At 34.4% G+C, this 56,842-nt stretch carries 68 protein-coding genes, 1 tRNA gene and 1 other RNA gene (1 of these 70 cut by a window edge); 57 read left to right on the top strand and 13 right to left on the bottom strand.

All coding sequences use genetic code 11. The features are described 5' to 3' along the window. Positions 1–763, top strand: partial view of a methanogenesis marker 2 protein gene (locus Q0W25_RS01125; RefSeq protein WP_297827159.1) — the 3' portion only. It extends 212 nt beyond the left edge of the window; 763 of the gene's 975 nt are visible here — the last part of the coding sequence; its start codon lies off the left edge, out of view; its stop codon occupies positions 761–763. A gap of 179 nt (positions 764–942) precedes the next feature. Here Q0W25_RS01125 and Q0W25_RS01120 read toward each other — a convergent pair whose 3' ends face one another. After that, positions 943–1,644 carry an Ig-like domain-containing protein gene (locus Q0W25_RS01120; protein WP_298517827.1) on the bottom strand — a complete coding sequence of 234 codons (702 nt, stop codon included), beginning with the start codon at positions 1,642–1,644 and terminating at the stop codon, positions 943–945. A gap of 228 nt (positions 1,645–1,872) precedes the next feature. Beyond that, positions 1,873–2,604, bottom strand: a complete 732-nt coding sequence (locus Q0W25_RS01115; RefSeq protein WP_298517824.1) for a thermonuclease family protein — start codon at positions 2,602–2,604, stop codon at positions 1,873–1,875. Positions 2,605–2,730: 126 nt separating this feature from the next. Here Q0W25_RS01115 and Q0W25_RS01110 point away from each other — a divergent pair, with 126 nt between their 5' ends. From Q0W25_RS01110 to Q0W25_RS01060, 11 genes are all read left to right on the top strand, one after another. Beyond that, positions 2,731–4,278, top strand: coding sequence for a methanogenesis marker 3 protein (locus tag Q0W25_RS01110; protein ID WP_298517821.1), 1,548 nt, complete (start codon positions 2,731–2,733; stop codon positions 4,276–4,278). Further along, positions 4,250–4,720 (top strand): methanogenesis marker 6 protein, encoded by a 471-nt coding sequence (locus Q0W25_RS01105; protein WP_297827099.1) that lies wholly within the window; start codon positions 4,250–4,252, stop codon positions 4,718–4,720. Before Q0W25_RS01110 ends, Q0W25_RS01105 begins: the two co-directional genes overlap by 29 nt. 8 nt (positions 4,721–4,728) lie before the next feature. After that, entirely contained in the window at positions 4,729–5,184 is a 456-nt protein-coding gene (locus tag Q0W25_RS01100) for a methanogenesis marker 5 protein (RefSeq protein WP_298517818.1), read from the top strand. 4 nt (positions 5,185–5,188) lie between these two features. Further along, positions 5,189–6,430, top strand: a complete 1,242-nt coding sequence (locus tag Q0W25_RS01095; protein WP_298517815.1) for a methanogenesis marker 15 protein — start codon at positions 5,189–5,191, stop codon at positions 6,428–6,430. Between the two features lie 16 nt (positions 6,431–6,446). Further along, a complete protein-coding gene (locus Q0W25_RS01090; RefSeq protein ID WP_298517812.1) occupies positions 6,447–7,007 on the top strand; it encodes a methanogenesis marker 17 protein in 561 nt (186 codons plus the stop codon). A 66-nt stretch (positions 7,008–7,073) separates the two neighbouring features. After that, positions 7,074–7,940, top strand: coding sequence for a radical SAM protein (locus Q0W25_RS01085; RefSeq protein ID WP_297827110.1), 867 nt, complete (start codon positions 7,074–7,076; stop codon positions 7,938–7,940). A 115-nt stretch (positions 7,941–8,055) separates the two neighbouring features. After that, complete coding sequence (locus Q0W25_RS01080; RefSeq protein WP_298517808.1) at positions 8,056–8,976, top strand: manganese-dependent inorganic pyrophosphatase; 921 nt, start codon at positions 8,056–8,058, stop codon at positions 8,974–8,976. A gap of 230 nt (positions 8,977–9,206) precedes the next feature. After that, positions 9,207–10,136 carry an S-methyl-5-thioribose-1-phosphate isomerase gene (mtnA, locus tag Q0W25_RS01075; RefSeq protein ID WP_298517805.1) on the top strand — a complete coding sequence of 310 codons (930 nt, stop codon included), beginning with the start codon at positions 9,207–9,209 and terminating at the stop codon, positions 10,134–10,136. Positions 10,137–10,289: 153 nt separating this feature from the next. Beyond that, positions 10,290–11,216 (top strand): glycosyltransferase family 2 protein, encoded by a 927-nt coding sequence (locus Q0W25_RS01070; protein WP_298517802.1) that lies wholly within the window; start codon positions 10,290–10,292, stop codon positions 11,214–11,216. Beyond that, positions 11,212–11,640, top strand: coding sequence for a GtrA family protein (locus Q0W25_RS01065; protein ID WP_367269925.1), 429 nt, complete (start codon positions 11,212–11,214; stop codon positions 11,638–11,640). The genes Q0W25_RS01070 and Q0W25_RS01065 overlap by 5 nt, the downstream gene beginning before the upstream one ends. Before the next feature lie 84 nt (positions 11,641–11,724). Next, positions 11,725–13,239, top strand: a complete 1,515-nt coding sequence (locus tag Q0W25_RS01060; RefSeq protein WP_298517799.1) for a DUF2142 domain-containing protein — start codon at positions 11,725–11,727, stop codon at positions 13,237–13,239. 11 nt (positions 13,240–13,250) lie between these two features. Here Q0W25_RS01060 and Q0W25_RS01055 read toward each other — a convergent pair whose 3' ends face one another. Further along, positions 13,251–14,255 (bottom strand): class I SAM-dependent methyltransferase family protein, encoded by a 1,005-nt coding sequence (locus Q0W25_RS01055; RefSeq protein WP_298517796.1) that lies wholly within the window; start codon positions 14,253–14,255, stop codon positions 13,251–13,253. Positions 14,256–14,290: 35 nt separating this feature from the next. Between Q0W25_RS01055 and dph5 the strand changes: the two genes are divergently transcribed. Next, a complete protein-coding gene (gene dph5 / locus Q0W25_RS01050; protein ID WP_297827130.1) occupies positions 14,291–15,082 on the top strand; it encodes a diphthine synthase in 792 nt (263 codons plus the stop codon). Positions 15,083–15,619: 537 nt separating this feature from the next. Continuing rightward, positions 15,620–15,955, top strand: coding sequence for a hypothetical protein (locus tag Q0W25_RS01045; RefSeq protein WP_298517792.1), 336 nt, complete (start codon positions 15,620–15,622; stop codon positions 15,953–15,955). Positions 15,956–16,040: 85 nt separating this feature from the next. On the opposite strand, the gene Q0W25_RS01040 is transcribed toward Q0W25_RS01045, so the two are convergent. After that, positions 16,041–16,901 (bottom strand): pyridoxamine kinase, encoded by an 861-nt coding sequence (locus Q0W25_RS01040; RefSeq protein WP_298517789.1) that lies wholly within the window; start codon positions 16,899–16,901, stop codon positions 16,041–16,043. Between the two features lie 279 nt (positions 16,902–17,180). Here Q0W25_RS01040 and Q0W25_RS01035 point away from each other — a divergent pair, with 279 nt between their 5' ends. From Q0W25_RS01035 to Q0W25_RS01015, 5 genes are all read left to right on the top strand, one after another. Further along, the gene (locus tag Q0W25_RS01035) at positions 17,181–17,435 is read left to right on the top strand and encodes a hypothetical protein (RefSeq protein ID WP_298517786.1); all 255 of its coding nucleotides are present in this window, start codon (positions 17,181–17,183) and stop codon (positions 17,433–17,435) included. Between the two features lie 190 nt (positions 17,436–17,625). Further along, the gene (locus Q0W25_RS01030) at positions 17,626–18,435 is read left to right on the top strand and encodes a DUF4013 domain-containing protein (protein ID WP_298517783.1); all 810 of its coding nucleotides are present in this window, start codon (positions 17,626–17,628) and stop codon (positions 18,433–18,435) included. A gap of 86 nt (positions 18,436–18,521) precedes the next feature. Beyond that, positions 18,522–18,677, top strand: a complete 156-nt coding sequence (locus Q0W25_RS01025; protein WP_297827147.1) for a hypothetical protein — start codon at positions 18,522–18,524, stop codon at positions 18,675–18,677. Between the two features lie 98 nt (positions 18,678–18,775). Next, positions 18,776–19,690 (top strand): hypothetical protein, encoded by a 915-nt coding sequence (locus Q0W25_RS01020; protein ID WP_298517779.1) that lies wholly within the window; start codon positions 18,776–18,778, stop codon positions 19,688–19,690. 3 nt (positions 19,691–19,693) lie between these two features. Then, on the top strand, positions 19,694–20,116 hold the full coding sequence (locus Q0W25_RS01015) for a PsbP-related protein (RefSeq protein ID WP_297827153.1): 423 nt from the start codon (positions 19,694–19,696) through the stop codon (positions 20,114–20,116). Here the strand turns inward: Q0W25_RS01015 and Q0W25_RS01010 are convergent. Continuing rightward, entirely contained in the window at positions 20,100–20,843 is a 744-nt protein-coding gene (locus tag Q0W25_RS01010; RefSeq protein WP_298517775.1) for an archaeosine tRNA-ribosyltransferase, read from the bottom strand. The genes Q0W25_RS01015 and Q0W25_RS01010 overlap by 17 nt on opposite strands. Before the next feature lie 183 nt (positions 20,844–21,026). On the opposite strand from Q0W25_RS01010, the gene hdrC reads away from it, so the two are divergent. The 9 genes from hdrC to Q0W25_RS00965 all read left to right on the top strand — a co-directional run bounded on the left by hdrC (position 21,027) and on the right by Q0W25_RS00965 (position 26,768). After that, positions 21,027–21,980, top strand: a complete 954-nt coding sequence (hdrC, locus tag Q0W25_RS01005; protein ID WP_298517772.1) for a CoB--CoM heterodisulfide reductase subunit C — start codon at positions 21,027–21,029, stop codon at positions 21,978–21,980. 21 nt (positions 21,981–22,001) lie between these two features. Next, complete coding sequence (hdrB, locus tag Q0W25_RS01000) at positions 22,002–22,889, top strand: CoB--CoM heterodisulfide reductase subunit B (RefSeq protein WP_298517769.1); 888 nt, start codon at positions 22,002–22,004, stop codon at positions 22,887–22,889. A gap of 196 nt (positions 22,890–23,085) precedes the next feature. Next, positions 23,086–23,352, top strand: a complete 267-nt coding sequence (locus Q0W25_RS00995; protein ID WP_298517766.1) for a DUF749 domain-containing protein — start codon at positions 23,086–23,088, stop codon at positions 23,350–23,352. Continuing rightward, complete coding sequence (locus Q0W25_RS00990; RefSeq protein ID WP_298517763.1) at positions 23,349–23,879, top strand: DUF2096 domain-containing protein; 531 nt, start codon at positions 23,349–23,351, stop codon at positions 23,877–23,879. Before Q0W25_RS00995 ends, Q0W25_RS00990 begins: the two co-directional genes overlap by 4 nt. A gap of 10 nt (positions 23,880–23,889) precedes the next feature. Further along, positions 23,890–24,579: a metallophosphoesterase gene (locus tag Q0W25_RS00985; protein WP_297828428.1), complete on the top strand. Its 690-nt coding sequence runs from the start codon at positions 23,890–23,892 to the stop codon at positions 24,577–24,579. Between the two features lie 114 nt (positions 24,580–24,693). Further along, positions 24,694–25,596 (top strand): 2-phosphoglycerate kinase, encoded by a 903-nt coding sequence (locus Q0W25_RS00980; protein ID WP_298517759.1) that lies wholly within the window; start codon positions 24,694–24,696, stop codon positions 25,594–25,596. Beyond that, positions 25,586–25,975 (top strand): CBS domain-containing protein, encoded by a 390-nt coding sequence (locus Q0W25_RS00975; RefSeq protein WP_298517756.1) that lies wholly within the window; start codon positions 25,586–25,588, stop codon positions 25,973–25,975. Before Q0W25_RS00980 ends, Q0W25_RS00975 begins: the two co-directional genes overlap by 11 nt. A gap of 329 nt (positions 25,976–26,304) precedes the next feature. Then, positions 26,305–26,620: signal recognition particle sRNA (ffs, locus tag Q0W25_RS00970), an RNA gene on the top strand. A gap of 64 nt (positions 26,621–26,684) precedes the next feature. Then, positions 26,685–26,768 (top strand) — tRNA-Ser (locus tag Q0W25_RS00965). Positions 26,769–26,779: 11 nt separating this feature from the next. On the opposite strand, the gene Q0W25_RS00960 is transcribed toward Q0W25_RS00965, so the two are convergent. From Q0W25_RS00960 to Q0W25_RS00950, 3 genes are read right to left on the bottom strand one after another with little or no spacing between them, the layout of a single operon-like run. Further along, positions 26,780–27,685, bottom strand: coding sequence for a cation diffusion facilitator family transporter (locus Q0W25_RS00960; protein WP_298517754.1), 906 nt, complete (start codon positions 27,683–27,685; stop codon positions 26,780–26,782). After that, a complete protein-coding gene (locus Q0W25_RS00955) occupies positions 27,678–28,793 on the bottom strand; it encodes a pyridoxal phosphate-dependent aminotransferase (RefSeq protein WP_298517751.1) in 1,116 nt (371 codons plus the stop codon). The genes Q0W25_RS00960 and Q0W25_RS00955 overlap by 8 nt, the downstream gene beginning before the upstream one ends. 58 nt (positions 28,794–28,851) lie before the next feature. After that, positions 28,852–30,405: a radical SAM protein gene (locus tag Q0W25_RS00950; RefSeq protein ID WP_298517748.1), complete on the bottom strand. Its 1,554-nt coding sequence runs from the start codon at positions 30,403–30,405 to the stop codon at positions 28,852–28,854. Between the two features lie 509 nt (positions 30,406–30,914). Between Q0W25_RS00950 and Q0W25_RS00945 the strand changes: the two genes are divergently transcribed. Together Q0W25_RS00945 and Q0W25_RS00940 are read left to right on the top strand one after the other, a co-directional pair. Further along, positions 30,915–33,836 (top strand): transglutaminase domain-containing protein, encoded by a 2,922-nt coding sequence (locus Q0W25_RS00945; protein ID WP_298517745.1) that lies wholly within the window; start codon positions 30,915–30,917, stop codon positions 33,834–33,836. Between the two features lie 122 nt (positions 33,837–33,958). Further along, entirely contained in the window at positions 33,959–34,426 is a 468-nt protein-coding gene (locus tag Q0W25_RS00940) for a phosphopantetheine adenylyltransferase (RefSeq protein WP_297826337.1), read from the top strand. Between the two features lie 242 nt (positions 34,427–34,668). Here Q0W25_RS00940 and Q0W25_RS00935 read toward each other — a convergent pair whose 3' ends face one another. Then, positions 34,669–34,875: a class III signal peptide-containing protein gene (locus Q0W25_RS00935; protein WP_297826344.1), complete on the bottom strand. Its 207-nt coding sequence runs from the start codon at positions 34,873–34,875 to the stop codon at positions 34,669–34,671. A gap of 226 nt (positions 34,876–35,101) precedes the next feature. Here Q0W25_RS00935 and Q0W25_RS00930 point away from each other — a divergent pair, with 226 nt between their 5' ends. Then, positions 35,102–36,259: a hypothetical protein gene (locus tag Q0W25_RS00930; protein WP_298517741.1), complete on the top strand. Its 1,158-nt coding sequence runs from the start codon at positions 35,102–35,104 to the stop codon at positions 36,257–36,259. Next, entirely contained in the window at positions 36,259–36,978 is a 720-nt protein-coding gene (locus Q0W25_RS00925; RefSeq protein WP_297826350.1) for a metal-dependent hydrolase, read from the top strand. Before Q0W25_RS00930 ends, Q0W25_RS00925 begins: the two co-directional genes overlap by 1 nt. Here the strand turns inward: Q0W25_RS00925 and rqcH are convergent. Then, entirely contained in the window at positions 36,975–38,981 is a 2,007-nt protein-coding gene (gene rqcH / locus Q0W25_RS00920; protein WP_298517737.1) for a ribosome rescue protein RqcH, read from the bottom strand. The two genes, Q0W25_RS00925 and rqcH, sit on opposite strands and share 4 nt — an antisense overlap. 89 nt (positions 38,982–39,070) lie before the next feature. Here rqcH and Q0W25_RS00915 point away from each other — a divergent pair, with 89 nt between their 5' ends. Next, positions 39,071–39,343, top strand: a complete 273-nt coding sequence (locus Q0W25_RS00915) for a hypothetical protein (RefSeq protein ID WP_298517734.1) — start codon at positions 39,071–39,073, stop codon at positions 39,341–39,343. On the opposite strand, the gene Q0W25_RS00910 is transcribed toward Q0W25_RS00915, so the two are convergent. After that, positions 39,338–41,158 carry a DUF2070 family protein gene (locus tag Q0W25_RS00910; RefSeq protein WP_298517731.1) on the bottom strand — a complete coding sequence of 607 codons (1,821 nt, stop codon included), beginning with the start codon at positions 41,156–41,158 and terminating at the stop codon, positions 39,338–39,340. The two genes, Q0W25_RS00915 and Q0W25_RS00910, sit on opposite strands and share 6 nt — an antisense overlap. A gap of 110 nt (positions 41,159–41,268) precedes the next feature. Here Q0W25_RS00910 and Q0W25_RS00905 point away from each other — a divergent pair, with 110 nt between their 5' ends. The 3 genes from Q0W25_RS00905 to Q0W25_RS00895 all read left to right on the top strand — a co-directional run bounded on the left by Q0W25_RS00905 (position 41,269) and on the right by Q0W25_RS00895 (position 43,365). Then, positions 41,269–41,790 carry a FumA C-terminus/TtdB family hydratase beta subunit gene (locus tag Q0W25_RS00905; RefSeq protein WP_297826362.1) on the top strand — a complete coding sequence of 174 codons (522 nt, stop codon included), beginning with the start codon at positions 41,269–41,271 and terminating at the stop codon, positions 41,788–41,790. A 90-nt stretch (positions 41,791–41,880) separates the two neighbouring features. Continuing rightward, positions 41,881–42,210, top strand: a complete 330-nt coding sequence (locus Q0W25_RS00900) for a hypothetical protein (protein ID WP_297826365.1) — start codon at positions 41,881–41,883, stop codon at positions 42,208–42,210. Continuing rightward, positions 42,211–43,365 carry a TIGR03576 family pyridoxal phosphate-dependent enzyme gene (locus tag Q0W25_RS00895; protein WP_298517727.1) on the top strand — a complete coding sequence of 385 codons (1,155 nt, stop codon included), beginning with the start codon at positions 42,211–42,213 and terminating at the stop codon, positions 43,363–43,365. Here Q0W25_RS00895 and Q0W25_RS00890 read toward each other — a convergent pair. Continuing rightward, complete coding sequence (locus Q0W25_RS00890; RefSeq protein ID WP_298517724.1) at positions 43,355–44,272, bottom strand: biotin--[acetyl-CoA-carboxylase] ligase; 918 nt, start codon at positions 44,270–44,272, stop codon at positions 43,355–43,357. The genes Q0W25_RS00895 and Q0W25_RS00890 overlap by 11 nt on opposite strands. An 18-nt stretch (positions 44,273–44,290) precedes the next feature. Then, positions 44,291–45,781: an acetyl-CoA carboxylase biotin carboxylase subunit gene (locus tag Q0W25_RS00885; RefSeq protein WP_298517721.1), complete on the bottom strand. Its 1,491-nt coding sequence runs from the start codon at positions 45,779–45,781 to the stop codon at positions 44,291–44,293. A 71-nt stretch (positions 45,782–45,852) separates the two neighbouring features. On the opposite strand from Q0W25_RS00885, the gene Q0W25_RS00880 reads away from it, so the two are divergent. From Q0W25_RS00880 to Q0W25_RS00780, 21 genes are all read left to right on the top strand, one after another. Continuing rightward, a complete protein-coding gene (locus Q0W25_RS00880) occupies positions 45,853–46,491 on the top strand; it encodes an METTL5 family protein (RefSeq protein WP_298517718.1) in 639 nt (212 codons plus the stop codon). Between the two features lie 226 nt (positions 46,492–46,717). Further along, positions 46,718–47,545: a putative RNA uridine N3 methyltransferase gene (locus tag Q0W25_RS00875; protein ID WP_298517715.1), complete on the top strand. Its 828-nt coding sequence runs from the start codon at positions 46,718–46,720 to the stop codon at positions 47,543–47,545. Between the two features lie 341 nt (positions 47,546–47,886). After that, entirely contained in the window at positions 47,887–48,897 is a 1,011-nt protein-coding gene (gene rpl3p / locus Q0W25_RS00870) for a 50S ribosomal protein L3 (protein ID WP_297826382.1), read from the top strand. A gap of 2 nt (positions 48,898–48,899) precedes the next feature. Beyond that, positions 48,900–49,664: a 50S ribosomal protein L4 gene (gene rpl4p, locus Q0W25_RS00865; protein WP_297826385.1), complete on the top strand. Its 765-nt coding sequence runs from the start codon at positions 48,900–48,902 to the stop codon at positions 49,662–49,664. Between the two features lie 23 nt (positions 49,665–49,687). Further along, positions 49,688–49,948: a 50S ribosomal protein L23 gene (locus tag Q0W25_RS00860; RefSeq protein ID WP_297826388.1), complete on the top strand. Its 261-nt coding sequence runs from the start codon at positions 49,688–49,690 to the stop codon at positions 49,946–49,948. A 12-nt stretch (positions 49,949–49,960) separates the two neighbouring features. Continuing rightward, positions 49,961–50,686 (top strand): 50S ribosomal protein L2, encoded by a 726-nt coding sequence (locus Q0W25_RS00855; protein WP_297826390.1) that lies wholly within the window; start codon positions 49,961–49,963, stop codon positions 50,684–50,686. Positions 50,687–50,701: 15 nt separating this feature from the next. Beyond that, positions 50,702–51,112 carry a 30S ribosomal protein S19 gene (gene rpsS, locus Q0W25_RS00850; protein WP_297826393.1) on the top strand — a complete coding sequence of 137 codons (411 nt, stop codon included), beginning with the start codon at positions 50,702–50,704 and terminating at the stop codon, positions 51,110–51,112. Between the two features lie 12 nt (positions 51,113–51,124). Further along, a complete protein-coding gene (locus Q0W25_RS00845) occupies positions 51,125–51,589 on the top strand; it encodes a 50S ribosomal protein L22 (RefSeq protein WP_297826396.1) in 465 nt (154 codons plus the stop codon). Then, on the top strand, positions 51,589–52,344 hold the full coding sequence (locus Q0W25_RS00840; protein WP_298517710.1) for a 30S ribosomal protein S3: 756 nt from the start codon (positions 51,589–51,591) through the stop codon (positions 52,342–52,344). The genes Q0W25_RS00845 and Q0W25_RS00840 overlap by 1 nt, the downstream gene beginning before the upstream one ends. 36 nt (positions 52,345–52,380) lie before the next feature. After that, positions 52,381–52,587, top strand: coding sequence for a 50S ribosomal protein L29 (gene rpmC, locus Q0W25_RS00835; protein ID WP_292746881.1), 207 nt, complete (start codon positions 52,381–52,383; stop codon positions 52,585–52,587). After that, positions 52,588–52,926: a stress response translation initiation inhibitor YciH gene (gene yciH / locus Q0W25_RS00830; RefSeq protein WP_297826404.1), complete on the top strand. Its 339-nt coding sequence runs from the start codon at positions 52,588–52,590 to the stop codon at positions 52,924–52,926. 84 nt (positions 52,927–53,010) lie between these two features. After that, a complete protein-coding gene (rnp1, locus tag Q0W25_RS00825; protein WP_298517706.1) occupies positions 53,011–53,289 on the top strand; it encodes a ribonuclease P protein component 1 in 279 nt (92 codons plus the stop codon). A gap of 11 nt (positions 53,290–53,300) precedes the next feature. Continuing rightward, complete coding sequence (locus Q0W25_RS00820) at positions 53,301–53,618, top strand: 30S ribosomal protein S17 (RefSeq protein ID WP_298517703.1); 318 nt, start codon at positions 53,301–53,303, stop codon at positions 53,616–53,618. A gap of 5 nt (positions 53,619–53,623) precedes the next feature. Beyond that, positions 53,624–54,022, top strand: coding sequence for a 50S ribosomal protein L14 (locus Q0W25_RS00815; RefSeq protein WP_298517700.1), 399 nt, complete (start codon positions 53,624–53,626; stop codon positions 54,020–54,022). Positions 54,023–54,030: 8 nt separating this feature from the next. Further along, entirely contained in the window at positions 54,031–54,381 is a 351-nt protein-coding gene (rplX, locus tag Q0W25_RS00810) for a 50S ribosomal protein L24 (protein WP_298517697.1), read from the top strand. A 1-nt stretch (position 54,382) separates the two neighbouring features. After that, positions 54,383–55,111 carry a 30S ribosomal protein S4e gene (locus Q0W25_RS00805; RefSeq protein ID WP_298517694.1) on the top strand — a complete coding sequence of 243 codons (729 nt, stop codon included), beginning with the start codon at positions 54,383–54,385 and terminating at the stop codon, positions 55,109–55,111. Continuing rightward, positions 55,108–55,620, top strand: coding sequence for a 50S ribosomal protein L5 (locus Q0W25_RS00800; RefSeq protein WP_298517691.1), 513 nt, complete (start codon positions 55,108–55,110; stop codon positions 55,618–55,620). The genes Q0W25_RS00805 and Q0W25_RS00800 overlap by 4 nt, the downstream gene beginning before the upstream one ends. A gap of 9 nt (positions 55,621–55,629) precedes the next feature. Further along, the gene (locus Q0W25_RS00795) at positions 55,630–55,773 is read left to right on the top strand and encodes a 30S ribosomal protein S14 (RefSeq protein WP_292608552.1); all 144 of its coding nucleotides are present in this window, start codon (positions 55,630–55,632) and stop codon (positions 55,771–55,773) included. Between the two features lie 11 nt (positions 55,774–55,784). Then, positions 55,785–56,177 carry a 30S ribosomal protein S8 gene (locus Q0W25_RS00790; RefSeq protein ID WP_298517686.1) on the top strand — a complete coding sequence of 131 codons (393 nt, stop codon included), beginning with the start codon at positions 55,785–55,787 and terminating at the stop codon, positions 56,175–56,177. Positions 56,178–56,185: 8 nt separating this feature from the next. Then, on the top strand, positions 56,186–56,722 hold the full coding sequence (locus Q0W25_RS00785; protein ID WP_298517683.1) for a 50S ribosomal protein L6: 537 nt from the start codon (positions 56,186–56,188) through the stop codon (positions 56,720–56,722). Between the two features lie 14 nt (positions 56,723–56,736). Beyond that, the coding region (locus tag Q0W25_RS00780) for an eL32 family ribosomal protein (protein ID WP_298517859.1) at positions 56,737–56,842 on the top strand (106 nt) is incomplete at its 3' end.

Raw genomic sequence — 56,842 nt, 5'->3', positions numbered from 1 at the left:
TGTAAACCCTTACTGGGCAGGATACTGTTCAGTTCTCGTGAATGTAAATGATATTGCAGCAATGGGTGGAAAACCTTTAGCAATGGTCAATATAATGTCAATAAGCAATGATGAGATTTATGAAGACCTGTTAAATGGAATCAAAGACGGCTGCTTGAAGTTCGGTGTTCCAATGGTTGGAGGACACCTGCACCCTGACGGTGATGTGGACTCATTAGGAGTGGCCATTGTCGGGATTGCTCAAAAAGATAAGATTATAACCAGCTTTGGTGCTGAAGTTGGTGACAAGGTAATTGTAGCTATCGATTTGGACGGCAAACCTCATGAAATGTTCAGCCTAAACTGGGATACCACTTATGACAAGGATGCTCAACTGGTAAGGGATCAGATTACCGCAGTCCAGTATCTTGCAGAACAGGGCTATATCAAATCCGGAAAGGACATTTCAAATCCTGGAATTTTGGGAACATTGGAAATGCTTCTGGAAACTTCCCGTAAAGGTGCTGTTGTTGACCTGGAGAAAATTCCAAGAAATGAAAGCGTTGAATGGGTTGATTGGCTCAGGTCATATCCAGGTTCAGGTTTTGTTTTCACAGCATCCGAAGATTACTGCGAATACATTAAAGAGTACCTCTCAAGATATTCAATCGAAGCGGCAATTGTTGGTGAAGTAACAGATTCCAATTCTCTTTTCCTGAACTATAAAGATGAGCAGGCTGAAGTATTCAATCAAGAAAAGAATCCTGTTTTTATTTTTAGATGAGTTAAAAACTCATTTTTTTTTAATTTTTATCTTAATTAGTGATGTTGATATTTTTTGAATAATTTAATATGCTTATAAAAAAAGATATTTGAAACGTTTATGTGAAAGATTTATAAAAAATAGGGAGGAAAACAAGTTAAATTTAATTAACTTGTTTTATTGTATTAAATATGACCGTACTAGTAGTCCCATTGTGGATTACCGTATTCATCTGTGTTTGGGTGTTCATAGAGTTCTCTGAGAATGTAAATTTCATTTCCATCCATGTCTCCACCGTGTATAATACCGAAGTCATCGTAGTAAACTCCTAATACTTCATCATAGTATAAGTTTGCTACATATTGATGGGTTGGATCTTCTTGTGATTGGGTGGAATCTGTATTTCCATTGCTGGAACCGGAAGATGAAGTTACATTATTGTATAATACAGTGTTTGCTGTTGAGTTTGCATCACTTTGCACTACTGTATTTTGGTTTTGAGATGAGGAATCTTCAATAATTGTTAAAGTTTGTTTAGCAGTACATCCATTGTATTTGCTGCTTCCGTTGTAGTTAAGTGTTATTTCGTAACTTCCTGCATTTTCACCGGATAGTACTAAGTGTCCGCGGCCTTGTGCATCAGTGTTGATGGCATATTTTTCAGTAACGCCGTTTGTTACATATGAGATTTTCACGGTTTCTCCTGCAATAACGTTGCCAGAGAAATCTTTGAGTTCAAATTCTACTGTTTGTCCGTTTGTTAATTTGTCTCCACTTAAAAAATTAAGTTGGGTGTTAATTTTTCCATCTTCAGTTGTTGTTTGTGGGTGGGATAATACAAATCCTCCAACTGCAGCAACGAGGATTACGCATAATATTGCAATGATAATATTTTTGTTCATGATAGTCACCATTTTCATTTGATGTTGGACGTGTTTTAGACACGAACACTTCAAGTCCAATTAATTGTATAAACAAAGCAGTATATAAAGATTTTCGAATGTAAGTGCTCACTTACATTGTTAAATACCTAAAAAAGAGTTAATATTTCTTAATTTTAAAAAATAATTTGAATAAATAATTTATTCAAAAATTAATTCATTATTCATTGAGAATTATAAAATTAAAAGTCATGGATTGCAGACTTTACATGGCTGATAGCCCTGGCTTATTGCAGCATCTCTGCTGTCAAAATAGACTCTGTTGTGTTCGGCTGTCTTTTGACCCCATTTGCATGTTGATTCATGGAATTTGCCGGAGTTTGAGTTGCCGATATAACTTCCGGAGTCACTGGAACTTGAATCTGAATTGGTATGGGTGATTGTATTTAGTGAATTCGGAATATGTGTTGAGCTATCTGCCCAATTATATGGATAAAATTCACTTGGAGGTATGTACATCACTTCTGCAAGACCTTCTTTTAAAAGCATCTCATTCACGCTTTTTCCATCAACGATAACGACAGCCAATGTGCGCCCATACTTGTCGTTGTGCTTGGCATTGTCGATATCCAGGCCCACTTCCTTATTCAGGCATAATTTTCGAACGAAATTTTTTGATGCGATATAACCTTCTACGCCACGTTCTGGAGTGTTGACCCCTACGAAACGTACTTTTTTGCCGTTGTCCAAATAGATGGTATCTCCATCAACGACTTCTGTACATACGCCTGTTTCCTCCACTTTACAGTCGGTATCGGAGTATTTATTTAAGATATCTGAAGCAGACAGATCATAATATTTTGAACTGGGAACGTTATGTGTAAATCCTGTTCCAGTATATGCACTTGCAACAGAAATTGCTCCGAGTGCAATAATTGAAATTATCAATAAAGAAATGATGTGTCTTTTACTAATTTTCATGATTTTTACTCCTTATGATATTGTTATAATTATGTGGTTATAATCTTTTCTAAAATCAAATAAATAATTTTAATATATAATAAGGTTATAAATATATAATATTAAAAATTCTTATTAGGAGATTGTATGTTAATTAAAATTAATGGAGAAGAAATGGATGTAGCAGATGCTTCTACAATTCAAGACGTAATTGATGAAACAAATGCTCCCTATACTCCTGGTAGTATTGTTTGTTTAATTAAAGGTAAAAAAGAGCTTGAAAAGAATATTAACAAGTATAAAATTAAAACAACAAAAGGGTCTATAATCATCCAATTGAACGAATCCGAGGAAGCAAAGCCTTTGGTTGATGTTTGGAAAAGTCAATACGAGGATTTTGTCGATTTGGATATAAGATGGTCCACTCCTACTGAAGTGGCGATTGGTCCTATTGTGACTGATTTGGAACCGACTTCTGAAGAACATAAATATTATGAAGGGGATGTTGTTTTAAGCTTGTCCAGTTTTAGTAATGAGTCCACTCACTTGATAATGCTTAAGGAAAACACCACTAATGTTTACAGTGTGCCTCCTTATAATAAGGGTATTTTCGCACGTGTTATTGGTGGTAGGAAAACTCTGAATGGTTTGACTGATGATGATAAGGTTATCGGCATCGAACCAATCATTGAGAGAAGCACAACAACCGACAGCGCTTCAGTATCCGATTTAAGCACAGTCCTTGAGGAAGGAAATGAATTGTTCACTTACATCTCTTTTGAGATTGATGAGGAATCACCAGTTTGTGTTGAACATTTGTTTTCAATCATTAAAGACGGCAGAATCAAAGTTTCTTATGACAGCGAATCATTCATAGGTTTTTATGAGTTGGAAGGCTTGGAAAAACCTAAAGAACACTCAACCAAAAGGTCTAGAGGAACAATGACCGTAAGAAATGAGGGCAAAGGTGTAGGTAAACTCTTTATTTATCGTGAAAGCAGGGTATTGACTCCAAACCATACTACTGTGGGTAGAATTGTAAACGGTATGGAAATTATTGATATTGCAAAAGAAAATGATTTCATTACCGTCAAGTCAGAACAGCAAAGATTGATGTTGTTAAGCAAAACTCAAAAGGAAGCTACAGAGATTTTATCTGCAGTTGGTGTTGAACATCTTATTGATGGTCTTGTTGATGATGATGCAATAATCGTAGAGCAAAATCCGAAACATACAATTGATATCCTAAAAGAAGGAAGTGTAATCACTAAATCCGTTAAAAAAGAGGATGTTTGTTCAGTCAAGTTTGTTGATGATGCACCTAGGTCTGTCAGGTACTTTAAATTGTTATCTGGACTTTTAGAAAATCCAGTAGGTCAGATTAAAGTTCACTTTTCAGTACCGGGAATGCACATTCTTATTTTTGAAGGGGATAAGAAAGCCGCAAAAGGTTTGATTCCTGAAAATAACCCTGTTGAAAAAGTTATAAGGGGTCAAATAGGTATTACTAATATGGCTTCAAAAAGTGCTGGTTTAATCGGTATCAGGTTTGAGGATAATTCTGAATTCGGACCGACAGCGGAAGCTTTTGAAGCAACAAACATTATTGGAGAGGTTACCTCTGATTATGAATATCTTGAGAATTTAAAAGAAGGAGTTGTGGTATATGTCACAGAATCTAACAATGAGTCCTGATTTGGGTAAAGAAGATTGGGATCCTGATGTAATTACACGTATGATATTTATTGGGCCTGGAGCTCATGTAAGTGAACAAGAAATTGTAAGCGAGTTCCATATGTTAGGTTTACCTCTTACAATTAAGAATACCTGCTATGGGTCTATGATTAGCGGTAAAAGTGAACATGTTTACAAGGCTATTGAAGAAATTAGAAAGCTTGACCCTAATCACATTTTCACTAAGGAAAGGGGCTTTGCTCCAGGTGACCCTAGAAGATGCAGGGGCCATAGATTTGGTCCAAGGGAAGGTTTCCATCAAATGGAAAAAGAATACAGAATACTTGGTTTTGTTTCAGAAGCTTTGGAAAATCCTAAAGATGTTACTGTGGAAGAGAAAAAACCGGTTAAAGTTGACGATTTTAAAAAAATTATGGATGAATGTTTAGAAAATAGGGAATAGGTGAAAATATGGTTAAAATAGCTCTTTATCCTCCAAATTCTTTAATATTAGCAGATTTACTTGAAAGAAGGGGTCATACTCCTTTAGTTTTACAAAAACAAATTAGGCAAAAAATCAAAGATCCGGAGATTGATTCTCCTCCGATGAACATCACGGAAGAAGATCCGATTAAAGGACTTAAATACGCAGCTATTGAAGTCCCTTCAGGAGTTCGTGGAAGAATGTCAATTATCGGACCGCTTATAGATGAGGCAGAAGCGGCAATTGTTGTTGACAATGCTCCTTATGGATTCGGATGTATCGGTTGTGCAAGAACCAATGAATTGTCAATTTTCTTATTGAGAAATAAAGACATTCCGGTTTTAGAACTCACATATCCTACTAATCAAGATGAAACTTATGTCATGGTGAATAAGATCAACGAGTTTGTTGATTCACTTGAACAAACTGCTGGGGAGGAATAATAGTATGGTAAAAATTGCTTTAGTTTCATGCGGAACAGAATATAGTGGAATTCAAAAGGAAATTGAAAAAGCAGCTAATAAATTCGGTGCTGAAATTGTTCTTCCTGAAATTGATTTAGATTACATTGATGAGTCTTATGAGAAATTTGGATTTTCAGCTCAAAGTTCAAGTTTAAAATTAATGATTGCAAGAGCTATGGCTATTGTCGAAGGCAGGTCCAAACCTGACGCAGTATTTATTGCAACCTGTTTCAGATGTGCGGAAGCGGCATTGGTCAGAAATGAAGTAAGAAGATTTATTCAAAATAACACACGTATTCCTGTAGTTACATATTCATTCACTGAAAGAACAAAAGCGGATGAATTGTTTATCCGTATGGAAGCGTTAGCTACTACTGTAACTCGTAGAAGCATTCTTGCTCGTGAAAAACAAGAAGGACTTACTCTTGGACTTGACTCAGGTTCAACCACTACAAAAGCAGTGCTCATGGAAAACAACAAGGTTATTGGAACCGGTTGGACTGCTACAAAAGACATTATCGAATCAGCAAAAACCGCTGCTGCCGAAGCATTTGAGGGAACAGGCTATGATTGGGATGATGTCGACGGTATTGGAACTACCGGTTACGGTAGATTTACAATGGGTCAGGAATTTGGAGCAGAACTTATCCAAGAAGAGTTGTCAGTTAACGCAAAAGGTGCTGTATACTTAGCTGATTGTCAAAAAGGAGAAGCCACAGTATTGGATATTGGTGGTATGGACAACAAGGTAATTACAGTAAACAACGGTATTCCTGATAACTTCACTATGGGTGGTATCTGTGCAGGTGCATCCGGAAGATTCCTGGATATGACATCCCGTAGGTTGGATGTTGACATTACTGAATTAGGTCCACTAGCCGTACAGGGTGACTGGAGAAAAGCAATGTTGAATTCATACTGTATTGTATTCGGTATTCAGGACCTTGTTACAACACTCGCAGCAGGAGGTTCCAAAGCGGATGTTGCTGCAGCGGCATGTCACTCAGTATCAGAACAAGTTTATGAGCAACAACTTCAGGAAATTGACATTCGTGAACCATTGATTCAAGTAGGTGGAACAAGTTTAATTTCAGGTCTTGTTGAAGCTGTGAGCGAAACATTAGGTGGAATTGAAGTCATTGTTCCTGAATATTCACAACATATCGGTGCTGTAGGAGCAGCACTTTTAGTATCCGGAATGGGACACAGACAGGACAACAAATAGATAAAGGGTTGGTTTAATGTTAGTTGAATGCTATGATGAAAGAGGCGCAGAAGTTTATGAAATCATCATTAAACAGATATTTCAGGATTTGGTTCTTGGAACTTCTGTAGATGATTTGAAAGCTTATGTAAATCCTGACGATCCCGTGTTTGTCTTAGCCATTAAAATGAAAAAGACTTCCAATGCAATTGCATTTGGAGACGTAGCTAACTTCATTTATGATAAAGCAGACGACGTTACAAGAATCATTATTGACAACGAAAATTATCTTCCAAACATTCTAAAAAGGCTTTGGAGACTGTTTTCAAGAGAGGAGATTTATCAACCAAACAGATATCAACTTGAGATTAAAGGTAATCACAGGGATTTAGAAACATTGATTGTTGATGATCCTCAATCTAATTTGCAACGTAGAATCTATGATGCAGTCTTTAGGATTTTGCCTGAAGGCTTTAAAATCATTAAAGATTTGTCTACAGAAGACATCATCGCTGTTGTAGCTACTGATGAGTTAATTAAGGATGCATGGATTGAAAAAGCTCATGAATTTATTGATGAGTTAAACAATGGAAAATAGAAAGATTTATATATTTGTTCGTATTAATACAAATTAACACGAGTTATATTATGGAGAAGTGGTATTATGGCTGAGCATAAAGGTTCAAGATTTGCACATATAACTAGAGCACATCCATGTTTTAATGAAAAAATGCATGATAAAGTAGGAAGAGCACATGTACCAGTAGCACCTAAATGTAATATCTTTTGTAACTTCTGTACAAGAGATATAAATAATGAGGAAGACAGACCTGGTGTTACAAGTTGTATAATGAAACCTGATGATGCTATCACTCATATTAATGATGTTACTGCCGATGGTCCAATTGCTGTTGTTGGAGTTGCGGGACCAGGAGACTCTTTAGCGAATGAAGAGACTTTTGAGTTTTTTGAAAAATTAGCAGCTGAACAACCTGATTTAATCAAATGCATGAGTACCAACGGGCTTTTACTTCCAAAATATGCTGATAGGCTTGCAGAACTTGGAGTAAATTCCGTTACTGTAACAATCAACGCGGTTGATCCGGAAATTGCTGAGAAGGTATATTCTTTCATTAAATATGATGGAAAGGTATACAAAGGTCGCGAAGCAGTTGAAATTTTGATTAAGAATCAATTGGAAGGTGTTGAAAAAGCAGCCGCCAATGGATTGGTAGTTAAAGTCAATTCCGTTCTAATTCCTGGAGTTAACGACAAACATATTGTTGACATTGCCCATGAAGTGGAAAAACGTGGAGCAGCTTTGATGAATGTATTGCCTTTGATTCCATTAGGAAAAATGAAAGACCTGCAAAGACCTGACTGTTCCATGATGGAAAGCGTCAGAGAACAAGTTGAAGAAATAATTCCAGTATTTAGAGCATGCACTCAATGCAGAGCGGATGCTTACGGAATACCTGGTAAAAAAAGCGAAGATCATCATTTAGGAATGACTCCACAAAGTCATTACTAAATTCTATTTTTTTATTCTCATTTAAATTAATCATCTATAGTAATATTAAATATGGATGAACAAGATAAATTAATAATTGACTATTGATTTTATAATTTATAGAGGAAACGATATTATGGTTAAAACTTATGTTTTTGGACATAAAAGTCCTGATACTGACTCAATTACTTCAAGTTTAGTAATGACAAATTTAGAAAAAGAATTAGGTAATGCTGATGCTGAAGCTTATAGATTAGGAAATTTAAACAAAGAAACAGAATTTGTTTTGGATTATTTGGGTATTGAAGCTCCTGAACTTTTGAAAAGTGTGGAAGATGGGGCAAATGTTATTTTGGTAGACCACAATTCTCCTGCAGAATCAGTCGATAATCTGGAAAATGCAAACATTTTAAAAGTTGTTGACCACCACAAGCTTGCATTGGAAACTTCATATCCTTTATTTTTAAGATTTGAACCTGTCGGTTGCAGTGAAACTATTTTATGCAAGTTATATGAAGAAAATGGTGTTGAAATCTCAAAAGAGATTGCAACTTTAATGGTATCTGCAATCATATCCGACACATTGCTTTTAAAATCTCCAACAACTACTGATGATGACAGGTTAGCTGTTGAAAAACTTGCCGAAATAGCTGAAATCGATGCTGAAGAGTATGGTTTGGAAATGCTTAAGGCAGGAACTGATTTAAGCAGTTTTACAATTGATGAAATTTTAGCTCTTGATGCAAAACAAATTGATTTCAAAGACGTTAAATCAATTGTAAATCAGGTCAATACTGCAGACATCAGTGATGTCATGGCAATGAAAGACGAATTGGAAGAAGGTATGGAAAAGATAATTGAAAATGAAAATCTTGATTTGTTCATGCTTCTAATCACTGACATCGTCAACAGCAACTCCCAGGTCATTGCTTTAGGTAAGGATGCAAGTCTTGTCGAAAAGGCATATGGTGTTGAATTGGTTGACAACACAGTATTGCTTGAGGGTGTAGTGTCACGTAAAAAACAAGTAGTTCCAATCATGACAGAAAGTGCGTAATTTTAAGGTATTCTTAAATTACATAATTGGTATTACTCATATAAAGATTTATAAAGTAGTTTAGTAAAAATATATTTATAGATGTATTTTAGTACATCTCTAATCAATCCGTTTTGGATATTATTAGGCAGAGAGCATAATTAAAAAAATTGTCTTAAATGGCTTAGAAACTAACACTTAATTATGCTTTCCACTATTTTTTTAAGATTTTTTTTATAAGGTGTTTAACTATGAGGACACTTGAATGGGAAGATAATAGATTAAAACTTATTGATCAGACTAAACTTCCTGATGAATTGAATTATGTTTATTGTGATAATTATCAGGATGTTATTGTAGCTATTCGAGACATGATTGTTCGTGGAGCGCCAGCTATTGGAGTTGCGGCTGCATTTGGAATGGCTCTTGCTGATATTGAAGATGTAGATTTAGATAAAGCGGCTGAAGAAATAAAGGCTGCAAGACCAACTGCCGTAAACTTGTTTTGGGCTGTTGATAGAGTTTTGGATAGTGAAAATCCTCTGGAAGAAGCTTTAAAAATGTATGAAGAGGATAGAGCAACCAACAGAGCTATTGGAAAATATGGTGCTGAAGTAATTGATGAGGGAGATACCATTTTAACTCATTGCAATGCGGGGGCTTTGGCATGCGTAGATTATGGAACAGCACTGGGTGTTATAAGGGCAGCACATGAACAGGGAAAAGGCATTAACGTAATCTGTGATGAAACCCGTCCGCGAGGTCAAGGTGCCAGTTTAAGCGTATGGGAAATGCAGCAAGAGAATATTCCTGTCAAGTTGATTCCTGATGTGGCTTCTGGATTTTTGATGTCACAGGGAAAAATAGATAAGGTTGTAATCGGTGCAGATAGGATAGCTAAAGGTGGTGTTGTAAATAAGGTAGGTTCATTTATGGTTGCGCTTGCCGCAAAGTATCATGACATACCGTTTTATGTGGCCGCTCCTTACTCAACTTTCGACAATGAAATCTCAATATTCGACACTGTCATTGAAGAAAGAGACGGTGATGAAGTAAGATACTATGGAGGAGCCAGAATATGTCCTGAAGGCACTGAAGTAATCAATCCTGCTTTTGATATAACTCCTAAGGAATTAATTACTGGAATCATCACTGAAAAAGGAATTATTGACCCTATTTAGGCAATAATTTTTCTTTTTATTTTTTTTTCTCATTTTGAAATGATTATTATAAATATAAGAAAAAATAAATAATTTATTACATTACAATAAGAATGTCTGTATGAAGTGAGTAATGTTAATTCTTATTCTAAATAGTTAATTGAGTTGAATTTAATGAAAACCGTGGTCATAATTCCATGCTATAATGAATCTGCCACTATAGAGAAAGTGGTTAAAGATTTCAGGGAAACATTGCCTCATGCTGATGTTTATGTTTATGATAACAATTCAACAGATGGAACTGATGAAATTGCCAGAAATGCCGGAGCTATCGTTAAATATGAATATAAGCAGGGAAAGGGTAATGTAGTCAGGGCTATGTTTCGTGATATTAAAGCAGATTGTTATATTATGGTTGACGGTGATGATACATATCCTGTCGAAAGTGTGATGGAATTTGAAGAGCTTATTTTGTCCGGAAAGGCCGACATGGTTATTGGTGATAGGTTATCTTCAACCTATTTTGAGGAAAATGACAGGCGTTTCCATAACACAGGAAATAAGCTTGTTAGGAAATTCATCAATCTATTCTTCAAAAGCGATTTGCATGACATTATGACTGGAATGAGGGCTTTCAGCTATGATTTTGTAAAGTCATTCCCAATTTCATCCAACGAGTTTGAAATTGAAACTGAAATGAGCGTTTTCGCTTTAATGAATAATTTCAACATAGTCGAAATCCCAATACAATATCGTGACCGTATTGAAGGAAGCGAATCAAAATTGAACACTTACAGTGATGGATTTAAAGTAATTATGATGATTTTTGCTTTAATTCGTGATAAAAGACCTCTTTTATTCTTCTCATTGCTTTCTTTTGTACTTTTGATAATTGCGGGAATACACTTTTTCCCAATTTTGATCAAGTTTATCTATACAGGTTATGTAGTTAAGATTCCAACTTTAATTGCAATTTCCACAGTGGTCATCGTTGCTGCCATAACATTCTTTACAGGTGTAGTTTTGCATGTGCTTAAAAGGCAGCATGCTGAAAATTTACAGCATCACTTAATTTTATTAAATGAATTGAAAGAGGATTAAATTGATTGATAAATTGTTCAGAGACCCCACAGACGATATTTTCCTTCAATTGTTTAGATATATCTTTGTAGGTGGGACTGCATTTGTTGTGGATTTCTTTTTCTTGTATTTCTTCAGCGATATCTGCGGAATTTATTATTTGATTTCAGCAGTATTGTCATTCATAATATCCGTTCTGGTTAATTATCTCATGAGCACTAAATGGGTATTCAATCAGGACAACATTCAAAATAAGGTTTTGGAATTTAATTTATTCATTTTAATCAGTACAATAGGTCTGGGATTCACGGAAATTCTATTGTACTTCTTTACTGACATTGTTGGACTGTATTACTTGATTTCAAAAGTAATCGCCGCAATCATAGTATTGTTTTGGAACTTCTTAGCAAGAAGGGTCATGTTTTATGGAAAAGATTTTATTTAGGGGTTTAAAATGTCAAATATTTCGGAGAATTTGGTAAATTTTAAAGATAATCTATTAGCCTCTAAAAAATATTGGTTAATATATTTGGTTTTTATTCTGGTCACATGGTTTTCAACCGTGTACGGCTATGATGTAATGCACATGAAGTTTCAAATATTGGTGCTTCTGTTTGTTGCATTGCTTGGAGTATTTTGTATTGTTTATTATTTTATGCATAGCAGTGATGATGAATTACATAAGGTTGCATTTGTAACGATTCTGGCATTTGGTTTGATTTGCTGTTTGGCAGTGCCGATTTGTCATCATGTTGATGAACTGGAACACCTTACCCGTGCAGAAATAACCTCTGAGGGAGCCATTTTCCCTGATTGGATTGGTGATGAGAAGGGTATAGACAGATTGTATAACGCTTCCAGCGGTGAAAGAAGCAAACTCATGAATAATGGAGTTGGATTTAACACTATTGGAAGCATGTACTTTTATGAGAAAAACAGGACATTGACAGTTTTCCAAACGGACCATGATACTGATAAGATAAATCAGTCTGTTTACATGAGGGGTTCAGCATTTGAACAGAATCCGTTCTACGGTTACTTGCCTCAGGGCATAGGAATTTTCATTGCCAAGCTATTGGATTTGAATGTAATATGGATTTTATGGCTAGGAAGAATTTTCAATATGATATTCTATGCGGGTGTTGTTTCACTTGCAGTAAAAAAGGCTTCTTGCCTGAAGATTCCGATTATAGCAATTGCGTGCATTCCCGTGGCGCTGTATCAGTCAGCATCAGTAAGCATTGATCCGATGATATTTGCTTTAGGATTACTTGCCATCGCTTACTTCATGTACATGTACAAATCAGATGAAAAGTCCCTTGACAATAAGTATGTGGCGATTTATTCTGTCATCTGTTTGTTATTGGGCCTTTGTAAGCTGCCTTATCTGGCATTCATATTCCTATTGCTGTTAGTTCCTAAAAGGAATTTCAAAAGGTATAATGTTTTAGTTATATTGCTAGGCATCCTTGCAGTTGCAGCCATTGGAGTCCTGTGGAGCAGATATTCAACTCCGGCATTAATGCATTCCTGGAGATCTTCACTGAATTATGTGGATTCAGCAAAACAGCTGGATTTCCTATTGCACAATCCGTCACAGATATTGGTATTCTTAAAACACACGCTCACAACCGGGCCTTGGGACATGCTAAGCGAATTGTTCAATTTCGATTATTGGACTCCTGAAAGCTTTGTGAGATTCAGATTTATCAATGTTCTATTGGCGATATTTCTGGCAATTGTATTGCTTGTATATCCAAGCGATTTCAAATTTGACTTGAAAGCCAAATTAGGTGCATTGGCTGTTTTCATAATAGTTTACTTAGGAACATTCTTTGTGCAATTATTGACTTGGGCTAATGTTGGAAACATGATGGTTGAAGTGCATATGAGATATTTCATTCCATTGCTTGCATTGATTCCGATTATTGTCCAGTTAAGAAAAAATCCATTTGAAAAAGAGATGTTCGATAAATATGTGATGGTCTTTGCAGTTGGCTTTGCAGCTACATTGGTTCTTGCAATATTTACAAGATTTTATTAGTCCTTAATGGACTATTCTTTTTTTATTTTTCCGTCGATGGCGACATGCCATTCTCCAGGGCTGGTTGATTTTACTTTTCTTGTATTGATGATTTCAACTTCGCATCCTGCCTGGGCACATGCATCACTTAATCGTTTTATTCCCTGTTCATATGAGTCGGAAAATTCATAATAATTGATTATTCCATCATCTTCAATTAAATCAACGGCAACATCAAGGAAAGTATATGCGAGGCCGGGCAAGTTCATTATAATTCTATCAAATTTCAAGTTAAATGATTTGCTGACTTCCCTAACATCTCCGCAGTATGTTTTGATAGAACCTTTCAGCTTATTCAGTTCAATGTTTTCATTCAGATATTTTATGGCAGCTTCATTGATGTCCACTGCTGTGATTTCAACTTTTTTATTTTTTGCAATGACAATAGGAAACGGACCTATTCCACAGAACATGTCAAGGATTCTTTCACCATCTCCAACGCTTTCCATTACCCTTTTGCGCTCAGTGGCAAGTCTCGGTGAAAAATACACTTCCCGAACATCCAACTTCAGTCTTGCGCCATGTTCCTTGTGAATTGTAACAGAATCATCGACCCCGGATAGAAACTCCAAATCCCTGATTCTGGTTGTCCCTTTAATTGCGCTTTTTTTCATGTAAATGGCTTTTCTTTTTGTAAATTCAAGTGCCGCATCACCTATTTTTTGCTTTTTATCCTGCAAATCATCTGGAATTTCCAAAATTACAACATCGCCTATGGTGTCAAAGGATGTTCTCAAGTTTTCAATTTCTTGTGAAGTCAAGTCGTCCTTCAGCAGTTCTGCAAAATTATGGGGGACCTTTTTCATTACCTCCAATTCCACATCTGCTATTTCATAACCGTCAACATCCTCATTGATGGGGATATATCCGAATTCATCACAGGCTTTAATTCTGTATTCCATATTCATTAAGCCTTCTTCCATTAATTTTATGCGGGTATCGTTTAATTCTTTTAATGGAACTTTTACACATTTCATAAAGTTTATTATGTTTAAATTATTATATAATCTATATGTTTTATTTAGTGGGTTTAGGTTTATTTGATGAAAAGGATATTAGCCTAAAAGGGTTAGAATGTTTAAGAAATGTTGATAAGATTTATGCTGAATTTTTCACATCAAGACTGTTCGGTTCAAGCTTTGAAGCTATTGAAGAGCTGATAGGTCAAAAGATTGAGATTTTGGTCAGGGGCGAAGTTGAAGAGGAAAGCAAATTTATTGAAGAGGCCAAAACTCAGGATGTGGCATTAATCACTGGTGGAGATCCTTTGATTGCCACTACTCATAGCGATTTTTTGGTGCAGTGTTCCAAAAAGGGAATAGAATATGAAGTCATCCACGGCTCTTCCATTTTATCTTCCGCGCCGGCAATTTCAGGTCTGCAAGGTTATAAATTTGGCAAAGTTACCACAATCCCATTTCCAGATTATAATTTTTACCCTAAGTCCCCTTATGAAGCTATTGAAGAAAATTTAGCCATGAATTTGCATACTCTTGTTTTACTTGATATTCAGGCTCACAAAGACCGTTACATGACTATCAATCAGGGATTGGAATATTTGATGAGCATTAAAAAAGATTTGGACCGTGAAGGTGCAATCACCGAAGATACCTTAGCCATGGGTATTGCACGTGTCGGATCTAAGGATGTTATTGTAAAAGCAGGCAAAATATCCGAATTGATTGATTATGATTTCGGAGGACCGCTCCATTGCATCGTAATTCCATCAAAACTTCACATTGTCGAAGCCGAATATCTGGTTGAGATAGCTGGAGCAGACCCTGAAATATTAAATGAAATTTAATTTATAAAAAGGGGGGGAGTTGGGAAGTAGTGTCATCAACTACTTCCTAATGAAACATATTCTAAACATTTTGGAGATTATAAAATGGTTGATGTTCCCATAATGACATGAATTTTTTTTCATATCGTATATTAGTTATATTTTAATTATATTTAAATGTTTTTATTTTATTTTTCAGTAATCATATTGTATTGTTATTATTTTGTTCATCGATATTTTGGTGACATATTTCCAGTACTCATAAAATCATGGATTTTATCTAAATTTAGGTAAAATTTATGGCCATTTTTATACAATGTCATAAATGAATGTCATTTTTTACTTGTTTGGTGATTTTAGGGTTTCATATTTATATAGTTGTAATAAATAAACTATTCATAAGGGATTAAGTGAAAAGGAAGAATTTTAGAGGTGAAGAAGATATCATTTTACAAACGACTAAATGATTTGGAACGTGCAAACAATTCTTTAAAATCAAAATTGTTGCATGAACAGTTAAAACATTCCTGTTATAGTTTTATTCACCTTAAAAAAGAAATGTTACTAGTTTTAAATGAGTATAATTTACATAACTCCATTGTTAAAGCGGCTTTTAATGTCGGTGTTGATTTGAGGTTGGTTATGAAGTGGTTTATTGAAGGTCAAAAGGGAAACCCTGACTTTAAAAATTTTTATTTAACCATAATGAAGAGCAATGGCCTCAATTTTGATTTGGATTATGATAAAACACTTGAAATTCCAGAATATGAAATCAAATCAGTTGATGGGTCATGGATTTATACGGCGAGTATTGATGGTGAGAAGGTTTCTGTAATTTCCTCTGATTATGAGCAACTGAAAATGAGAATTTCTGAAAAAAACCTGCCGTTTTAAAAAAAAAGAATTTTTATATTCGCAAACCCGTTTAGGCTTTCCAGGAAATGCGAATAAATAAAAGATTAGGTAATCATGTTAATGATTAACATGATTTCAATAATTCCTGAATAGATGGAATTACCTGTTCGAATTTGACGCCATAAGTATGTGTATCGTCTCCTACTGTTTTTGCTATTGCCTCTTTGGTAAACTCTCCTGCAATTTTTGCAGCGCAGGATGGAGTTTTGCCGTTCATGATTGATCCGACAAAGGCTGAAGCAAAGACGTCACCGGTTCCGTGGGATACGTGATTTACTTTATCATTGTATACGAATTCAGTAGTTGAAGGTTCATCCTTATCAAGAATAATCATTCCCAATTTGTCAGTTTTGTGTGTGTCACCTTTTAATATGACATGTTTTTTTGTGAATGCAGAAAGCTCATTGGCCATTTCAAGCATTTCTTCTTTTGTGAATTCCTCTTTCCAAGGTTTATGTAAAAGGTAACATGCTTCTGTTGTATTTGGAAGGACGTAATCTCCTGTTTTACAAAGTTCACCCATCTTATCTGCAAACTCCTGGTCAAATCCATTGTAGAATTCGCCATGGTCTGCCATAGCAGGGTCGACAAAAACAACTCCATTTGGTTTTAATCTTGAATCAATGATGTCTTTTATGTAATCGACTTGCTGCATTGAGCTGATAAATCCTGTGTATATTGCATCAAAGTAAATTCCTTCCTTTTCCCAGTGTTCCCTGATTGCAGGGAGGTCTTCTGTCAAGTCTCTAACAGTGTACTCTGAAAAGCCTGATGTGTGTGTTGATAAAACTGCGGAAGGCAATACTGCTGTTTCTATTCCGAAAGCTGAAATTATAGGTAGTGCAACGGTAATTGAGCACTGGCCATAGCAAGATACGTCTTGGATTGTTAAAATTTTTATTGTGTCTGTCATTATTTCATCCATATATTTTATTTACTTATAATTATATTGATTAATTTTTATTTATATTTTTTGACATAAATATTAAACTTTTTCATTTTTTTGTTCATTGTATTAAAAATATGTTTCACATATTTTCTAATATAACAATAGTTATTTTTCATATTTAAATTTTCGCATCAGGAAACATTTTCAAATAGCAATGATATGTGATGAGGTCAAATTCATTTTTTACACAATAATGCCATATAAATACTATAACTTAATATACTCTTAAACATATATTGTAGAGCAGGTGAAAACATGGTCGGTTGGGTTGTAATCATAATCCTTTTCATATTGGTTGTTTCAGCTTGCTGTTCTAGTGATAGCAATTCTTCCAGCAACACAACAACAAACAGGAATGTCCTCAGCGAAAAAAGTAGCATAGATAGACATTCTTACAGTAGTTATTCATACAGTGAATGCCCTTCATGCGGAGCACCATACTTTGACGGTTATTGCGAGGAGTGCGGATATCCCGATATTAATCAGGGATGGATAGGCGAGAATTATTAGCATTGAACAGAAAAATTTCTTTTACGATTTGATGAGGAAACGATGGTAGAATAATGGAATTATATTGGGTCCGTTCTCTACAAATTCAATGTGTTTAGCAAAAGAGTTAATAATGGCCAGTGTAAATAGTATTATGATGAGATAATTATAATATTTTTCATTAATTCCTGAACTTATGGGGGATGTAGTTATGAACATCGGCAAAATCATATCAAATTCATTAAAATATCCTTTTAGAAATCTCAAGAAATTACCAATACTTTTTATCCTATTTATCTTGTTTTCTTTCATTCCAATTGGATTGATCTATGACAATAAGTATGTTTTAACCATTGGGGCAATTGCATTTTTTGCATTTATTCTTATTGTGCCAGGATATCTTTTGTCCATCGTCAACATAGGATTGAATGAATCTTCCATGTTTCCTTCCATAGATTTTGGAAAGAACATATATGATACCATTAGGGTGCTGGTCTTGAGAATTGTATATATGATCGTGCCTGCTGCGGTATTTTATGTAGTTTTGTCTACAATGGGAGTATCAAGCATTGGAATGCTTGCCGATATAAAGGTTCACAGCTTTTTGCTGACTCTAATATTAATGATATTCGTAGTTTTAATCACTTATGTCGTATTTGAAATATTATTGTTTTTTGCAAAGGCAAGATTGGCTTATTTCAACAGTTTATCCGAGGCCTTAAAGGTTCATAAGGTAGTCAGTGACATTAGGAATATCGGGATTTTCAATATAATCAAATGGGTTATATTCATGGTAATATTGATGATTGTCGTTTCATATATTTCATCATGGCTGATGCTGATTCCATATGTCGGATTTTTAATTTATCTGGGTATTGTCATTCCGATATTGGAAAGTATAGGCAACTATTCTTTAGGGCTTTTGTATTCAAACATTGCAGATAATGATAATAGTTTGGATAAACTTGAAAGCACAATCCAATCATTAGAATATAACAACTATTTTGATGATGAAAAATGATTGAAGTCCAATTTTCAGTTTCATATCCAAAACTGCCCTGAAAAAACACTAACTCATTTATTAACTACTTCACACAATCTAATTGTATGTCTAAAAACAAGCGTGTAACCATTAGCATCAATAATGACATTGACTTGAATTTTCGAAGATTAGCCTCCTCTAAGATGTTATTCAAAACCGGATGGTATTCAAAGGCAATTGAAGAGGCAATGTTATTGTGGATTGAAAAAGAAGGCAAATAATCTAAATTTTTTTCTTTCTTTTTTCTTTTTTTCAAGATTATAATACTTAACTATTTAAATTAAATGAATCAACTTATTATTATAGAGTGGTGTCAATAATGGAAAGTGATGAATTTAGAACAGTTAGGGTTTACACTAAAAAGTATACCAGTAAGGATAAAGACGGAAACACTGTAGAAAAGGAATCTCAACAAAAGCAGGTCAGTCTTAAAAAAGAAGATCCATTTGAAGATAATGAATTGGTGAAAGTTCTCGCACAGGAGGAATACCAAAAACTAATCGACAATCAGTTTAGTGATGCTAAGCTTGATGAATTTTATCACACTATCGAAGCCAAAGATGCAGAGATAGCTACCTTAAAAGACCAAATGCAGTCCCTTAAGGGTTCATTCTTTGAGGATGTCGATTCCCTGAAAGACCAGTTAAACGATAAGGAAGAACTTCTGAAGGCCAAGGATGAAATTCACGAGCTGAATAAAAAAATCACAAAGATTGATGATGAAAGAGTAGCTATTTTTAAGGAGCTTGACTATAAAAACAAAATGATTTTGGCATATAATGTGGAGCTCAACAAATCCATCCTGAATACAATCAATGTTGTCATTGACGAAGCGAGGGACAACATCAACAGAAGAAATGCGCTTCTGGTCAAGGATTTGGAAAAATCCATTGAAAAATCAAGACAGGAAGTAAATGAGAAGAATAAAGCTATAGCATACGATATAAAAAGCACTGTTGAGGATATGAATGAGCAAATCAGAAACACAAGTACACTTAAAATGATATTAAACAAAAATAAAATCAATTTAAGAGTGCCAACTGATGATTTACTCAAACCATTTGATTTTAATTTCGACGTTGAACAATTGCTATCAGGACAAGCTTTGGAACTTGATGCTGCTGAAATATTGAAAGAGGTAATGCCAAAACTTCCAGAGCCATTTTCCAAATACATTGACACTTTTGAAGACGCTCCCGAAACAATAGACATTTCATCAAAAAAAGAGGAATAACTGATGAGAACATTTAATTCCGGAAAAATCACTTTCAAATATCCCGAAGACTGGGAAGTCGAAAAGGCAGACATCCTATCAAACCCTGATTGTATCGCTACTTTATCAAAGGGTCAGGATAATCTAATCAATGCGGTCATGTTTCCGACAGCTACGACTCTTGACGATTATAAGATTTTCATGGAGGATGCGATTTCAGATGATGGGGGTGTAATCCTTGCTTCTGATTTTGTTGAAATCGCCGGAATGGATGCAATCAAACTGCACGCCAATATGGATACTCCAGAACTTAATTTTGACATCCACACTTACGTGTTTATTGAAAAAAGAAATATTTATATTTTTGAATTAAGGACCTTGGACATTTCAGGGGAATCCGAGAGGCAATTCAAAAATATCATAGATTCATTTAAAATAATTGGGTAAATTCAAGAAGATAGTCCATTTGGGTTCTGTCAAGAATCTTCAAGGTTGAGATGTTCTGAGGTGTTGTTCCGGATCTCTCTTCCACTAGATTTCTCAATGAATTGTTTTTCATATGCACATGGATTTCACGGATTACAAATTCCATGTTCTTAATATTCTTTTTCTCCAATTCTTCTTGAGTTATATTTTCATAAATTGGGTATGTATTTAAGTCATAAGACTTTGTTGGTGTTTGCAAGACATTAAGATAACTGTAATAATTGGTGGAATCTGCCAGAAATCCATCGATTCCCATATACACTAGAATAGGCATAAATGAAAGTTCTGCAAATGGGAAAATGAAATAACTTGTTTTTTTAGCTTCTTTTTTGAGTGAAACTACAACTTCAACCAGTTCCTTAGGATTTGTTAAAAGGGCATCGCCGTTAGCTATTATGAATCCGTTGTATCCCATTTCTTCAAACTGTTTTAGGCATTCTATTCTTAAATCGACATATTTTGAACCCTGTATGATAGCAACATCGGAGGTTTCAGCATGTTCTCTGGCCAGTCTTAAGCTTTCCTTTACATTAAACTCGGCAATTTCACGGTCGATGTTATATGCAGATCCTTGTGTTGGGGCGATGTTAATGTCTTTTTTGTAAAATATTTTTGGAGTGAGATCGCCATCAATTTTGCCAATTCTTCCAGGTCCGTCATGTGATTTTATTTCAAATTTTTTTATCATTTTGTCTTTCCTATTCAGTTATATTATATCATTTATGTTTTTAGGTTTATAAAAATTTTTTAAAAAGTGTAATCATTTAGGTTACACAATCAAATTTTTTAGTAACCTTTATATATATATTTTTAAAGAGTATTAGTATGGATTTGAGGAAATTATCCAATGATTATCCGAGGTGTGTTTTCAATGTCTATTATAAATCGTCTTAAAACTCTATTTAAAGGAGAAAATGAAGAAGAAGACATCAATACTGATGTTTCAAACACATCTGATGATGTCGAAGTTACATCTGTAGAAGATGTAAATGAGGATGTCATCTCTGGTGCTGAAGCTGCTGCTCCTGAAGAAGCTGCTGCTCCTGAAGAGGAAGTAGTTGAAGAAACAGTAGAAGAAGTAGTTGAAGAACCAAAAGATGATGAAAAAGATTCAACTTTAAAAAAGGACATCGAGGTTATTGAAGAAGAAATTGCCGAAAAAGTTCATGAGGTTGAAGAAAAAGTTCATGAAACTGTTGAGGCCATTAAAGAGGATGTTAAAGAAAAAGTTGAAGAAAAATCAAATAAAGATACAAAAGGAGATAATATGACTTTATTGACTGATAAAGAATTATTAAATGATAGTAATCGTGACCCAGATTTCACTGCTGAGTTCATCGATGCTGGAATCGAAACTGTAAAACACTGTTTCCAATGTGGTACTTGTAGTGGAAGTTGTCCTTCTGGAAGAAGAACTCCATACAAAGTAAGACAAATTGTCAGAAAATGTTTATTAGGATTAAAAGAAGAAGTTATTGCTGATGAAGCTTTATGGATGTGTACTACTTGTTACACCTGCCAAGAAAGATGCCTCAGAAGTGTTAAAATTGTAGAAATTATCAAAAAAGCACGTAATATTGCTGCACACGCAGGTTACATGGCAAAACCTCACAAAATGACTGGTGTATTTGTAATGAATACTGGTCACGGTGTACCAATTAACGATGCTACTAAAGAATTAAGGAAAGCTATTGGTCTTTCAGAAATTCCACCTACAACTCACGCTTTCCCTGAAGCATTAGAAGAAGTACAAAAAATATGTAAACTTACCGGTTTCGATGAATTAATTGGTTATGATGAAGCAACCGGCGGATTAAAAGAATAGATAAATGAGGAGAGTTATAATATGGAAATTGCATACTTCTTAGGTTGTATTATGAACAACCGTTATCCTGGTATTGAAAAAGCTACCAGAAAATTATTTGAAGCATTAGATATTGAATTAAAAGACATGGAAGGAGCATCTTGTTGTCCTGCTCCTGGTGTATTCGGTTCTTTTGATGAAGAAACCTGGGCTACCATTGCAGCTCGTAACTTAACTCTTGCTGAAGACATGGGCGCTGACATCATGACTGAATGTAACGGATGTTTCGGTTCATTATTCGAATGTAATCACATGTTACAAGAAGACGAAGCTAAAAAAGAAAAAATCAACGCAAACTTAGCTGAAATCGGAAGAGAATACAAAGGAACTATCAACGTAAAACACTTCGCTCAAATCTTAAGAGACGATGTTGGATTCGAAAAATTAGCATCCTTAATCGAAAAACCTTTAGACTTAAATGTTGCAGTTCACTATGGTTGCCACTTCTTAAAACCAACCAAAACTATTGGTATTGAAGACAATGCTGAAAACCCATCCATCTTAGATGACCTTGTAGAAATTACAGGTGCTAAATCTGTAGACTACAAAGACAAAATGATGTGCTGTGGTGCTGGTGGAGGTTTAAGATCCAGAGACTTAGATGTAACTACTAGTTTCACTAAAGAAAAACTCGATCACATGACTGCTGCTGGTGTAGATGCAATTGTTAACGTATGTCCTTTCTGTCACTTACAATTTGACCAAGGTCAAATCGAAGTAAACGAAAGATACGGAACTGACTTTGCAATTCCTGTATTCCACTTAGCTCAATTATACGGATTAGCTATGGGATTATCAGCAGAAGAATTAACCTTCGATGCTCAAAGAATTGATGCAACTCCTGCAATCAAAAAAGCATTAGGTGAATAGATAAATATAAAGGATTTCTTAATCCTTTTATTTTTTTTATTTAGGCCTTGAAAACACATTTAGGATATAGGTTATCTTTGATAACCTTTTTTTTATCAACCAATTTTTTGTTTCATTATATGCGAATAATTCGTAAGTACTTTTATATATGATTAATAAGATAAACTTAATTAAATTATAACTACGAGGTGTAATTATGTTTTTAGCAACATTAGATGGTATATTTAAATATTCTGACCTTCCAGAAGAATATGAACCATATGTTCAATTTAAAGCAACAATCGAAAAAAGAGAACTTAAACAAAGCGATGAAATCGCTATTTTAAATATTGCAGGCACTTCAACTCACCACGTATTATTCTTAGATTCATATGAAAATACTAGTGAAATTGAAAGAGAATTAAAAGATGCAGATGCAAAAATTAACCACACAACTTTAAAAATTATAGGTGGACATTTATGAGCTTACCCGCTGAACAGAATTGGTTAGTTCTTCATCATCTTATCACAGATTTAAATAAAAAGGGATATGAAATACCTGAAGGAATTAACCCTGAGATGGGATTAATTAGATCTACTGTTAGCTCTTATAAAAGAGATCCTTCCCATCCAGATTTAATCAATGGTTTAGCTAATGCAGAGATGTCTTTAAATACTATTCAAGGAACTCTCCTAACTATTGCGGAGAAGGAAGGAGATGAGTATGTTGACCATTGGCTTGATTTATTAAAGCAGGTCATGCGTGGAAAAGAAGTTTTTGAATATTCTGACTCAAGATCTCAATTTATTGTAAACTCCCCTCCGGGATTGACTACTGGTAGAATCACATTAAAGGTTCCATTAGCTGAAGAAAGGGTTCAGGAAATCGCTGAATGGAACGGTCTCATAATCGAATTTGATGATGATGTGACAATTGAATTGCATGGAGATAAACCAGATTTACAAGCAGGTTTGAAAGAAATGGGATCTTTCTTTTTAGAACAACAATAAAGGTGATAATATGACTAAAATTTTAGCAATTAGTGATGTTCATGGTGAAGAAAATGAAAATTTATACACCTATTTGAATAATAATGACATAGATTTGGTCTTAATTTTAGGAGATATTACTAATTTCGGTCCTTTGGATTTTGTTGAAACATTCATCAATAAAGTTGCCGATTGCGATGTGGATGTAATAGCTATTCCTGGAAATTGTGACCCAAAAGGAATATGCAATGCTATTAATGAAGTTTCATTCTGTCTTCACAACAATATCATTGCTTATGGTGATGCAATCTTATTTGGATATGGAGGTTCCAATGAAACTCCGTTCAATACTCCTGGTGAAATTCAGGATAATAAGATATACGGAGATGTATTTGAACTGTTAGCCAATTATGATTATGTATACAATGATAAAGTTCCTAAGGTTAAGATATTAGTTACTCATGCTCCGCCTTACAACACCGAAGCGGATAAGATTGAAAGCGGAGAACATGTTGGAAGTCAAGGAATTTTAAAATCAATCCATGAGTTCGAGCCTGAAATAAATCTATGTGGGCATGTTCATGAGGCAAAATCCCTTAGTAAAATCGGATTCACTACAGATGTTGCAAATCCTGGAATGCTTAAGGATAACGGTGCTGTCTTAATCGATGTTAAAGATGGTTCCAATTATGATATAAGCATTATTTCATTAGATGAATAATTATTTATTCTCTATTTTTTTCTTTTTTTTATTTAATTTAATCCCAAAATCAAATAACAAATTTTATTTAAGAGTAATTTATAATAATTAATCATATTTTATACTGTGATTATCATGATATGGGTTACTGGAAATGTGGATGGGGAGAAATATAAAGAGCCCTTTTCTAAAGGAATCTTAGCTCGTTCACTTAATGTTGCAGATATTGGTTCTGAAAGAGCATATGGCATTGCATCAGACATAGAATGCGAATTGATAAAAGACAATGTTGATGAAATTTCAAGTTATGAACTGGCTAATGTCGTTTTGAATCATCTCAAAAGAACCAATCCTAAAGTTGCAAAAAAATATGAGAATTGGAGATCTCTTAGAGTTTCTAAAAAGCCTTTGATTATTCTTATTGGGGGTGCATCCGGTGTGGGAACCTCTTCCATGGCTTTTGAATTGGCCAGTAGATTAAGGCTGAAAAATCTTATAAGCACAGATATGATTCGTGAAGTAATGCGTAAGATTGTTTCTAAGGAATTGAGTCCGGTTATCCATAAATCAAGCTTTGATGCACATGAAAGCATAAGAACGCCGCCAATCAGGGTTGACCCTATCATTGAAGGTTTCATCAGCCATGTTGATGTTGTGAATGTAGGTATCGAGGCCATTATTGAACGTTCAGTAAAGGAGGGTATCAGTACAATTATTGAAGGCGTTCATGTTGTTCCGGGATTTATTAGGCAAGATTTGATGGAAAACAACAATATAATCATTTTCACATTGACTGTAGATGATGAGGAATCCCATAAACAAAGGTTTTATTCAAGATGCAGGCAGCCTTGGGTAAAAAGATCACTTGACAGGTACATGGAAAATTTTGACACAATCAGAAAAACTCAAAAATTTTTAGTGGAACAGGCTAAAATTAATAATGTTCGTGTAATCGACAATGTGGATATTAGCGATACTATAGATATTATGGTAAATGATATTCTTGAAAAATTCGGAGGTATAGAAGATGATAGATAAGAAGGTGAAAGACATAATGACAACAGATGTAGTTACCATTACTTCAGATACTGATGTCGTTTATGCTTTTGAAAAGTTAATGAAACATAAAATCAGCTCTCTTCCAGTGGTTGATGGTGATGAGTTAGTTGGAATTATAACCGCAACAGATGTGGGCCATAACTTGATTTTAGACAAGTATGAATTAGGTACCAGTGTTGAAGAAATAATGATTAAACCGGTGATAACTGTTTCTCCAGAGGACAGTCTTGAAACTGCCATTAAATTAATGAAAGGTAGTGTTTCATCTTCAGGAATTTTAAATCAGCTTCCAGTCATGGAAGATGATAAATTAGTGGGAATTATTTCTGATGGGGATATTATTCAAGAGATATTCTAATTTTATCCCATATTTTTTTATTTTATCAGTTTTAATAGTTTTTAAGCTAGTTACTGTAAATTATTTTTTTCTAATAAGCAAATTATTACATTTTTTAATCAATTTTTCATTCGTTTGGCTTTTTTAATTGATCATTTTGCGTTTTAACATTCAGTTGATGGGGGGGTTTTTTTGGGAAGGTTATCTTAAATATTGGATTCCAGCCACATAACCATCGGATGATATGGGCATTGTGCAGGATTTTCATTAACTTAAAAGAAGCGTTAACATTTTTTCACATTTGTGGTGCATTTTTCAATAAATTTATATAACATTAAATTCATATATTATGATTGGCTAGACCGGAGGGTTAGGGGTCCTCTGTAAGCACACACCCCCTTTGGTGCGGTTGAAGTTCAAAAGGCGGCTTTTTAAGAGAGTATAAGCCTGGAAAAAACAGCATAGAAACCTCGTCCTACAGGATTGGTGGTGATGAAGTTTTTACTGGAGGGTAAAAATTAGTCATCTTCGATATGGGAACGGGTCAGGCCCGGAAGGGAGCAGCTCTACTGTTAACATTCAATGCTTGTAGAATCCCGGGGTGGAGCTGAGTTTTTCAGATCACTTATATTTTTGAGATTAGTCCACTTTTGAACACGCCATTTATATGAATAATTAACTTTATAAACAAGTTTTTACATATAATTTAGTATATTGTTTTTTTAATTATGTCGGGATGGCCCAGCCTGGTACGGCGTCGGACTGCTAATCCGATGATCATTTGATCGCCGGGGTTCAAATCCCCGTCCCGGCGCTTTATTACTTTTATTTTTCTATTTCTTGTTCATGGTCATATGTTAATCCAATAGGGCAGGCATGAACATTCACGAATTTTACTTCAGGAATCTCTTGAATTATATTATTTTCAATAACATGCACAATTTTGTGTGTTTCATCCAAAGTGCGGTTTCCATCCATTTCAATATGTAAACTGACTACAGCATAAGATCCAAGGTAATCTACTTTAATGTTATGTGCATTTTGGGCATATGGGGTGCTGTCGGCAACATTTTTAATTCTTTGTATAAATTCCTGTGATGGAACTTTTCCCATGATGTTGTCAATATTCTCTTTTCCAATTTCATATGCTGTTTTTAAAATTAAAAATCCAATTACTAATCCTACAATTGGGTCAAGTATTGAAAAACCCATATTTGATAAGACAACTCCAACCAAAACGGCAACAGATGAAAATATGTCTGTCTTTTGGTGTTTTCCATCTGCGACAATTGCAGGGCTTTTGATTTCCTTTCCTATCTTTATGATATATTCGCTTATGGAATAGTTGACAAAAATTCCTATGGTGGCCATTATAGCAGCGAATGTATCTGGAATTGTAATTAATGATGGATCATAAATTTTAACGATTGCACCTGAAATAATCTCATAGCTTACTACCGCTAAAAATACTACAATGAGTAGTCCGCTAATGGCTTCTGCACGACCATGTCCAATCGGATGCTCTTTATCAGCAGGCTTTTGACCTATTTTGAATCCTGCAAATGCGATAATGGATGTTGCAACATCAGATAATGTATGTGCCCCTTCAGATACGAGACCATAACTTCCGGATAATATTCCAACAGTTATGTTCAATACTGTCATGATGCAATTTGCAACAATGGCCACTATAGCTGCTTTTTTACCGCTTTCATTCCTCACATTATTCATTCACGACACTCTCTAGGATATCCATTGCCTTTTCGATATTTTCATAGGAGTTAGCATAGGACATTCTCACATGTCCTTTTCCATTTGATCCAAATGCGGCTCCAGGAACTGTAATTACTCCAGCTTTTGCCGCTTTCTGAACAAAGTTTTCATCTTCAATTTTAGGGAATACATAGAATGCCCCTTCGGCATTTACGGTTTCATAGCCCATTGCGTTCAAACGACTTACAATCAAGTCACGCCTTCTTTGGAATTCTTTAACCATTTTTTCCACATCGTCTTGAGGTCCGGTCAATGCTTCATATGCTCCTTTTTGAGCGGTTGTATTGGCGCATGCGATGTTATATTGGTGTATTTTAAGTAATTCTTCAGTATAAGTTTCATTTGCTGTCAGGTAACCTATTCTTAATCCAGTCATTGCATAGGTTTTTGAAAATCCGTTTAGTGTTATCACATTATCACTGTATTTTGCAGGAGAATAATGCTTCTTATCATAAATGATTTTTTCATAGATTTCATCAGATATTATTAAAAAGTTATGGTCCATTGACAAATCTGCTATTGCTTTGATGTCCTCTTTTTCCATCACTGCACCAGTAGGATTTGATGGTGAATTCAATACTATAGCTTTTGTTTTATCAGTTATTTTTTCTTGAACATCCTCTGCTTTCAATTTGAATTCGTTTTCCATTGTACAATCTACGGGCACTATTGTTCCGTTGGCTATTTTTACACAGGCTTCATATGATAGGAAACTTGGATTTGAAAGTAGCACTTCATCCCCTTTTTCAATGAACGCTTGTGCACACATGAATAGTGCTTCACTGGCTCCGACTGTTACAATGATGTTGTCTGGATTTGTTTTGATTCCATTATCCTTTTTGAACTTATCAACAATAGCTTCCCTTAATTCAATGTTTCCCTTATTTGATGTGTAATGGGTATCATTCTCATCAATTGATCTTTTCATTGCATCCTTAATATTTTCAGGAACATTAAAATCAGGTTCCCCAATACCTAAATTAATGGCATCAGGATTTGTCACTTCAAACATTTTTCTTATCTGTGATAATTCTATTGATTTTGTTCTGCTTGCTGGATTAATCATAAATTTTACCTCACTTATTATATATTATGTATCTAGTAATTTTATTTTTTTCTAGTAATTATTTTTCACATGCTCCACAATTGTGACATGGGCCAGTTTCACACCAAGGTGTCTGCTTCAAATTTCTCAATCGTTTATGTTCTATTTTCAAAAATTTATCATCTACACTCACATCAATATTGCTCCAAGGCAATTCATCACCTACATCATAATCAGGAAGTAATTCCTTCCATTCCTTTAATGTAGGAGTCTTTATTAGGGATTTTTCAATAATTGCTCCAACTTGCCTATTTCCACAAGATAATATATATTGAATCATACCTTTTTTAGGACTTTCGCACTTAATGTTATATTTTCTCATTTCTTGTTTGATAAATCTTGTTTTATTTTTAATGTCCTTGAAATCATACTTCTCCCATTGTAGTGGTGTGTGGGGTTTTGGAATTACAGGATTTACGCTGAACTTAACATTCTTGATGCTATAATGCATTCCTGCAATTTTTTTCATATACTCTACAAGTTCAACAATGTCGTCTTTACTTTCCCCAGGTATTCCAATCAAAAAGTACAGTTTTATCTTGAAATCCAAATCGACAGCATCTTTTATCACTGAAAATATTTTTTCATCAGGAATATTCTTATTGATTACCTTTCGCAATCTGTCGATCGATTCTGGAGCAAGGGTAATGGTTTTAAGACCGCTTCTCTTTAGTGTTTCCAAAGTCTTTCTAGAAATCGATTCAATTCTTAGAGAAGGTGTTGAAATTTGAAAATCTTCCTTTTCAAGCCCTTCTATTAAATTTTCCAAATTACTGTAATCAGACACAGCAGCTCCGATTAACGTAATCTTGTTTAATCCAGTATTGTTTCTGGTTTCAATAGCTGTTTCAATTAATTTTTTATAATCGGTTTCTCTTGTTGGCCTATAAAGGTAACCAGCCATACAGAATCTGCATCCTCTCATGCATCCTCTTGAAACGTTTAACATTATAGAATTATTGAAAACGCTTTTGTAGCCATCGCTTTCACCTTTGGTAATTATGGGCTGTGTGATATGATAAGCATCGTTCATGTTTTGAATTAGGGATATTTTTGTTTTGTTGTCATATTCGGGAATGTATATTCCAGGTATATCCAAAAACTTTTCCAGATTCCTGCTTGGATCTTTTTTCCACTTATCCAAAAATTTGTCTATTGTCCGTTCGCCTTCGCCGATGATGAACAGGTCTATGTAATCGAAAAGAGGCATGGGATTTGCTGTTGGACATGGACCTCCTGCAATAATGAGTGGATCGTTTTCACTGCGTTCTTTTCTTTTAAGAGGTATTTCAGCTTTTTTAAGCATTTCCAAAACATTAAAATAATCCTCTTCAAATTGAATTGTAAAACTCAGGATATCAAAATTCTTTCCAGGAGTATTTGTCTCAATTGATTTTGTGCTAGGGTAAATTATTCGCTCACACCATGTATCGTCACGTTCATTGATTTGATTATATAGGATATTGTAACCTAAAGATGACATTGCTGTTTGATAGATATTTGGGTAAGCTATCCCAAAACGTATGTCAATTTGTTTTAGGTTTTTTTGGAAAGTGTTCTTTTCATAGAGCATATAATCAACTATTTTTGAGGCATTTCATTATTTTTAAGTTAAGTTAGTTATTTTCAATATAACTTTTTAAAATCGCCTAATTTTTCTATTATAATTCAATAAATCGTTGAATTTTTATATTTATCTTTAAAATTCCACGATTTATGTTTTAACAAACCCTGCCTTTAAAATTCTATTTTTAGTGGGGTTGCTTTTTATTTAAATTAAATTCAAGTTATTTAATCTTATTATACTTTATTTCAATATGATTTGTCTTTTAATATAGATTTCCATATATTTTTAACCTTTTTTTATCAATTTAATTGTTTTTAATTTGTTTTTTAAATTTTAAAGTTGTAAAAACATTTATATATGGTTTAAAATATATCATTATCTACTCATTATGAAATACTATATGTTAGTATAATCATATTTTACTATAAAAATTTTCGTAATGAGAACCAAGAGGTGGAAATATTTCGATAAAAAATAAAACATTGTTCATATCTTTAGTATTAACATTTTTCCTAGTGTTAGGTGCTGTTAGTGCTATCGATTCAACTGATGTTTCAAATTATGAAGATTCAAATTTAGATGATGATGCTTTGGCATTGTCTACACAAGATAAATTAGAAATTTCTAACGGGGATTCTATCTCAGAAACTAATTCTCATGATGATAATTTAGAAGATTATCCTTCTGATATCATGGGTTCACAGAACAGTGAATCAGATAATGAGGATAATGACGGGAATTTAGAGGCTTCCAATTCTGAAATTAATGAAACTAATGATACTTTAGCTGTTTCAAGTGACAATGACGCTGATGCTAGTTTAAGCACCAGTATTTCTGTTTCTGGCAGTTCAAGTCAATCTGAAGTTTTAACCGCTGAAGGAGACGTTCCTTCTAAACTAACAATAGCCAACACTACTTACAGTAGTTCAGGTGCTGTTTTTAGAGTAATTTTAAAAAGCGATTCAGGATTTCCATTAAGTGGTCAGAAAGTTACATTGAAAATCAATGGCGCAACTTACACTGGAGCCACTAATAAGAAAGGTGTTGTTTTATTCAAGACCAATATTTCAAGCAGAGGTACTTATACCGCTGATTTAAGCTATGGTGGAAATTCAAAATATGCAAAATCTTCCCTCACACAAAAGGTTAAGGTTTTACATTCTGTAGTTGGAAGCGATTTGGAAAAAGTTTACGGAGTGACTTCCGTATTTCAGGCAACATTTTATAAAAATGATGTTGCATTAGCAAATACTGAAGTTTCATTTAAAATCGGTAAGAAAACTTATAAAAGAGTCACTGATTCAAATGGAGTTGCAAAACTGAATGTTGGTTTGTTCCCTGGAAAATATACAATTGAGTCATATAACCCTTATTCCAAGGAAACTGTAAAAAATACTATTGTTGTCAAAAAGGATAACACTACAGTCAAACAGACTTATGCAAAACCGTACATTCTCCCAAACCACAAGCATACATTTAACGTACTTGTAAAATCAGCCAATAACGTGCCTGTAAAAAATGCAAAAGTAACTTTCAAATATGATGGTAAAGTAGTAACTGCTATGACCAATGATGATGGAAAAGCAAGCATTATTATCACTGCCGGATCAAAAGTAGGTACTCACAATATTACCTATAAATTCGGTGGAAACGATTATTTCAAGGCATCAAAGGGCTCTGGAGAATTTATTGTTCACAATCCTGTTTATTCATTCAAATCTTATGATGTTGAGATGAAATACGATGATGGATCCAATTTTGGTGTTATACTATTGGATAATCATGGTGACCCTTTAACTGATAAAACCATCAAAATTAAGATTAATGGTAAGACTTACGAACGTGTTACCAATGCCAACGGATGGGCTGGATTAAGTATCGGAAAATTGAAACCGGGCACTTACTCTGTTGTTTGCAGTTATTTGAGTTCCGGTGCAGTATACTTTACAGACTGTACTAACAAGTTGAACATTTTAAAACTTGACGCTACAGTATATTCAAGCAATTTGATTAAGGATTATGGAGATGCTGAAAAATATAAAGCTATCATTAAAGATGAAAACGGCAAACCTCTCAAAAATTCCAAAATCAAACTTACAATTAATGGAAAAAGTTATGTCCACAAAACAAACTCTAGCGGTGTAGCTACATGGGGAATTAACCTCGGTGTAGGAAAATATCCCGTTAAAGTTGTTCTTGCAGATGACTATTACAAGTCAGAAACCAATTCCAGAAATGTAATCATTAACGGAACTAAATTTGTAGCAAGCAATAAGGAAATCCGTTACGGTAACAAATTCGATTATTCAGTAAAAGTTGTTGATGGTTTCAATAAACCTATTAAAAATGCTGTAATCACATTTAAAATAGGAAATGCAAATTTAAAAGCAACATCTAATTCCGATGGTATTGCTAAAGTCAAAATAGGAATATTATCACAAGGATCCCATACCATTACATTCACACATGGTAAATTTTCAGGATCTGCAAATATTAATGTTGTTAACACAATTACTATCAAAGATATTATCGCAGCATCTAAAACAGTTAAAAATTATATAGTTGATAATGAAAAGTTACCATCTTCAGTCAAGATTGGTGGTTCAACATTTACTGTTGCCCAATATTTACATTTGGCTTCACAAGCCATAATTAAATTAAAATCCGGTGACAAATCTAATGTTGTAATTAAAAACGTGAAAGACCCTAAATTACCTCGCGCTCCGAATGATTTAGGAAATCTATATACTTATGTTGATGTTGCAAAACGTATAGTCTATTATGAGCGCACTAGTGGCGTAATGCCAGATTTCGCACGTTCAGATTTAGGTAACATTGGTTACGGAAGTCTTGTTTACGAATCTGCTCGTGTACTTGCATTTTATGGTGACCATGGAAGCATGCCATCCTATGTATCCATTACAACTTTAAAAGATTCAAGCTCAAGTTCTTCTGGATTAAACACCAAAAATACTATTAAAAACTTGGCTGCATACTTGGCAGCAACTACAAATTGTCAAGTTAATAATGCTAAAGTACAGGCGTTAGTCAAGGAGTTAACCGCTGGTTTGACATCTGATAAAGCAAAAGCTAAAGCAATCTTTAATTATGTAAGGGATACAGTATCATATAGTTTCTATTACGATACAAGATATGGTGCTGTAGGTACATTAAATGCAAAAACTGGAAACTGTGTGGATCACGCGCATGCTGTTATAGCTTTGTATAGGGCTGCAGACCTTCCTGCTAGATATGTTCACGGAACATGTACATTCTCTAGTGGAGGTACTTATGGGCATGTATGGGCTCAAGTATTGATTGGTGATACTTGGACAGTAAGTGATGCAACAAGTTCTAGAAACTCGTTAGGATATGTAGCTAATTGGAATACAAATTCATATAGCCTTCACGGTTATTATGCAGGTATAGAATTCTAATTACCTACCTTTTTTATTTTTTAAAATAAACTCTTTATTTTTTTTAAATTCTTTTTTTTAATAGCTAATAATTTATAATAGTTCTTATAAACCTATTGTTAGAAAGATAATAGGGCAATATTATGAATTCTAGAAAATATTCCAAAGTGGCTGTTGGAGGAACTTTTGATAAATTTCATGATGGTCATAAAAAATTATTATCAACCGCTTTTGAAATTGGGGATAGGGTTGAAATTGGAGTGACTTCCGATGCCTTTGGAGGCTTAAAGGGAGATATTGATTCTTGTGAAGAGAGAATGAGAAATCTCAAGCTATTTTTTGCAGATAAAACAGATTTCACTATTGTCCCGCTTGAAGATCCTTATGGAACAACAATCTATGAAGATGACTTCGAGGCTATTGTTGTTAGTGAGGAGACTGAACCGACTGCTGTCGAAATAAATAACATTAGGGTTTCTAAGGGAATGAAACCTCTTGATATTATTGTCGTAAGTTTTGTATTGGCTTATGATGGAAATCCTATTTCTTCAACTCGAATCAGGAGTGGAGAAATAAATCAAAAAGGTTTAATAATCAATCAAAAAAAATAAGGAAATTTTTATTTGGATTCATGAAAAATTTCAATTCCGTTTATGGAAAATAGGGTGGCCCCTATTTTCAAAGCTTATTTATTAAAAAGTCTCTTTCTTGTTTTAGCAAATTTATCAAGTTCGTATTTGCTTTTGTAGTTATATTTGAAATATAACTTCCAATCAGAAGCACGATTACAATTAATCCTCCTACAATTAAGATTAATTCCGCACTTCCCTGTCCATTGTCGTCCAATTTTTTTCTAGACATGGGTCCTGTTGTCTAATATTGTGTTTCTGACATCTATGATGTCGTCTTTTGCCTTTAGGCTTGTGTCACTTGTCTGCATATATGTCCTGTATATTGTTAGAGCCAGCAATGCAATAACTAGTACTCCTCCGAATAATAGGATGTATTCTGCAGCTCCCTGTCCAGAGTTTTCACTGATTAATGTTTCCATTTTTTTCATTTTTTTCACCATGTATTATATGATATTTTCAATTATATTAATATTACTATTTAATTAAAAAGTATTACTTTTTTTCTTTTTTTCATATTTTTTTCATTAATTTTTACCTATTTTTTCTATTTTTTTCTTATTTTTTCCTATTTTTTCCATTAGGTTTATTAATGAGGTCATTAATAAATTATAATTAGTTAAATATAGAGTGATTAAAATCGATTGGGGTGAAATCGTGGATAGTACTATAAAATTAGTTTCAGGTTTTATTTTATTTGTAGTAGGAATTCTCATAGCATATGAGACTATTGTGTATAATTTAGTAGACATTTTAATGATAGCTGGTCTTATCATATCAATCGTTGGTATCATTTTAATCATTGGCTATTTTGTTGATTCCAATGCTGATAGGACTACTAGCGCTATTAAAGACTTTATTAATTCTAATGAATTTAACTCTGCATTTTTAGATAGGTTTGAGGGTAAATCCAATAATTCCCGTCAACCATTGCATGTTCGCAGGGATTATAATGAATATGATGATACAGAATACGATGAATTGGTGTTCGATGATTATCAAGAACCTTCTACCCGCCAATTTTTAAGCAATTCTTTTGAAGATAATCCAAAAGCTGTCTTAAATGTACGTAGGGAAAAAGAGGTAGAGTTCAGCGATAAGGAACTTAATTTCACTCCTAGTTATGAAAAACCATTAAAAGTTAACAGAACTCCTAAAAGACGTGAAGCAAATTATGTCGTTGAGGAAATTCCTGAATTCGTTGTTGAAACTGATAAATCTGAAGAAATCAAACGCGCTTTATCTGAAGAAGACCTCAAAGAACCTGTCTTAAGAACTCCTACACCTATTGCCAATGAGTTCAGACAACCTCGTGATATCAAAATTGATGTCAACGATCCTGAAAGTCTTCCTGTACCTAAAGCCCTCAATAGCTATGTAATCTCTGATGGAGGATTAGTGACTTCACAGGATGCATTTGACCAATTAGCTATTCATGTAAACAAGGAAATTATGTTGGAAATTCCTTCATTGAAAGATTTATCAGACAGATTCTTGTCTCACGTTCCAACAATATACTCCAGAGTAATCATTGACGAATTCGATATCTCAGACATGTCCTACATGTTCTTAATATCTTCTCTTTTAAAACAAGGAGTTCATATCAAAACTGTTCCTAAAGTACATACCGTAAACTTAATCACTGATGATTCACATGCAATGATTATCTCTGACAGTCAAAACGGTGTTGAATATGGTGCTATTTATGATGACAGAAGTTCCATTTCCAACATTAGGGCAGCATTCGAAAAGACTTGGGACATCGCTTCCAATTTGGATGATTCAATCTTAGCTAGCATTGGAGGAGCAGCATAATGGAAATAAGATGGTTAGGACATTCAGCTTTTGAAATAATCAGTGATGATAACGTAAAGATACTTATTGACCCGTTCATAAGCAATAATCCGGCTTGCCAAGTTCCAGTTGAAGAACTGAATCCGGATATAATTTTGCTCACCCACGGTCATTCAGATCATTTTGGTGACGCATTGGAAATATCCAATAGCACTAATGCCCCTATAGCTTGTATCCACGAAATTTCACTCTTCTTAGCAAAACAAGGCATTAGAAATATTGGTGTTAATATAGGTGGGTCTTTCATCTTCAGAAATATTAAGTTCACTATGCTTGAAGCCAAACATTCTTCAGGCATTGATGTGGTTGAGGACATCGTTCCAGGCGGAACCCCTGCAAGCTTCTTAATAACTTTTGAAGACGGCACTAAAATTTTCCATGCTGGAGATACCGGCTTGTTTGGTGATATGAAAACTATCATTGGAGATATCTATAAGCCTGATGTTGTTTTGATTCCTATTGGTGATAAGTTCACTATGGGTCCTTTTGAAGCGGCATTGGCAACCATGTGGTTAAACCCTAAAGTAGTTATTCCGATGCATTACAATACATTTCCACCAATAGAACAAGATCCTGCAATATTCGCTAACTTTGTCAGCCAATTCAATCCGAATATTGATATTGTAGTGATGAATCCAGATGAATACTTTGAATTCAATCCTGAAGATTATCAGGGTTAATTCCTTTCATATTTTTTTCTTTGATGATATTCCTCATCGATATCGCATTTTCCTGATGGCAGAACTCTTATTATATCGTCAAGTGTGATTAGGTCATCTTCGTTTATCTTATGCAGTATCTTTTTGGCTATTGCCTCTTTTTTTGTAAATCCTGGTTTCAATACAACAAAATTTTCGCAGTGCGCTTCAAGGGCTTCGATTGGACCGGCCATTATTCGCTTACCCTCGTAGTCAACAATTCCAATAGCTATTTTTACGCGGGCACTCCGGATGTAATTGCGGTGACCCCTTATGACAAATGATCCTTTGGCTAAAAATTCTCCTGCTTCGGGAGTCTTAGAAACTTGGTCTGGATGAACCCAAAAGACGTCCTGGGATGTGAAGCCTTTCGACCAAGCTGATGAAAATGAAGCTGCAAACTCCCCTGATTCTTTAAGGATATTGTCATTTAATTCAGTGTCATTTAATTTTATCACGGTTGAAGATGCACCATGTATATCTGCATGTAAGTAAATGTCATTTGGTTCTAAATATTTCTTTACAACATTCTCGTTGCTGTTTGCATCACGGCCTCCAACAACCAAAATGCCTTCGGAGCTTACGAACCATCTTAATTTCTCATACCATTTAAGGTCTTTCTTTACCCTCTTTTTAGGCACAGCAATGTTTTCCATAGCACTGTCCTTTTTAGCCTTGATGTCTTCAAGCTGTCTTTTTGTATTTTCGATAGCTATCAGGGCACCTTTTGTTTTCCTTTTAGCCTTTTTTGCTTTTTCATAATAGGCTTCGGCATTTTCGGGAATGGTGAGTTTAGGGTCAATGTTGATGTTGGTATTGTCAATGTTCAGTGTCAGGACGCCCAACTTGTCGATTGACTCATAGATTTGCGCTTCAGCCATGCCATCTTTTTTAGCTTTTTGCAGGGTTTTTCCAATTTCTTTAAAAGAGTAGTCCTTACCTCTTGCTGTGTTCACTACATTTATGATGTTTTCTATGGTGGGGTAATTAGAATAGATTACCCCTCCTTTATGTTGGCTTTCTTCAATTGTCCTTTCAAAATTATCGAGGGTTTCTTGCTGTAAACTTAATCTTTTTTCAAACTTCGAAACTTTTTTATTCCATGCGGCCTCTTTTATGTCCTTAATGTTTGTGTTTACTTTTTTTGAGTAGAATTCATCGCATGCTTCGTTGAAGGTTTCATAGTATGTTTTTTCGAATTCCTCATATTTTTTCAGGTCAAGGGGAACGACGTCCTCTTTGGATTCGCCTTTTACAATTTGAGGTTTTATTGATTCATTATTCAAATTATCAAAGAGATCCTTAAATCCACCATATAAAGCATTGTATTGTGTTTCAGTAATTTCATTATTCAGTGTGTTCTTATCGATTTCAGTTATTTCATTTGCCCTTTTAATGACTTCCTCAGCATATAGGCTTCCAAGACCGTTTCTTGCAAGTGTTCTGACTACATCACTTTCATTATTTTCAAACAATGCCTTGAATTCATCTTCTGTTATTTCAATAGGATTTATTCCCCTTTCTTCAGGGAAGATATATTCCCTTTTGGAGCTGATGTCTCTGGTACTCCAATGTTTACGTTTTAGAGGGAGAATAATGTTGTTTTCTTCATCTAGGAGGATTATGTTTCCTTTATCAAACAGTTCTACAATGATTGTATAGTATACGTCCTTTTTAATCCTGATTTCAACTACCCGATCGAAATTATGCTGTGTTATGCTTTCAACATGAGCCCCTTTCAATCTTTTTCTTAAAAGCATTGGAAATGATGGGGGAATGGTTGGATTTTCAAGCGGATATTGGCTTGTGTGTATTCTTGAGCCACATTGCATCACTAAATCTATTCTGCCAGTCCCTGGAACATGAAATCTCATCACTACTATGTCTTTGGTTGGCTGGAACGATTTATCTACGCGAGCACCGCTTAACAAATTATTCAACTCATTACTTATTGTATATATGTCTACATTAGACATGGGTTTCATTATTATAACACACCTTTTAATTTAATCAATACTTTAATATATTATAATCACTAAAATTATATTAATATATTTATTTATGGAGGATATCAATGGACACAACTGTTAAAGTAACAACAATTCATGTTATTTCTGCACTTGTTGCAGCATTAATTTCAACTGGTCTTACCGTTGGCTGGTTTGGATTTAAAAATGATGTTTTTGCAGGCTTTATTGCTTTGATTATACTATATTTCGTCGGCCAGTTTTCTCAAAAAATCGCTGGTGATGAAATTTCTGGATTTTCTCAATGGTTATGGGATGGAATCGCACCATTCTTCTTTACTTGGGTTATTGCATATACAATGTTTGTAATGTATCTATAATCCTCCAAAGAATATCCAAATAAATGCGATTATTAATGAAGTAATTAATAAAACTGGAGCTATAATTTTACTTACGGCAACAACGGAACTGATTGTTGAAATCAATTCTGTTGAATTCTTTGGTCCGAATGTATTGAGATTCAAGATTTTTTCGGTTCCAGTTCCAACTTCAACTTTTTCTAAATCTTTTATTGATTCAGCAATACTTATTTTCACGTATTCTATAATTTCCGCTCTTTTTGCAATTCCAATTGGATTATAACCTCGTGAAAGAGTATTTACAGTGTGAGTATCTGTGGTCATCACTTCAATTTCATCTATTTCCATGTCGCTGACAGCATCTATGATTTCCTGTCTGAATCCGATTTCCATATTGTTTGAATCAAAAAGGACATAAGCTGTTCTCTGGTTGTCGACTTCGATAACCATTGTTTTAATTCCACTGTCTCCAATTCCTTCCTGTTTATTCAAATCGCCCATGTTGTTTTCATAGCAACCGATTTTTATATCATATTTTTCCTGCAGAGGATTGATCTTATCGATTACGTCGATTAATTGGAATACTTCGGCGTTTCCAGGCAGGACTTCCCCACTTTCTGGAGTGAATGAGTTGTGGCAGTCTACAATAATTGAATCTTCAACGCCGCACTTGCTTCTGCTTTGAGCCATCATGGTAAGGCCTACACCGAATTCTATATCATCGACAGCTTCAGGGGCAAATGTGGACAGGATGACCATTCCGTCATTAAAGAATTGAACTCCAATGTTTGCTTTTTCTTCAGTGTATCTGATGAATTTGCTGGCTTTAGATGAATATTTCACTCTTTTCAAACCTCTTTTAACGGAATTTTCTATTTTATCGATTTCTGAAACAGCAATAGGATTGAAGTCATGTGTTGAAGGGCCATGAGCAACCATTGTAAAGAAATCAAATTTGTTTGCCAATATTGTTGGCATGTTGGATCCACCTAAATCTCCGAGAGGTCCCGGATGGACTGATGGGGAAATGAACAGTGCTTTAATTCCCTGTTCAGTTTTAAAGCTAACGAAGGTGACAACTGTATCTATTGCCTCACCCATATTTTCAAACAGTCCTTCAAGTGAGTTTGACCCTTCGTTCATATGTGCAATAAATAAGCTTAATAAGTCTAGAACCCCAATTCCAAGATTTTTCTTGAATGGGGATGCGATAATGGTTATGAATGCATATATTGCCAGTACAAATATTATCCCTGCAATCATTGCCTTTATGGTAATCTGCAAAATGACAGAACCCATAAAACTGGTATCAGTCACTAAAAATGTTATTAGGATATACATTGCTAAAATAAGCACAGGCTGAATCAGTCCTGTGGTTACGGCCTTTGAAAATCTCACATTTGATGTGGTCCAGAAAACAAGTGTGTTAAAACCGTAGATTATCACGCAACCGAATAATAATGTGTTTAAGAATATGTCAATGTTTATCAATCTGGTTATTATTCCTCCGATAAGCACGATGAAACATAAAATGGTCATTGAAAGTGCTGATAGAAACATTGAATGTTTGATTTTTAGGTTTATTCCATCCAGAATGCTTATAACTTGCTGGTTGAGTGCACCGCTCATGATTGACGGCACCCCGATTATCAGTAGGGTGTATAGTCCACCATACAATATCTCTTCAGGTAGCCCATATAATGTTGTAATATCCAAAATGAAATATAAAGCTCCTGTAATGAAACTGATAACAATCATTCCAACTATTGAAAATTTGGTTTTTGGCAGGGTTGTAATGTATTTGGATAATCCTGCAACGCTACTCATACTTGACATAATCTTCCTCATTATTATTTTTAACCATTAATTATATTAAAGCTAAAAATTTTATATAATCATAGATTTGTTTTATATCAATAAATATATTTTTATTTAAAGGTGTGCAAATGGAAAAAAAGTTAAATGTACCAATCAAAGATGAAGATTTAAGCGAATTAAATGCTGGTGATGTTGTTTATTTAACAGGCAATATATTGACAGCACGTGATCAAGCTCATAAAAGACTTCTTGAGCAAGGTGCTCCGTTAGATATCGAAGGAGCAGTTCTATTCCATGCAGGACCTATTATTTCACAGGATAACGGCGAATACAAGATGGTTGCCATTGGCCCAACCACTTCCATGAGAATGAATCCTTATCAAAGTGATGTTTTGGATATGGGTCCGAAAATAATTATAGGAAAAGGAGGCATGGATGATACAGTTCGCGAAGCCTTAATCAGGAATAATGCGTTGTATGTGGTTGCCACTGGAGGATGTGCTGCATTATACGTTGATGCTGTTGAAGAGATAGAAAGTGTCGACTGGTTGGATTTAGGAATGCCTGAAGCAATGTGGAATTTAAAAGTTAAGGACTTCGGCCCCCTTATTGTTGCAATGGACGGCAAAGGAAACAGTTTATATGATTAGTTTTTAAGACTAATAAGGAATACTTATATATAATTTAATATTAAATCTTAATTTATAGTTATTTTAAACGTTTTGAGAGGAAGTGTTATAATGGCTGATATTAATGAACTCGCTGAAAAAAAATTGAAATCAAGAATGACAAAGATTAGAAAATGCAATAGGGAACCTGAAGAAAAAGAAAAGTTCTCAGAAAAATTCGGTACTTCTTTTGAAATAGAATTCCATAATAAAAATCCGGATAAGCTTTCTGATGGAATAACTATCATTACCGATCCTAAAGGTAAAGTTTTATTTGCAGATTATTTCTATCAAGTCCCTGAAGAGGAAGAATATACTTCCATTCCAATTGCAGATAAACAATTAAAAGCTATTTTAGAATTTTTCAGTGATTACAAATTAGAATTGGATGAATCTGATTAGATGATAATTAATAACTCTTTAGATGAAGTCAAAAAACGAGAAAATGCTCTTTCAATCATAAAAAATAAGGTTGAATCAGAAGGCCGTTCTTCCTTATTTGATTTGACAGGATTGTCAGGAGGTTTCATAGCCTCCAGTTCTGAACTTAGTCTTCTGGAAACTTATGTAGGACCTGCAATGTTTGAAGAAGAATTGCAGAGTGTTGGAAGGGAGCATATGGGTGGCGAAAAAGTCATTCCTTTAAATAGAACTTCATCAGGAATACTTGCAGCAGTTTTAACTCTTGTAAGTAAAGATTCAAATGTTGTTCATTATCTTGCCAAGTTGCCGGCACACCCATCCATTCCGAGGAGCTGTAAATTAGTTGGGGCCAATTACTCTGAAACAGATGTTTTCGAAGAGTTTTCAATACCTGAAAATACCTCATTGGTGGTCATTACCGGTTCTACAATGGATCATAAGGTAATTGATGAAGATGAGTTTAAGAAAGTCATTGAAATGGCTCATGAAAAAGGCATTCCTGTCATGGTGGATGATGCATCTGGAGCAAGACTTAGAACAGTCGTTTTTAACCAAGCTAAAGCCTGTGATTTGGGTGCGGATATTGCAATTACAAGCACAGACAAATTAATGCCAGGTCCTAGAGGAGGGCTTATGGCAGGTCGCGAAGACTTGATTGATAACATTAAGGTTAAAGTAAATCAATTCGGCCTTGAAGCACAGCCTCCGGCAGTACTTGCAATGTTAAACGGAATTAAAAATTTCAAACCAGACAATCTTTTGAACAGCTTTGAAAGAAAAGATGAGCTATTCAACTTATTGAACGCAAGATTCAATAATTTTGAAAAGACACCTACCGGGGTCATGATTTCTCCGGAAAATTTAGCTAAAGAGATATCTGCTGAAAACAACTTATCAGATGATGATTTGGCGTTTGTATTTTCTTTTATATTGCTGAATGATTATGGCATAATCACTATTCCGCCGGTTTCCATGCCTGGAGCATCCGCAACAATAAGGTTTGATTTATCAACAACTGACGCTTTCAAACTAGATTTAAATGATTTAAATAAAAAAATAGAATCTTCATTTGAAAAACTACAGGATGTAGCTACAAATGAAGAAAAATGTAGGGAGATTGTATTTAATTCTTAATTATACATTCTCCAGAAATTACTTTTTCTAAGGTTCCATCAATTTTTTCAACAACAAGCGCTCCTTCTTTTGCAATGCCCAATACGTATGCATCGTAAGAAGTATTGAATGGTTCTCTAACTTCCACAATTTTTCCGATTGAGTATGAACGTTTTCTCCACTCTTTTAATATGTCTTCATATTTCGCATCTTTGAATTGTTCGATGATATCTTCAAATTCTTCTAAAAAGATTTTTATTAAAAGGTTTTCATTTCCTTCCCTTCCAAGTTCTTCCTTAAGTGTTGTAGTTCCAAATTGCAATTCTTCAGGGAAGTCACTTACATTTAAATTTGCATCGATACCTACACCCACAATCACGTTTTCAATGGTATTGAATTTGGTAACCGCTTCGGTTAGGATTCCGCAAACTTTTTTATCATCAATCATTATGTCATTTGGCCATTTGATTTCAGGATTTTCAACACCAATCTTTTCAAGGGTTTTTGCAACTGCCACACCTGTTGCGAGTGTGATTAAAGGTAATTTGGAATGGTCTAAGATAGGTTTCAATATGATTGACAGCCATATTCCACCTAACGGTGATGCCCATGATTTTCCAGATCTTCCTTTTGCGTCAGTTTGTTTTTCAGAGATTACAACCGCACCATCTTCGCAGTCATTGATTGATAAAAATTTGGCAATTGTATTTGTTGAACGCACTTCCTTGTAGACATACAAGTTTTTACCAATATATTCAGTATTCAAATCCTTTGAAATTTCGGATGCTTTGATGTATTCTGTATCTCCTTTACCAATTTCTTTTACTATGTTTGAAAAATCATTTAAGTCAATGTTTTTTATTTCACTTATTGTGTCATCGGAAATTTTGTTTTCCTTTTTTAATAAGTTGACAATTTCTTTTTGCATTTAGTAATCTCCAAAAAGTTATTTTTTGCCCATTTGGTTTTTAGCAGCATTTTGATATGCTCCAACAGCCGCGGAAATCGCAGCAATTTTTTTACCAGGCATAAATGTTGTTTTTAATTTGTTTACATATTCCATATCTTCCGCAATCACTTTTTCCATTTCTTGGTCAATACCTTTTTTATGCAAATCAATAAAGTGAGTATTCAAATCGCCTGAAACGAAATTAGGATTTCTTAATATTGCTTTATGGAATGGAATGGTGGTTTTTACACCTAAAATGATATACTCGCTTAATGCTCTTTTCATTCTGCTGATTGCATCATCCCTATTCCTTCCATATGTAATCAATTTAGAAATCATTGAATCATAAAATGTTGGAATGGTATAATTCATGTAAACTCCACTGTCTAGACGCACACCAGGACCTCCAGGGGATCTGTAACCTGTGATTTTTCCAGGATTCGGTGCAAAGTCGTTAAGTGGGTCTTCCGCATTGATACGGCATTCGATAGCGTGCCCAGTGACTTGTATATCCTTTTGTGAATAACTCAATTCTTCGCCTGCAGCAATTCTGATTTGTTCTTTTATCAAATCGGTATTGGTTACAAGTTCTGTAATTGGGTGTTCTACTTGAATACGGGTATTCATTTCAAGGAAATAGTAATTTCCATCATCATATAAGAATTCTACTGTACCTGCACTTGTATATCCGATATATTCTGCAGCTTTTACTGCACTTCCACCCATTTCTTCCCTTAACTCTTCAGTCATGATTGGGGATGGGGATTCCTCAAGAAGCTTTTGGTGTCTTCTTTGGATGGAACATTCCCTGTCTGCTACATGGATAACGTTCCCATGATTATCTGCCAATAGCTGAAATTCGATGTGTCTTGGTTTTTCAAGGTACTTTTCAATGAATACTGTTGAATCACCGAAGTTTGTGGATGCAACGGACTGGGTGGATTCGATTGCACGTACAAGTTCATCCTCTTCATATACTGCACGCATACCAATTCCTCCACCACCTGCAGAAGCTTTCACGATTACAGGATATCCAATTTGAGCAGCTATTTCTTTAGCTTCTTCAATGTCGGTAACTCCTTCTGGTGTACCTTCAATGACCGGAACTCCTGCTTTTTTCATGAGTGCTTTGGATGTAATTTTGTCTCCCATTTTATGAATTACATCTCCGGTTGGTCCAATGAGTTTAATTCCATTTTTTTCACATTCTTCTCCAAATTTAGGATTTTCTGCTAAGAACCCATAACCTGGGTGAATAGCATCAGCACCAGATTCAAGTGCAATTCCTATAATTTTTTCTATATTTAAATAGGATTTTGCTGGTGATGGGTTACCTAATGGATAACTTTCATCAGCATATTTTGTATAAAGGGAAGTGGCGTCCGCATCGGAATAAATAGCTACGCTTTTCATGTCAAGCTCACGGCATGCCCGCATAACCCTTATTGCGATTTCTCCCCTATTTGCGATTAATACTTTTTCAAACATTTGAAACCTCAAAGTAATTTTTTCTTAATAATATAATTATATAAAATATAATAATTAAATATGTTGATTAGATGAAGAAAATTACCCGTAAAAAACATTTAGAAATGAGACTTCAAAACATTCCATCTCATCCCCGACCAAAGGTGGATCTTGAACAGTATACCACCCCTTCAATCATTGCTTCTGATCTGGTTTGGAATGCATACTCCTTGGGGGACATTGCAGATAAGACAGTTTTTGATTTAGGCTGCGGTACTGGAGTATTTGCAATAGCTTCAGCTTTGATGGGTGCAAAATTGGCAGTGGGTGTAGATGTGGATAAGGATTCAATCGATTTGGCAAGGGAAGTTTCAGATAATCTAAAAGTTGAGAATGCAGATTTCATTGAAAGCGATGTCTGTGATTTTAATTGCAGCCATGATGCAGATACTGTATTTCAAAATCCCCCTTTCGGATCTCAGAAAAAAGCGGATAAGGGTCAGGACATCAAGTTTGTAAAAAAAGCCATCGAGTTGTCTCCGGATGTTTTATATTCTTTTCATATGGCATCCAGCCAGGACTTTCTAATTAATTTTTATAATGAAAACAATCTTGATATCACTCATATTTTCAGGTATAATTTCCCTATTCCAAAAATCTATGAGTTTCACACAAAAGAAAATCAGAACGTCAATGTAATTGTTATAAGGGCTGAATTTAATATTTTTTAATTTTCCTATTTTTCCCTATTTTTATGCAAAAAAACAATACATTTATATAGTGCTTAGTTGATATTTAATATTAATATATTCTCTGAGTATAAAAAAGTTGGTAGCATAAAAAGAGCTACAGATATTATAACTGATATAATATCTTGTAAATGTGTAAGTCTATTTAGTGATAGCTATGTAAATGTAGGGTAATCTTTATATAGTTTACTTTCCAAATTTAAAAGTAATGTATAAAGATGAGCTATCTATATTTATTCCAAATTCATTTCTTTCTGAGTCTAAAGATCTCAAAATTCGTACTTATAAAGTAGGGATTCTCGGAAGAGCTTTAGCTATTTTTCAAGCAGATAATGTGGTTATTTACAATGATAACCATGAGACAAATGAAGATGGAGAGAATGATGGAAGTTTTATTGCTGAAATTTTGAGTTATATGAATACTCCTCAATATTTGAGGAAGAAAGCATTTCCTATAAGACCTGAATTGAAGCATGTTGGTATTCTTCCACCGCTCAGAACTCCGCATCATCCTGTTAATAATCAACCAGACGTGGGGGATTATAGACAAGGTTTCACTGTTAAGAGAAATAAGAAAGGAACTTATGTTGATATAGGTATGGATAAACTTGCATTCTGTAAAGAGCAGCTTACTGTTAAAAGAATTTTTGACTTTAAGATTACTAAAATTGCTAAGAAAGAAGTAATAGTCACACCTGATAAACCAGATGACGTTTACTGGGGATATAATGTTATGTCCTCTAATAAGAGTCTTAAAAATAGCTTAAAATTAATTAAACCTGATCTTGTTGTGGAAACTACAAGATATGGAGATTATATTGATTCTATTTTTGATGAATTAAAACATAAAGTAGATGAATGTAATAGTATTGCTATTTTATTTGGTGGCCCTTATTCTTCAATTCAGGAGGATGTTTCCAATGATAATTGGGATTTATTTAGAGTAAATACAATTCCTGATCAAGGAACAGAAACCGTCAGAACTGAAGAGGCAGTTGTCGCTACACTTTCTTTATTTAACTTTATGAGATTTTAATTCTCTTTATTATTAGTTTTACACGCTAATAGATAACTTGCTCAACTTTTTATACATTGATATTTTTAGGGCTCTCCTAAAAATTCACTTAGCGCAGAATGATTTATACATTAGATATATTCTTTATTGTGCTTCAATTCGATTAAACTCGATGGAATATATTGAAATTTAATATTTATCTAGTTGTAATTGTTTTTACGGCTATTTATTATTTCGATGAAGTTATACTTTGTGTAATTTTATCAACTTGTATAATAGTTATTCATTTAGCTATTAGATTAAAAAAAAATTAAATTGATTTAAAAATAAGGAAAAAATTATAATTAAGGAGGTTAAATTAAATGGTAAGACATCACCAGCCAAGAAAAGGGTCTGTTGCTTTTAGTCCAAGGAAAAGAGCAGCTAAAGAAACCCCTAGAGTAAAATCTTGGCCTCAAATTGATGAACCAAAATTACTCGGCCTCGCAGGTTATAAAGTCGGTATGACTCATGCTATAGTCACTAATACTGATAAAAACTCTCCAAAGAACGGTATGGATGTTTTCACTCCTGTAACCGTATTGGAAGTACCTCCAGTCGTAGTAATGGGAATTAGAGCTTATGAAAAAACTTCTCGTGGTTTGAAAGTAATCACCGAAGTGCTTGCAGATAATTTGGATAAAGAACTCTCAAGGAAAATTTCTCTTCCTAAAGAATACAATAAATCCGAAGCTATTGCAAAAATACAAGGTGCATTAGAAAACACAGAAGAAATTAGGGTTTTAGTACACACCAATCCAAAAGTAACTAGCGTACCTAAGAAAAAACCGGACATATTCGAATGTGGAATTGGAGGATCCAATCCAGAAGAAAAATTAAATACAGCATTAGAACTATTAGGTAATGAAGTAAAAGCTAGTGAAATCTTCAATGAAGGAGAATTTGTTGATGCTATTGCAACTACAAAAGGAAAAGGATTCCAAGGTGTAGTTAAAAGATGGGGAATTAGAATTCAATATGGTAAAGCTGTCAGAGCAGGTAAAGGTAGACACGTAGGTTCTATTGGTCCTTGGACTCCAAGAAGAACTATGTGGACTGTTGCACAAGCAGGTCAAATGGGATACCATAAAAGAACTGAATTCAATAAAAGAATTTTAAAAATTGCATCAGCTGATGAAGTTGACCAAATCAACCCAGATGGTGGATTTGTAAATTATGGTGTTGTTAAAAACGATTATGTCTTAGTAAAAGGTTCCCTTCCAGGACCTTCCAAAAGGTTAGTAATCTTAAGACAACCTATCAGACCTAATAATAAAGCTGAGGATATACCTCAAATAAATTACATAAGTACAAAATCTAAACAAGGGGTATAATCATGAAAGTTAATGTTTATTCTATTAATGGGGAAGTAAAAGAAGAAATGGAACTTCCAGCTATTTTTGATGAAGTTTACAGACCAGATTTAATCAAAAGAGCAGTACTTTCTGCACAATCTGCAAGAGTACAACCATGGGGAAATGACCCAATGGCAGGTAAAAGAACTTCCGCTAAAGGATGGGGTTCAGGTAGAGGTACCGCAAGAGTACCTAGGATTAAAAATGGTTCAAAAGCAGCTTTCGTACCAATGGCTATTGGTGGTAGACAAGCACATCCTACTAGAGCTGAGAAAAATCATCACGAAAAAATCAACATAAAAGAAAGAAGATTCGCAATCAGATCTGCTGTTGCAGCAACAACCAACAAAGAAATTGTTGAAAACAGAGGTCACAGAGTTGCTGATTTAGAACAAGTTCCTATTATTGTTGAAGATGAATTAGAATCTGTAAAAACTGCTAAACAATCTCGTGAAATCTTCGAGAACTTAGGAGTTTATGATGATGTCATCCGTGCAAAAGAAGGTAAAAGAATCAGAGCTGGTAGAGGAAAAACAAGAGGAAGAAAATACAAAAAAGTAAAAGGACCTCTCGTTGTTGTCGGTGAAGACAAAGGTATTTCCTTAGGTGCAAGAAACCATGCTGGTGTAGATGTAGTTGTGGTTGAAAACTTAAATGCTGAATTATTAGCACCAGGTACTCACCCAGGAAGACTCACTGTTTACACTAAATCAGCTGTTGAAAAGTTAGGAGGTTTATTCCAATAATTTTGGAAAAATAGGTGATTATTATGGATTCATACTCAATTATTATTAAACCTCATGTTACTGAAAAAACCATGAACTTAATCGATATGAACAATGAAATTACTTTTGTTGTTAACCGTAAAGCTAACAAAAAACAAATCAAAAGAGCTTTTGAAGAGTTATTTGAAGAAAAAGTAGCAAAAGTTAATACTCATATCACTACCAAAGGTGAAAAAGTAGCATATATCAAACTTGTTGAAGAAGAAATGGCAGAAGAACTCGCTGTCAGAATAGGAGTATTCTAAGGAGGAATTTGAATGGGAAAACGATTAATTCATCAAAGAAGAGGTAGAGGAACTCCTGCACACCGTGTTGCTTCTCATCGTTTTAAAGATAAAATCAGATACAGATCTTACGATGCATTAGAAAAAGAAGGTAGTATCAAAGGAAAAGTTATTGATATTGTACATGACCCAGCAAGAACCGCTCCTATTGCAGAAGTAAAATTCGAAAATGGTGAAAAGAAATTTATCTTAGCACCAGAAAGCATCCAAGTCAATGATGAAATTGAATGCGGTATTTCTGCACCTATCAAATTCGGTAATACATTACCACTTGCTGAAATTCCTGAAGGAACTCCAATTTACGATATTGAAAATACTCCTGGAGACGGTGGCCGTTTTGTAAGATCTTCTGGAACTTATGCTAATGTTGTTACTCACGACGCTAACCAAACCGTTGTCGAATTACCATCAGGGGAATTAAAATACTTAAATCCTAACTGCCGTGCTAGTATTGGTGTAGTAGCTGGTGGAGGAAGAAAAGATAAACCATTCCTTAAAGCTGGTAAAAAATGGCATGCTTACAAAGCTAAAGGTAAGAAATTCATGACTGTAAGAGGAGTAGCGATGAACGCTGTAGATCACCCTCACGGGGGAGGTAACAGACAACATCCTGGTCGTCCAACTACTGTTTCAAGACATGCACCACCAGGAAGAAAAGTTGGTTCAATTGCAGCTAAGAGAACAGGTTTAAAAAGATAGATAGAGGGTGTTTCATTGGCAAGAAAAATATTTAAATATAAAGGTTATACTCTTGAAGAATTACAAGCTATGTCTTTAGAGGAAGTAATGGAATTATTCCCTGCAAGACAAAGAAGATCTTTAAAGAGAGGATTCTTACCAAGACAACAAATTGTTTTGGATAAAATGAGAAAATTAAATAAAGAAGGAACTAAAGATGGTCGTCCTGTTGTAATTAGGACCCATTGTAGAGATATGATTGTTATACCTGAAATGGTAGGAACTACTTTCGGTATTTATGATGGTCGTAATTTTGTAGAAGTAACTATCGCACCGGAAATGATTGGACACTACTTTGGTGAATACGCACCAACCAGACAAAGAGTTCAACACGGTGACCCAGGTATGGGTGCTACTAGATCATCCATGTTTGTACCACTTAAATAAGGAGATTAAAACATGGCTAACAAATATGCTTATAATAAAGATGTTGATGAAGCAAAAACTGCACGTGCTATGGCTAAATCTCTTAAGATTTCACCAAAACACAGTGTTGAAATTTGCAGTGCAATCAGAGGAATGGAAGTAGGAAAAGCTAAAGCTTACTTAGAAGATGTTATTGAAATGAAAAAGTCTGTTCCTTTCAAAAGACACAACAAAAAAGTTGGTCACAGAAAAGGACAACAAGGCTGGGCTAGTGGAAGATACCCTGTAAAAGCTGCAGAACAAATTTTAAAAGTTTTAGAAAACGCTGAAGCTAATGCAGAATACAAAGGTATGGACACTGAAAAATTATTCATTGAACATATTTCATCTCACAGAGGTGTTGTAATTCCTGGATACATACCAAGAGCATTTGGTAGAATGACTCCGTTTAACACACCTACTACTCATATTCAAATTGTTTTACAGGAGGCTAACTAATGATAGAAAAAGATTTTGTCACTGAGGGCCTTAGAAGAACCAGAATCGATGAATACTTAGAAAAAGAACTTGAAAGAGCTGGATACGGTGGTATGGAAGTTCAAATTACACCTTTAGGTACCATGGTTGTTGTTTACGCAGAAAGACCGGGTATGGTAATTGGTAGAGGTGGTAAAAACGTAAGAACTATTACCAACACTCTTAAAACTGAATTTGGTTTAGATAATCCTCAAATTGAAGTTAAAGAAGTGGAAGTTCCAGAACTTAACCCAAAAATCATGGCTTACAAAATATCTAACATGTTACAAAGAGGTATGCACTTCAGAAGAGTAGCATATTCCACCATCCGTAGAATTATGGGTGCTGGTGCTCAAGGTGTAGAAGTTACTATTTCTGGTAAAATCAGAGGTTCTAGATCTGCTGTAGCTAAATTTGTTGAAGGATACATTAAAAAATGTGGTGAACCTTCAACCAGATTTGTAGAAGAAGGATTTGCTACAGTTCAATTGAAACCTGGTGTATTAGGCGTTTATGTTAGAATTATGCCTCCAAATACAGTATTACCTGATTCTGTCGAAATTCTTCCTCCAAAAGTAATCATCGAAGAAGATGGTGACGTAATTGAAGAAGAAATCGATGTTGAAACTGAAGAAATCATCGAAGAAGAAATCATTGAGGAAGTTGAAGATCTCGAAGAATTAGAAGAAGTTGTTGAAGAAGAATCTACTGAAGAAGTAGAAGAAGATGATAGTTAGATATTGTAAATTTAATTATCTAAAAGAGTTGGAACAATGGCGATTTTAAGAAGTAAAGAAATTTGGGACATGGAAGTTGATGAGATTCAAGAAAAATTAGTTGAACTCAGAACTGAATTATCCAAAAATGTTTCTAAAAGTGCAGCTGCCGGGGTTGTTGAAAACCCTGGGAAAATTAGAGAATTAAAAAGAACAATTGCTCGTGTTCTTACAATATTGAATGAAAAACAAAAGGAGAATTAAATGTCAAAAATCTGTGATGTATGTGGGCTTCCTGAAGAACTTTGCGTTTGCGAAGAAATTGCACGTGAAGTTCAAACTCTAAAAGTTTTTACAGTTAGAAGAAGATTCGGAAAACTCATGACTATTATCGAAGGTATAGATGAACACGATATTGATATCAAAGAACTCACTAAAACTCTTAAAGCAAAATGTGCTTGCGGAGGTACCGCTAAAAACGGTCAAATAGAACTTCAAGGGGATCACAAAGTCAGAGTCAAAGAAGTTTTATCTGATATGGGTTTCTCATCTGATACTATTGAAATTCGTGAATCTAAGAAGAATAGTAAAAAAAGGAGATAGTTCATCCTTTCGATATGTTTTTCAATAAAATTTTGTAATTTTCTGCATGATTTATTGTAAATATTTCATTAAGAGATTGGGATTATGATTACTTCAAGGAATTTAGTTCATCATGAGTTCATTGGATTGAATGTCGAGATAACTAATGCGAAGGATAAATCTCTTAAGTTATTGGGAACAGTTATTGATGAAACTAAGAATACCATTAAAATTGAGGATGCAAATAAAAACGAGAAATTGATTCCGAAAAAGGGTTCAATATTTTTATTTGAAATTCCGAACGGGGAAAAAATAGAAATAAATGGTGAAATTTTATCAATTCGTCCTGAAGATAGAATAAAAAAAAGGTTTAAAAAAATATAAATGGTGATAATATGGTTGGGCTTAATGTTCAAGAACCAGAAACTACATGTGATGATCCTAACTGCCCTTTCCACGGGACTTTACCTGTAAGAGGTCAAGTTCTTGAAGGTGTTGTTGTAAGTAACAAAGCAGAAAGGACTATTACTGTTGAACGTAGTTACTATAAATTCATTAAAAAATATGAAAGATATGAAAAAAGAAAATCAAAAATCAATGTTCACAAACCAGATTGTTTACATGTGAATGTTGGTGATTCTGTAAAAGTTGCAGAATGCAGACCATTGAGTAAAACTAAACATTTTGTTTTAGTTGAAGTTAAAGGAGAGTAATTATTATGAAACCATTAACCTCAAATGTTTCTAAAGCATTACCAATTGGAGCAAGATTACAATGTGTAGACAATACCGGTGCACGTGAAATCCAAATTATTTCAGTAAAAGGTTTCAAAGGTGTAAGAAGAAGACTCGACGTAGCTGGTGTCGGAGACTTAGTTGTTGCTTCCGTTAAAAAAGGAACTGCTGATATGAGAAGAGAAGTTGTTAACGCAGTTGTAATTAGACAAAAACAAGAATACAGACGTGCTGACGGCCTTCGTGTTAAGTTTGAAGATAACGCAGCTGTTATCATTACTCCTGAAGGTGTTTTAAAAGGTTCAGAAATCAGAGGTCCTGTTGCTAAAGAAGCAGCTGACAGATGGCCTAGTGTTGGTAGTGCAGCAAGTATTTTAGTATAGGTGAAAAAATGTCAAAACAACCAAGAAAACAAAGAAAAGCTCTTTACAATGCTCCTGCTCACGCACGTGGAAAACATCTTAGTGCTGCATTAAGTAAAGATTTAAGAGAAAAATTAGGAAAAAGATCTTTACCAGTCAGAACAGGAGACAAAGTTAGTGTTGTACGTGGAGACTTCAAAGGACACGAAGGAGAAGTTCTAAGTGTTGATTACGGTAATTATAAAGTAACCATTGAAGAAGTTACATTATCCAAACCTGACGGAACTGCTACTTTCCTTCCAGTCGATCCATCTAACTTAGTAATTATTGATGCAAATTTAAAAGACGATAGAAGAATTAAAGATAAAGGAGATAATTAAAATGGCTAAAATGGGATCCAGAAAACATCTTAAAAGATATAAAGCACCTAAATCTTGGCCTATTCATCCTAAAGAAGACACTTGGACTGTAAAACCTTCTCCAGGTTCTCATTCCATTGAACATTCTATTCCATTAACTTTAGTTATCAGAGATATCTTAAAATTAGCTGACAACGCTAGAGAAGCTAAAAGAATTATCAACTCTGGTAATGTTTTAGTAGATGGAAGAATTGTTAAAGATTACAAATTCCCAGTTGGATTCATGGATATCGTTGAAATTCCAAAAACTGGCGAATCTTACAGAGTTCTTTTAGATAGAAAAGGAAGATTACAATTAGATTTAATTGATGATAATAGTGCTAAATTATCTAAAATTGTTAATAAAACCACTATTAAAGGTGGAAAAACTCAATTAAACCTTCACGATGGTAAAAACGTTATCATTGATGAAGATGCATACTCTGTTGGAGATGTAATTTGTTTAAAAGTACCTGAACAAGAAATTGTTGAAGCATATCCTTTACAAGAAGGAGCTACTGTGCTTGTTACCGGTGGTAAACACACAGGTGAATTAGGTACTGTAACTGAAATTATTGAAAATAAATCTTCTAATCCAAACACTATTATTATTGAAAACAGTACAAAAGATGATTTCTTAACTTTAAAAGATTATGCATTTGTTGTTGGTACTGATGCACCAGCAATCTCTTTATTGGAGGTTAATAAATGAACCCAATGAACGAAGTACGTGTTGAAAAAGCTACTGTCAGCATTGGTGTTGGAGAAGCAGGTGAAAAATTAGAACGTGCAATCACTCTTTTAGAAGAAATGTTCGGTCAAACCCCTGTAAAAACTTTCTCTACTGTAACCAACCCTGAATGGGGTATTAGGAAACGCCAACCAATCGCATGTAAATTAACTTTACGTGGAGAAAAAGCTGATAAAGCTATTAACATGGTTTTAGAAGGTATTGGTAGGAACATTAGACCTACTCAATTTGATGCTCAAGGTAACCTTTCTTTTGGTATTGGTGAACATATTGATATTCCAGGTATGAGATATAACCCGGATATCGGTATCTTTGGTATGAACGTATCCATTACATTCGAAAAACCTGGTTACAGAATTGCAAAAAGAAAAATCAGACAAAAGAAAGTTCCTCAAAAACATAGAATTTCTAAAGAAGAAACTATGAAATTTATGGAAGAAAACTTCAAAGTTAATTATGTGACTGAATAAGGTGATATTTTGCCAAGAAAATACGGAAAAGCTGCAAAAAAATGTAGTCGTTGTGGAGACCACTCTGCTATGGTTAGCAGATATGGTATAAACTTATGCAGACAATGTTTTAGGGAAGTTGCCCCTAAAATGGGTTTTAAAAAATATAATTAGAGGTTATAAATATGAGTCTTATGGATCCTCTTGCTGATGCTTTAACTAATATCAGAAATAACGAATTACAAGTGAATGACTCTTGTGTTATTTCTCCTGCTTCCAAATTAATTGGAGAAGTTTTAAGCACTATGCAAAAAGAGAATTATATTGGTAATTTTGAATATATTGATGACAACAGGGCAGGTAAATTCACTGTTGAATTATTAGGTAACATTAACAAATGTGGTGTTATCAAACCTCGTCATGCTGTTAAGAAAGATGAATTTGAGAAATTTGAAAAAAGATATTTGCCAGCAAAGAACTTTGGTATTTTAATCGTCACTACTCCTAAAGGAATTATGACTCACTATGAGGCAAAAGAAAAAGGAATTGGCGGACGTTTGTTGGCTTACATGTATTAGGTGATAAAATGGTAGTAGCTGCAGCTATAAGGGAAAATATTGAAATCCCTGAAGGCGTTGAAGTTATAATTGAAAATAATGTGGTCTCTGTAAAAGGACCTAATGGAGAAGATTCCAGAAAATTTACTTATCCTAATGTAAGTATTAAAGAAGAAGATAACAAAATCGTATTGGAAACTTCATTTCCAAAAAAGAAAGACAAAGCAATGATTGGAACCACAAGGGCACACATCAACAACATGATTATTGGTGTAACAGATGGTTTCACATACCACATGAAAATCGTATTTGCTCACTTTCCAATGACTGTGAAAGTTCAAGGCGATTCAGTAGTAATTGACAATTTCCTCGGGGAAAGACACCCAAGAACCGCTAAAATTGTAGGTTCTGCAGAAGTATCTGTTAAAGGTGATGAGGTAACAATTACTGGTATTAATAAGGAACATGTTGGTCAAACTATGGCTAACTTAGAACAAGCGACAAAAATTAAAGGAAGAGATCCTAGAGTATTCCAAGACGGAATTTACTTAACTAGCAAGGAATAATTTTGGTGATTTAAATGGCAAATAAAAGATTTAAAAGACAAGAATATGCTCGTTATAAAAAACTAGGAATCAAATGGAGACGCCCTAGAGGTAAAACCAGTAAAATGAGAAGATATGAAG

It is taken from the genome of uncultured Methanobrevibacter sp. (genome assembly GCF_947166415.1).
Classification (GTDB): domain Archaea; phylum Methanobacteriota; class Methanobacteria; order Methanobacteriales; family Methanobacteriaceae; genus Methanocatella.
Note: the sequence above shows the minus strand (reverse complement) of the source record. Positions and strands in the feature narration are given on the sequence as shown.

Bases quoted from the DNA above. Each gene is read 5' to 3' on its own strand.
- Q0W25_RS01120 (WP_298517827.1), bottom strand. From the start codon at position 1,644: ATGAACAAAAATATTATCATTGCAATATTATGCGTAATCCTCGTTGCT.
- Q0W25_RS01115 (WP_298517824.1), bottom strand. From the start codon at position 2,604: ATGAAAATTAGTAAAAGACACATCATTTCTTTATTGATAATTTCAATT.
- Q0W25_RS01110 (WP_298517821.1), top strand. From the start codon at position 2,731: ATGTTAATTAAAATTAATGGAGAAGAAATGGATGTAGCAGATGCTTCT.
- Q0W25_RS01105 (WP_297827099.1), top strand. From the start codon at position 4,250: ATGTCACAGAATCTAACAATGAGTCCTGATTTGGGTAAAGAAGATTGG.
- Q0W25_RS01100 (WP_298517818.1), top strand. From the start codon at position 4,729: ATGGTTAAAATAGCTCTTTATCCTCCAAATTCTTTAATATTAGCAGAT.
- Q0W25_RS01095 (WP_298517815.1), top strand. From the start codon at position 5,189: ATGGTAAAAATTGCTTTAGTTTCATGCGGAACAGAATATAGTGGAATT.
- Q0W25_RS01090 (WP_298517812.1), top strand. From the start codon at position 6,447: ATGTTAGTTGAATGCTATGATGAAAGAGGCGCAGAAGTTTATGAAATC.
- Q0W25_RS01085 (WP_297827110.1), top strand. From the start codon at position 7,074: ATGGCTGAGCATAAAGGTTCAAGATTTGCACATATAACTAGAGCACAT.
- Q0W25_RS01080 (WP_298517808.1), top strand. From the start codon at position 8,056: ATGGTTAAAACTTATGTTTTTGGACATAAAAGTCCTGATACTGACTCA.
- mtnA (WP_298517805.1), top strand. From the start codon at position 9,207: ATGAGGACACTTGAATGGGAAGATAATAGATTAAAACTTATTGATCAG.
- Q0W25_RS01070 (WP_298517802.1), top strand. From the start codon at position 10,290: ATGAAAACCGTGGTCATAATTCCATGCTATAATGAATCTGCCACTATA.
- Q0W25_RS01055 (WP_298517796.1), bottom strand. From the start codon at position 14,255: ATGAAATGTGTAAAAGTTCCATTAAAAGAATTAAACGATACCCGCATA.
- dph5 (WP_297827130.1), top strand. From the start codon at position 14,291: ATGTTTTATTTAGTGGGTTTAGGTTTATTTGATGAAAAGGATATTAGC.
- Q0W25_RS01045 (WP_298517792.1), top strand. From the start codon at position 15,620: ATGTTACTAGTTTTAAATGAGTATAATTTACATAACTCCATTGTTAAA.
- Q0W25_RS01040 (WP_298517789.1), bottom strand. From the start codon at position 16,901: ATGGATGAAATAATGACAGACACAATAAAAATTTTAACAATCCAAGAC.
- Q0W25_RS01035 (WP_298517786.1), top strand. From the start codon at position 17,181: ATGGTCGGTTGGGTTGTAATCATAATCCTTTTCATATTGGTTGTTTCA.
- Q0W25_RS01030 (WP_298517783.1), top strand. From the start codon at position 17,626: ATGAACATCGGCAAAATCATATCAAATTCATTAAAATATCCTTTTAGA.
- Q0W25_RS01025 (WP_297827147.1), top strand. From the start codon at position 18,522: ATGTCTAAAAACAAGCGTGTAACCATTAGCATCAATAATGACATTGAC.
- Q0W25_RS01020 (WP_298517779.1), top strand. From the start codon at position 18,776: ATGGAAAGTGATGAATTTAGAACAGTTAGGGTTTACACTAAAAAGTAT.
- Q0W25_RS01015 (WP_297827153.1), top strand. From the start codon at position 19,694: ATGAGAACATTTAATTCCGGAAAAATCACTTTCAAATATCCCGAAGAC.
- Q0W25_RS01010 (WP_298517775.1), bottom strand. From the start codon at position 20,843: ATGATAAAAAAATTTGAAATAAAATCACATGACGGACCTGGAAGAATT.
- hdrC (WP_298517772.1), top strand. From the start codon at position 21,027: ATGTCTATTATAAATCGTCTTAAAACTCTATTTAAAGGAGAAAATGAA.
- hdrB (WP_298517769.1), top strand. From the start codon at position 22,002: ATGGAAATTGCATACTTCTTAGGTTGTATTATGAACAACCGTTATCCT.
- Q0W25_RS00995 (WP_298517766.1), top strand. From the start codon at position 23,086: ATGTTTTTAGCAACATTAGATGGTATATTTAAATATTCTGACCTTCCA.
- Q0W25_RS00990 (WP_298517763.1), top strand. From the start codon at position 23,349: ATGAGCTTACCCGCTGAACAGAATTGGTTAGTTCTTCATCATCTTATC.
- Q0W25_RS00985 (WP_297828428.1), top strand. From the start codon at position 23,890: ATGACTAAAATTTTAGCAATTAGTGATGTTCATGGTGAAGAAAATGAA.
- Q0W25_RS00980 (WP_298517759.1), top strand. From the start codon at position 24,694: ATGATATGGGTTACTGGAAATGTGGATGGGGAGAAATATAAAGAGCCC.
- Q0W25_RS00975 (WP_298517756.1), top strand. From the start codon at position 25,586: ATGATAGATAAGAAGGTGAAAGACATAATGACAACAGATGTAGTTACC.
- Q0W25_RS00960 (WP_298517754.1), bottom strand. From the start codon at position 27,685: ATGAATAATGTGAGGAATGAAAGCGGTAAAAAAGCAGCTATAGTGGCC.
- Q0W25_RS00955 (WP_298517751.1), bottom strand. From the start codon at position 28,793: ATGATTAATCCAGCAAGCAGAACAAAATCAATAGAATTATCACAGATA.
- Q0W25_RS00950 (WP_298517748.1), bottom strand. From the start codon at position 30,405: ATGCTCTATGAAAAGAACACTTTCCAAAAAAACCTAAAACAAATTGAC.
- Q0W25_RS00940 (WP_297826337.1), top strand. From the start codon at position 33,959: ATGAATTCTAGAAAATATTCCAAAGTGGCTGTTGGAGGAACTTTTGAT.
- Q0W25_RS00935 (WP_297826344.1), bottom strand. From the start codon at position 34,875: ATGAAAAAAATGGAAACATTAATCAGTGAAAACTCTGGACAGGGAGCT.
- Q0W25_RS00925 (WP_297826350.1), top strand. From the start codon at position 36,259: ATGGAAATAAGATGGTTAGGACATTCAGCTTTTGAAATAATCAGTGAT.
- rqcH (WP_298517737.1), bottom strand. From the start codon at position 38,981: ATGAAACCCATGTCTAATGTAGACATATATACAATAAGTAATGAGTTG.
- Q0W25_RS00915 (WP_298517734.1), top strand. From the start codon at position 39,071: ATGGACACAACTGTTAAAGTAACAACAATTCATGTTATTTCTGCACTT.
- Q0W25_RS00910 (WP_298517731.1), bottom strand. From the start codon at position 41,158: ATGTCAAGTATGAGTAGCGTTGCAGGATTATCCAAATACATTACAACC.
- Q0W25_RS00905 (WP_297826362.1), top strand. From the start codon at position 41,269: ATGGAAAAAAAGTTAAATGTACCAATCAAAGATGAAGATTTAAGCGAA.
- Q0W25_RS00900 (WP_297826365.1), top strand. From the start codon at position 41,881: ATGGCTGATATTAATGAACTCGCTGAAAAAAAATTGAAATCAAGAATG.
- Q0W25_RS00895 (WP_298517727.1), top strand. From the start codon at position 42,211: ATGATAATTAATAACTCTTTAGATGAAGTCAAAAAACGAGAAAATGCT.
- Q0W25_RS00890 (WP_298517724.1), bottom strand. From the start codon at position 44,272: ATGCAAAAAGAAATTGTCAACTTATTAAAAAAGGAAAACAAAATTTCC.
- Q0W25_RS00885 (WP_298517721.1), bottom strand. From the start codon at position 45,781: ATGTTTGAAAAAGTATTAATCGCAAATAGGGGAGAAATCGCAATAAGG.
- Q0W25_RS00880 (WP_298517718.1), top strand. From the start codon at position 45,853: ATGAAGAAAATTACCCGTAAAAAACATTTAGAAATGAGACTTCAAAAC.
- Q0W25_RS00875 (WP_298517715.1), top strand. From the start codon at position 46,718: ATGTATAAAGATGAGCTATCTATATTTATTCCAAATTCATTTCTTTCT.
- rpl3p (WP_297826382.1), top strand. From the start codon at position 47,887: ATGGTAAGACATCACCAGCCAAGAAAAGGGTCTGTTGCTTTTAGTCCA.
- rpl4p (WP_297826385.1), top strand. From the start codon at position 48,900: ATGAAAGTTAATGTTTATTCTATTAATGGGGAAGTAAAAGAAGAAATG.
- Q0W25_RS00860 (WP_297826388.1), top strand. From the start codon at position 49,688: ATGGATTCATACTCAATTATTATTAAACCTCATGTTACTGAAAAAACC.
- Q0W25_RS00855 (WP_297826390.1), top strand. From the start codon at position 49,961: ATGGGAAAACGATTAATTCATCAAAGAAGAGGTAGAGGAACTCCTGCA.
- Q0W25_RS00845 (WP_297826396.1), top strand. From the start codon at position 51,125: ATGGCTAACAAATATGCTTATAATAAAGATGTTGATGAAGCAAAAACT.
- Q0W25_RS00840 (WP_298517710.1), top strand. From the start codon at position 51,589: ATGATAGAAAAAGATTTTGTCACTGAGGGCCTTAGAAGAACCAGAATC.
- rpmC (WP_292746881.1), top strand. From the start codon at position 52,381: ATGGCGATTTTAAGAAGTAAAGAAATTTGGGACATGGAAGTTGATGAG.
- yciH (WP_297826404.1), top strand. From the start codon at position 52,588: ATGTCAAAAATCTGTGATGTATGTGGGCTTCCTGAAGAACTTTGCGTT.
- rnp1 (WP_298517706.1), top strand. From the start codon at position 53,011: ATGATTACTTCAAGGAATTTAGTTCATCATGAGTTCATTGGATTGAAT.
- Q0W25_RS00820 (WP_298517703.1), top strand. From the start codon at position 53,301: ATGGTTGGGCTTAATGTTCAAGAACCAGAAACTACATGTGATGATCCT.
- Q0W25_RS00815 (WP_298517700.1), top strand. From the start codon at position 53,624: ATGAAACCATTAACCTCAAATGTTTCTAAAGCATTACCAATTGGAGCA.
- rplX (WP_298517697.1), top strand. From the start codon at position 54,031: ATGTCAAAACAACCAAGAAAACAAAGAAAAGCTCTTTACAATGCTCCT.
- Q0W25_RS00805 (WP_298517694.1), top strand. From the start codon at position 54,383: ATGGCTAAAATGGGATCCAGAAAACATCTTAAAAGATATAAAGCACCT.
- Q0W25_RS00800 (WP_298517691.1), top strand. From the start codon at position 55,108: ATGAACCCAATGAACGAAGTACGTGTTGAAAAAGCTACTGTCAGCATT.
- Q0W25_RS00790 (WP_298517686.1), top strand. From the start codon at position 55,785: ATGAGTCTTATGGATCCTCTTGCTGATGCTTTAACTAATATCAGAAAT.
- Q0W25_RS00785 (WP_298517683.1), top strand. From the start codon at position 56,186: ATGGTAGTAGCTGCAGCTATAAGGGAAAATATTGAAATCCCTGAAGGC.